This window comes from Nocardioides sp., from assembly GCF_044226765.1.
GTDB lineage: Bacteria > Actinomycetota > Actinomycetes > Propionibacteriales > Nocardioidaceae > Nocardioides.
Window position 1 is genome coordinate 56290 of record NZ_JBGAGJ010000011.1, and the last position, 56404, is coordinate 112693.

The window sequence follows — 56404 nt, forward strand, 5'->3', positions numbered from 1 at the left end:
CGAGGGCCGCGGGTTCGCGCAGATGATGAAGGGTCTGGAAACCGGGCGGCTGCAGGTGGCCTCTCGAGCGGTCGGCGTGGCCCAGGCCGCGCTGGACGACTCCATCCGCTTCGCCACCGAACGGGAGTCGTTCGGCAAACCGATCTGGCGGCACCAGTCGGTGGGCAACTATCTGGCCGACATGGCCACCAAGCTCACCGCGGCCAAGCAGCTGGTCCTCTACGCCGCCGAGCGCTACGAGGCCGGCGAGCGCGTCGACATGGAGGCCGGCATGGCGAAGCTCTTCGCCTCCGAGACCGCCATGGAGGTCGCTCTCAACGCTGTCCGCATCCATGGCGGCTACGGCTATTCCACCGAGTTCGACGTCGAGCGCTACTTCCGCGACGCCCCCCTGATGATCGTCGGGGAGGGGACCAACGAGATCCAGCGCAACGTCATCGCCGGCCAGCTGATCGCCCGCGCCGGTCTGGCCTGAGGCCAGCCCCTTCCATCCGAAAGGACCGCACCATGTCCGACTCGCCCGCGGCCCCCGCGGCGACAGACGCACGCCGACCCTTCCGGTCCGATGTGCTCACCGTCGAGCCGTTCGCCCTGCTCGGCACCCGCTGCGCCCAGGAGCACATCACGTTCCCGGCCCGCGACCTGTGCCCGACCTGCCACTGCGCCGACGTCACCACCGTCGCGCTCGCCGGGACCGGCACCCTGCACACCTTCTCGGAGGTCCACCAGGCTCCACCCGGCGTCGACGTGCCCTACCTGCTCGGCTGGGTCGACCTTGTCGAGGGCTGTCGAGTGCTGGCCCGCATCGCGGACGGCGACCACCATCCCCGGATCGGGGATCCGGTCCGGTGCCGCCCCACCATCTTCACAGCGCCCGACGCGACGACCGGCGTGGGATTCGAGTTCGAGGTGATCCGCGATGCCCACCAGTGACACATCAGCCCTCGCCGGCCGTCAGGAGGCGCCGATGACTCTCCCTCCCGCACACGTCGCCGGAGCTGGGATGATCCGGTTTGGCAAGTACCCGGCCGACGTGACCCTCGAGCGACTCGCGGTCGGGGCTGCCCGAGCCGCGATGACCGATGCCGGCGCCGCCCTGCGCCAGATCGATGCCGTCTACGTGGGACACGTGTTCGGCGGCCCCGTTGCCGGGCAGCGCATCGCCGTCCAGCTGGGCCTCGACGGGCTCCCCGTCTCCAACCACGAGAACTACTGCGCCTCCGGTGCCACTGCGATCCGTGAGGCCTGGGTGGCGCTCGCCGCCGGTCTGCACGACGTCGTGCTCGTCATCGGCGTGGAGAAGATGACCGACCGGGTGGCCGGGGGCGTGCGCCCCGACCCCAGCGATCTCGACGCCGCGGTCGGCCTGGTCATGGCCGCCGGGCACGCAATGAGCGCCCGCCGGTACATGCACGACCACGGCGTCACCAGGGAGGCCATCGCCGCGGTCGCGGTGAAGAACCACGCCCACTCCGTCCACAACCCGTTCGCCCAGTACCAGCGGCCGGTCAGCCTGGAGGAGGTCCTGGCGGCCCGCACCATCGCCGACCCGCTCGGCCTGCTCGACTGCAGCCCGATCTCCGACGGCGCCGCAGCGCTGGTCATGTGCACCCCGGCGGGCCTCAGACGACTCGGGCTGAGCGGCGTGACTCCCAGGATCCTGGGCTGTGGCCTGGTCAGCGGCGGTGTCCAGGACGGCTCACGCCCGTTGAACGACGAGGACGTCTCCCGCCGCGCGGGCGAAGCAGCCTGGCAGCTGACCGGGATCACGCCCAGCGACGTCGACATCGTCGAGATGCACGACTGCTTCACCATCGCCGAGATCGTCCGGCTCGAAGGGCTCGGCCTGGTGCCGGTAGGCGAGGGCGCCCACTGGACCGAGCACGGTCACACCTCCATCGGCGGCAAGCTGCCCGTCAACGCCAGCGGCGGGTTGCTCTCCCGCGGGCATCCGGTCGGCGCGACCGGCGTCGCCCAGGCCTGCGAGCTCACCTGGCAGCTGCGCGGCACCGCCGGCGGCCGGCAGGTCGAGGGCGCCCGCACCGGGCTGGCCTACTGCAAGGGCGGCACCGTCAGCGGCACCGACGGCGGCTCCGTGACCACCCTGGTGATGCAGTCATGACCGCCGTGCGACCCACCGAGGCCGACCCGACCGTAGGGCGAGGACCCTCCGTCGTCGGGACCGGGACCATGGCCCTCGACCTCGCCCGAGTGTTCGGTGACCACCCCATCACCGACTCCACGGCGCTGCCACCCGCTCGGAAGCACTACGTGCTCGTCCCGCCCGCGCCCGAATCGCTGAGGCTCACGGCAGCCGGCGACGACGCGCTGGTCACCGAGCTCGGCGACGCTCTGCGCAACTGCGTCTACACACTCCAACGCCTCGCCTCCCTCATCGACTCGGTCGTGGCCCCACACGTCGCCGGTGCCGACCCCGACTACGACGGCCCCATCCAGGACGAAGCCGAGCAAGACAGCGGAAGCATCACGATCGTCCTGCCCGCCGCAGCCACGCTCGGCGAGCCCGGCTACTCAGTGACCAGCGCCTTCTGTGGAGGCGTCCTCAGCCTGGCCCGGACCCTGGCCATCGAGCTCAGACGCCAGCACATCCGCGTCAACACGTTGATGGTCGATCAACAGATGCCCGGCGTCGTGGCCTCCGTCGCCACGCAGGCCACCGCCCTCATGTCCATGCCCACAGTGACCGGCCAGGAGATCTACCTCGCGGACGGCCTCGACTGCGGACGGATCCGACCGTGAGCGCCCCCGCCGGACGCGTTGCCGTCGTCACCGGCGCCGGGGGAGCCATCGGCGCCGCCATCGCCACCCGGCTCGCCGAAGCCGGCCACCTGGTGGTGGCCGCCGACCTGGGCCTCGACGGTGCCGAAGCCACACAGTTCAGCATCACCAGCAACGGCGGACGCGCGGACGCATGGCGCCTGGACGTTGCCGACCCTGACTCGCGTGCCGACCTGGTCGCCGCCGTGCTGGAGCGTCACGGACGCATCGACGTGCTCGTGAACTGCGCCGGGATCCTGCGCGACGCACGGATCGGCGACGTGACAGATCAGACGCTGCTTCCTACCTTGGCCGTCAATCTTCTCGGCCCGCTCTCGCTCGCCCGTCACGTCATCGGCCCGATGACGGCCACTGGCGGTGGCAGCATCATCAACATCGCATCCCGAGCCTGGCTCGGCATCTTCGGGTCCGGGTCGTACTCCATGACCAAGGGGGCGCTGGTCGGTGCTACCCGCTCCCTCGCGCTCGAGCTCGGACCCGCCGGCATCCGCGTGAACGCGATCGCCCCCGGCTACGTGCACACCCCCATGTCGGCCAGCCTGCCGGCGAAGGTGGTGCGTCGCTCCGTCGACGCCACACCGCTGCGCCGGGCCGGGAGTCCCGATGACGTGGCGCGTCTGACCACTGAACTAGCCCACCCACGGTCCTTCGTGACAGGACAGGTCATCGCGGTCTGCGGCGGGCGCACAATTGGACAGCCTGAGATGGCAGAAGGGACCGCTTCATGACCGCCCCCTCCCTCGACCTCGAGCTGGCGACGGCCCAGGACAAGCCTGGGGCTCGGACCGCCAGCGCGCTGATCCGCCAGCTCGCGCACACCCACCCCGACCGGGTCGCTGAGACCTTCGAGGGCAGGCACCGCACGTTCGCCGAGCTCGACGCCGACCTGGCCACCTGGGCGAAGGCGCTCATGGCGGCCGGTGTGCAGCGCGGCGAGGCTGTGTCCATCCTGTCCGGCAACCACCCAAACTTCGTGACCCTCGCCTTCGCGGCAGCACGCGTCGGTGCGTTCCTCGCCCCGCTCAACACCTGGCACACGGCGGCGGAACTGCAGTACACCGCCGGGCACGCACCCTCAGTGCTGCTGTTCACGATCGACACGCTGCGCAAGCAGGACTTCCGCGCCGCCTGGGGACAGGTCCTCCCGGAGCTCGCCGAACGACCCGCGACGCCCCGGCAGCGGCTGCACGCTGCACAGCTGCCCGCGGTGCGGGACGTGATCTCCCTCGACGGCGGACTCCCTGGGGCCACCCCGCTGCACGCGTTCCTGGCAGCCGGAGCCTCGGTCACCGACGAGGACCTCGCCGCCCGCGAGGCGCTCAACCGGCCCGATGACCTGATGTACCTGCTCTTCACCTCGGGGAGCACCTCGAAGCCGAAAGCCGTCAAGCTTCACCAAGGCCACCTCATCGAGAACGCCTGGTGGATCGGTGACCGCCAAGGCATCACCAGCGAGGACCGTGCCTGGATCGCGACCCCCCTCTTCTACGGGGTCTCGGCCATGCAGGGCCTGTTCGGGGCGCTGACCCACGGCGCTCGCATCGTGCTCCAGGAGGCCTTCGATGCCACCGAGGCGGTCAGGCTGCTCGAGGAACAGCGGTGCACGGTCTACTACGGGTTCGGCAACCTCACGCGCAAGCTCCTGGCCGCTCCCGACTTCGACAAGGCCCGCATCGCGTTGTGCAAGGGCATGATCGGGTTCTCCGTCGAGGACCGCCGACTCGCGATCGACGAGCTCGGCGTCACCCACGGCTGCAGCGTCTACGGGATGACCGAGACCTATGGGCTCTTCGCGTTGACCCGCCACGACGACCCCCGGGAGATCGTGCTGACAAGCCAGGGCTTCGCGTTGCCCGGCAACGAGCTGCGCATCGTCGACCCTGCCACCGGCGTCGCGCTGCCCCCGGGACAGGTAGGTGACCTGCAACTACGCGGCCGCATCACCACCGGCTACTTCGGCGACGACGACAGAACCCGCGCATCCTTCACCGACGACGGCTTCTTCCGCACCGGCGACCAGGCATGCGTCGACGAGACCGGCCGACTCGTCTACCACTCCCGCGCCGTGGACACCATGAAGCCCGGCGGCATCAACGTGGCCCCTCAGGAAGTCGAGGCCCTCCTCGACGAGGTCCCGGGCATCGCCCAGGCCCACGTGTGCGCCATCCCCGACCCGGCCGACGGTGAGCGAGTGGTGGCCTTCATCGAGGCAGACCCCGCCGTCACCACCCCGGAGTTCATCGTCAACCACCTGCGCGGTCGCGCTGCCTCGTACAAGGTCCCCCGCCACTTCATCTATCGCCGCGACGCCGACCTGCCGAAGCTGCCCTCGGGCAAGATTCCCCGCCCGATGCTCGTGCACGAGGCCCAGATCGAGCTCGCCCGCGCCCTCGAGGGGACGGCCTCGCCATGAGCAGCACCACCGAAGCCCACCTGGCCCTGCCCAAGTCCGCGACCGTGCTGGCCTCAGGCATCGGGTTCACCGAAGGCCCCATGGTCCTCGACGACCGACATGTGCTGGTCGCCAGCGTCTCCCGCGGCACCGCAGTCCGCCTCCCGCTGGACGGATCCTCGCCCAGGGTGGAGTTCGAGGCCGGTGGAGGGCCGAACGGCCTGGCGCTCGGCCCGGACGGTCTGGTGCTGGTCACCCAGAACGGAGGCTCCGCCATGCCGTCTCGGTCGACGATGCGGGCAGTTCCCTCCATCCAGACCCACCAGTACGGCGTCCTCTCAGCCTTCGCGACCCCGGAGCTCAACTATCCCAGCGACTGTGTCTGGGGACCAGACGGCACCTTGTGGTTCACCGATCCCGCCGATCACAACATCGTTGGCCCGGCAGCTCCGGGCGCGGTGCGCACGTTCGACCTCCGCAGCCGGGAGTTCCGAACCCTCGGCGACGGCTACCAGTTCCCCAACGGGATCGCGTTCGGTGAAGACCCCTCGTCGGTGTACCTGGCCGAGACAGCTGCTGGCGTGGTCACCAGGCACCGCCTCGTCGATGGCCGGCTGGAGCGTGACGGCTGGACCGCGACCCCGTCCCACGGTCGCCCCGACGGCATCGCCTTGGACAGCAAGGGCTGGCTGTGGGTTGCGGGGGCGACGGGCGATGACCTCACGGTCTTCGACAGCAGCGGGCGACAAATCGAGCGCATCGTGTTCGGCCGCGGCGTGCTGGTGACCAGCGTCTGCTTCGCGGGACCGAACCTCAGCACGCTCGTGGTCACCATCGCCAAGGGCGGAACCGTGGTCGCACTCCCAGCACCCCATCCCGGGCTCCCCGTTCCCATCTGGCGCTGAGCCCCTGGGCTAGTCGAGGGTCCCGCTCCGGCGCTGAGGTTCCCGCCGCGGTGTGCGGTGACATGGCTGCCCCGGTGATGCCCAGGTAGCGCTCGCGTCCCCACCGACGGGACACCTTCACGTCCTGGAGCCGGTCACTCCATCCGCCGGTCGTCGACTGGCGAAGGAGGGGCAATGGTCACGGCTACCTCTTGCCCCCGCCCCGTTCGTCCACTACCTTCAGATAACTGATCTTTGATACAAGATCAGATTCACTGACCGGAGGACAGGGGGAGTCCCGGTCCGCACCGAGGAGATGAACCATGAACGACCTGTCCACAATCACCACTGCCGCGACCGCATTCCTCGTCGTCGTCGTCATGACCGGCGCGGTGGCCGCCGGGGCCGTCGTGCACCTGGCCGTCGCGGCCTACGGCTCGGCGCGTTCCCCGAAACCAGTTGCCCGCCGCGTTGGTAGCCGGGTGGTCCCGGCGACCTTCGCCCCTCAGGTGGACGGACAGGAGTGACCCCGATGGCGACCACACGCACCACGCGCGCGGGCCAGGTCACGATGCCGCGCAGCATCCTGGCCGCTACCGTCATCGGCAACTTCACCGAGTGGTTCGACTTCGCCGTCTACGGCTCCGTCGCAGTCACTCTCGGCTTGGCGTTCTTCCCTTCGCACGACCCCGCTGTCTCGCTCTTGTCCTCTCTGGGCGTGTTCGGGATCGCGTTCTTCTTCCGCCCGATCGGCGGTGCCATCCTCGGTGCCATCGGTGACCGCTACGGACGCCGCGCCGCGCTGGCGATCGCGGTCACCGGCATCAGCCTGGCGACCACCTGCATCGGCATCCTGCCCTCCTACGCCGCGATCGGGGTCTGGGCGCCGATCCTGCTGGTGCTCCTGCGCGGCGTTCAGGGCCTGTCCGCCGGCGGGGAGTGGACCAGTGCGTCGGCCTTCCTCGCCGAGTACGCGCCCGCCAAACGGCGCGCGACCTGGGTCAGCCTGGTGTCGGTGTCGGCTGCTCTCGCCATCATCAGCGGCAACCTCCTGGTGCTCGGTCTGGAGGAGCTGTTCGGTAGCGAGGCCATGCAGAGCTGGGGCTGGCGCGTTCCGTTCCTTCTCGCGGCACCGCTGGGCGTGGTCGGGCTGTACATGCGTCTGAAGCTCAACGAGACCCCCGTCTTCCGGGAGATGGCGAAGACCGAGTCCCAGCACAGCACCCCCATCGCGAGCGCCTTCAAGACCCAGAAGGCCAACATGGTGCTCGCCTTCTTCTGCTCCAGCATCATGGGCGTCGGCCTATACTACTTCGCCACCTACTTCGTGAACGCGTTGTCCCTGGCGGGTGCCCTCACCCGGCCGACCATCCTCGCGGTCAGTGCCGCCGCGCTGGTGATCTACGCGGCCCTCTGCCCGGTCGCCGGTCGGATCTCCGACAACATCGGACGCCGGCCGGTGTACCTCGCCGGCTGCGTCGGTCACCTGGTGCTGGCGGTGCCGATCTTCAAGCTCGTGACGTCCGGCCACACCGGTGCCGCGCTGCTCGGCCTGGCGATCTTCGCCATTCCCCAGGCCGCCCTGAACGTGATGGGCTCGATCACGCTCGTCGAGCTCTTCCCGCCCCACAACCGCTCGACCGGAGCCGCGATCGGGTACGGGCTCGGCGTCGGTCCGATCGCCGGCAGTGCCCCGCTGATCGCGACCGCCCTGGTCGAGCACACCGGCAACCCGATGGTGGCCGCCTACTACCTGATGGGGATCGCCCTGGTGGTCACCGTCGTTCTCGTCGCCCGACTGCCCGAGACGTACACCAGGTCGCTGTTCGCGACGACCTCCGCTCCAGTGATCGTCGCCGAGCGCGGCACCGAACCCAGCAGCGACGAGGCGGCGATGGCGTGACCACGGCACTTCACGGCCTGAGGGTACTGGAGTTCGCCGGGCTCGGGGCGGCCCCGTTCGCCGCCTCGCTGCTGGAGGAGGCCGGCGCCGAGGTGATCCGCATCGACCGCCCCCCGGCCAGCCCGCAGAGCGACCGGGCGACGCTCGCCCTCGACCTCAAGGACCTTAGGGACCGTGAAGTGGCGCTCCGGCTGGCCGACCGCGCCGACGTCCTCATCGAGGGCTTCCGGCCAGGGGTGATGGAGCGGCTCGGGCTCGGGCCCGAGGTGCTCCGCCCCCGCAATCCCCGGCTGGTGTACGGGCGGATGACCGGCTGGGGACAAGACGGTCCACGCGCCCACGAGGCCGGGCACGACATCAACTACCTCGCGGCCAACGGGGTCCTGGGCTCCATCGCCAGGAGCGGCGAACGCCCGGTCCCGCCACTGAACCTGATCGGCGACTACGGCGGCGGCGGTCTCCTGCTCGCCTTCGGTCTGCTCCTGGCCGTTGTGGAACGGCAGCGATCCGGACTGGGACAGGTCGTCGACGCCGCGATGATCGACGGGTCCAGCCTGCTGATGACCGGGGTCTGGAAGCGTCGTGCCGCAGGACGCTGGTGTGACGAGCCAGGCACCAATGACATCGACACCGGCTCCCCGTTCTACGACGTCTACGAAGCTCGCGACGGCCGATACCTCGCCGTCGGCAGCATCGAGCCCCAGTTCTACGCACGCCTTCTCGAAACGCTCGAGCTCGATCCGGAGATGGCGAAACGGCAGTGGGACAGGTCCGCGTGGGCCGCCGACAAGCAGACCATCGCCGCCCGCTTCGCCGAACGCGACCAAGCCGACTGGGCGAAGTCCTTCGAGGCGGTCGACGCCTGCGTGACGCCGGTGAACACGTTGGGCGAGGTCACCACTGATCCGCACATTCGAGCCCGCTTAGGACTGATCGAGGTCGACGGAAAGGTGCGACCCGCGCCGGCCCCCCGGCTGAGCCGCACCCCGCTGCTCGCGCTGCCTGCCCGCCCTGCGCTCGACCGCGATCGGGCAGAAGCGTTGTGGCCCCCCCGCGGACCTGGCGGAGATGCGTGGCCTTCCCCAGGCGATGCGCCCGGCGGCTCGGCCCCGGAACGCGGACCAGAGCCTGACGGCCGCCCAGCCGCAGCTTCGCGGCTGGACCCGTAGCGGCCGGATCGTCGGCCTCGGCAACCTACCAGCCTGTGACCAGACCTTCTGGGGGCGGCGCCGGGCGGGAACGCCGGAGCCGTCGTCGAAACTCTCCATGCCCACACCACCCAGATCCACTAGTCGATATGAGAGCTCCCCATGCCACGTCTTGAGGCGATCACCATCCACAGCCGACTGCCGGCCGAGCTCTCGCGCTTCTGGTCCGACGTGCTCGAGCTTCCCGTCGACCCCTCCGACGCAGCGGCGATCGAGCAGGGCAGACTCGGCGCGACCGAGGCGGTCCTGCTCGGGCGCCGTGACTCCCTGCACGTGTGGGTGAGCCCTGCCGAGGACCTCGCGCCCCCGGGCGGTCGAGTCCACCTCGACGTGGTTCTCGACGGCCCTGACGACCTGGACCGCCTGGCTGCGCTGGGCGCCGAGCCGCGGTGGGCCGACCCCGCCGGCCGCTGGCGGGTCTACGCCGACCCCGAGGGCAACGTCTTCTGCGCGGTGACCCCCTGGGATCGCGAGCCGACGTCCTCCTGACAAGGCACCGCTGCTCGAGTTCTGCCCCTTCCCGGCGCCTCCAAACGCCCTCGCCACCACGACACCAGGAGCGGTCATGCAGCTCATGCAGTACGAGATCACCCTGCCCGCCGACTACGACATGGGCATCATCCGCCGCCGCGTCGCCACCCGCGGGTCGAAGACCGACGAGTTCCCGGACCTCGGCTTCAAGGCCTACCTCATCCGTGAACGAGGCCGGCACGGTTCGCCGGTCAACCAGTACGCGCCGTTCTACTCGTGGGCCCGATCGGGCGGGATGAACCAGTTCCTCTTCGGTCCACCCTTCGAAGGGATCCGCGCCGACTTCGGACGCCCGGTCGTGCGGACCTGGCAGACCGTCGGCGCCTTCAACGGGCCAGTGCCCTCCCGGCTGCCGATCGCAGCCACCCGGGACATCGCGGCCATCGATCCCGCGGAGGCGCTCGACGAGGTCGCGTGCCGGCTGATCGACGAGGCGAACGCCCTCGCCGACCAGCCTGACCTCAACGCCGTCTCTGTCGGGATCGACCCGTTCACCTGGCAGCAGGTGCGCTTCGCCCTCTGGAAGGGCGAACCGCCGCACGAAGAGCCTGGCGACCGGTACGACGTCCTGCACCTCTCAGACCCGCTGCGGGGGAGCCTCCCGGAGGGCAGGGCGTGGTGAGTGCGCGCGACCCGGTCGCCGGTGACGGGGCACCGTTGGCGGACAGCTTCCCCGCTCCGAGCGTGAGCGCAGCCTTCTCGCCCCATAGGCTTCTGCGCGAGTACCTCGCTGCCCGGGGGCTCGCGATGCCGGCTGGGGCGAGCGCCCGCAAGGTCGTCGAGGAAGCCCACGAGCTCGCCGCAGAATGCCGCCGCGACACTCCCGAGCCGGCGAAGATCATGCACGAGCTGGCGGACGTCGTCTTCGCAGCGATGGTGGTCGCGGAGCATCACGGGTTCACCGTCGAGGAAGCCATGCGGTCGAAGATCGAGCTCGACACCGGGCGCGAGCGGAGTCATCCGGGCAGCGGTTGCTCCACCTGACACCACGCGGCGGCAGCCAGTCGGGAGCACCGCAGCGAGCGCGGAGATCGAGCTGTGCGGCAAGTGAGCGCAACGGCAGCGGGTCCGTTCCGGGGGAGACGACCGTCGACGAGTCGGGCCCCTCAGCGCTGTGCAGTCGGGCGTCGGAACAACTCGACAGCGGCGATCCCCGCGGTGCAGCAGATGACCAGGACGATCGCGACTGGGAACGCTTCGCGGATCCCGCGGGCGCCCGCGAGGGCACCGAGAACCGCGATCCCCACGCTCTGACCGACCTGCCGGGCGGTGTTGTAGATGCCCGAGGCCAGACCCGCGTCCTTCGCGCCGAGGGCGGTGCTCGCGGTCTTGTTCAGGGCCGTGGAGTAGATGCCGGTCCCCACGCCGATGATGAACTCGGCCGATACCAGCAGCCACGCGCGCTCCACTCCGGTTGCACCCAGCAGAGCGAGCATTCCGGTTGCCGCCACAGCAGTTCCGACGAGGATCATCGAGCGGGTCCCGCTTCGCATCAGGTGTGGGTTCACCACCACGCTGGCCAGCACGGTTCCGATCGCGAAGGAGGCGAGCAGCAGCCCCCCGGCAGAGGCGGAGACGCCCCAGGCGGTCTGGAGGTGGACGGCCAAGAAGAACTGGAGCCCATAGGCACCGAACTGGAAGGCGAACCCACCAGCGACCGCGGCGGAGAATCCGGGGCTGCGAAAGACCTGCAACGGCATCATCGGCGCGTCGGACCTGCGCTCGAGCGAGACGAAGGTTGCGAGCAGGCCGAGGCCCGCACCGAGCAGTACCCAAGCGAGCGGAGAAGCGGTGCCGTTCCCGGTCTCGATGAGGCCGGACACGAGCGCGACCAGGCCGGTTGTGCCCGCGATCTGGCCCGCCACATCGACACGTTGCTTCACCTGTGTCGCTTCCGGGCTGCCGGCCGAGCCCACCAGCCACGCCCCAGCGATCGCGATCGGTGCCGTCAGCCAGAAGACGCCACGCCATCCGATCGAGTCGGTCAGGAGGCCTCCGAACAGCGGGCCCGCCGCCATCGCCGCCCCGCCGAAGAGGGTCAGCAGGTTCACCGCGCCGGAGCGGTGCTGAGGATCGGTGAAGCTCTTACCGACCAGGGCCAGCACCATCGGCAGCAGCAATGCGGCGCACACGCCTTGGGCGCAGCGGCTCGCGATCAGGAGTCCGAGTGAAGGGCTGAGTGCACACGCAACGGAGGCGGCGGCGAAGCCGACGGCGCCGATGCGGAACAGCTTCTCGGCTCCGACTCGGTCGCCCAGGCTTCCTCCCAGCAGGAGCAGGGAGGCCAGCGGGAGCGTGTACGCGTCCACCACCCACGACATCTCGCCGGTCGGTACGTCCAGCTGCCGCGCGATGGTGGGAAGAGCGAGGTTCAGTGCGCTGCCGTCGAGCACGATGGCGATCCATCCGAGATAGATGGCCCATCCGCGCGGCGACCATTCCGTCGTGACCCGAGTGGACGCGTACGGCGGAGCGGCGAGGACGCTCACGCGCGCGCCGCCGTCAGCAGTGCCAGGACACCCTCGATGGCCTCGTCGAAGACGGCGACGTCCTGGGCGGCACGCGTCAGGACGTAGGCGCCTTGCAGCGTTGCCGCGATGGCCGCCGCCGTCGCGGTCGCATCCAGGTCATGCCGGAGCTCGCCCGCGTCGACCCCGGCCGAGATCACCGCCGCCAGCTGCGCGCGAATCCACGCGAACATCTCGTTGACTGAGCGTTGCAGTGCCGGTGAGTCGATCACGTCGGAGTCCTGCGCGAGCCTGCCGAACCGACAGCCCTTGAGCACCTCGCGCTCCCGGCTCAGGTACGCCCGGATGTGCTCGACCGCGCCCGTGCCCGAGGACAGGTCGGCTGCGACCTGGCTCCGCATCTCCGCGGCGTTCCGCTCGATGGCCGCCTGCGCCAGCGCCTCCTTCCCGCGGAAGTGGTGGTACATGCTCCCCTGGCCGGCGCCGGCGGCCTCGAGGATCGCTCGGGGACTCGTCGAGGCGTAGCCCCGCTCCCACAGCAGCTCTCGGGTCGCCTCGATCAGGTCGTCTCGGGTGCTCATGCCGCTACTGTACATACTAGTAGGTACAGAACCGAATCGTGCTGATCTCTGGTGATGCGCCAAGGCCGTGAGGACTACCAGGAAGCGCCGTCGAGCCGGACCCGCAGCCATCGAAGGCAGGCGTCGGCTTGAGCGAGCTGGAACCGTCGGATGGTCGGCATCTCCGGTCGCGCGGGCTGACGGCCCTGCCAGGAGAAGTAGCCGGCCAGGCCGGCCACGGTCGCCGTCATCGCGTCCGGATCAGCGGCGACGAGTCCGGGCGAGCTGTTCAGCTGTGCCTCGGGATCGTGTTCGCCGAAGACCGCCGCGTTGAGCACCAGGGTGAGGCTGTCGACCCATGGCGCACCGAGCGACGCCCACGGCCAGTCCACGACGACGACGCCCTCGTCGGTGAGCAGCAGGTTGTCGGCACGGATGTCGCCGTGCACCAGTGCGACACCGTCCATCGCCTCGAGGCTGTTGCGGCCGAGGTCGGCCAGCTCGGGCAGCCGGTCGACCGCCCAGGGATCGAGGTCGGTCGGCACATCGGCGGCGAGAGCGTCCCAGCGAGTGAAGTCGTCGGCCACGGCGTCGACGAGGCGCGGCAGGTCGGGCAGCGGTGATGGGGAGAGCAGCACGGCCATCTCGCCGAGCGCGATGAGGCAGCGGGTCAGATCCTCGGTCCTCCACGGCATCTGCGGCGAGCGGCCGTCGACGTCCTCGAAGGCGAGCGCGACCCACTGGCCGTCGTCGTATGCCCCGAGCAGGCGCGGGGCGAACCCGGCGTCGGGCAGCGACGTGGTCACGGCGATCTCACGTCTGTGGATCGCGGGGGTGTCCGGGTTCACCTCCGCGCCCACGGCCTTGACGAAGGCGCGTCGCCCGTCGGCGAGCACGACGCGGTCTGCGCTGCCTGGCGAGAATCCACCCGGCTGGCTCTGTGCTGAGATCACCGTCGACCCGAACTGACTTTCGATGGCGGCGCGAACGACGTCGGGGATCTGGCTCCACTGCACGCGCGAACCCCCGCTCGCAGCGGGCGGCGCGCGGACGACGCGAGGGTCGGGCGCCGTGGTCATGAGGGCAGCCTGTAGGACTCGTGCGCGTCGGGCAAGCCGCGACGACCACGTGGGGGCGTCGCCGGAACGGTTGCACCACCAGGTGCTGAGCAGGCGCCGACCCGACAGGCGTCAGGCGAGCAGGTGCTTGTGGGCGAGCGTGAAGTCCAGGAAGCTGCGGGCCGCTGCCGAAGCGTGCCCCTTGCTGGGCCAGGCCACGATCGAGGTGCGTTGCAGCAACGGCTTGAGCTGGACGAGGTGTACCGGCGGCCCAGGGCTGAGGAGAGACGATCGGGGAAGGATGGTCACCCCGAGCCCGGCGGCGACGAATGCTCTCGCGGCGCTCATCTCGCCGGTCTCGAGCGCGATGCGCGGCGCGAAGCCAGCTTCGGCGCAGGCTTGGAGGATCTGGTCGCGGACCGCGGATCCTGGACGGTGCAGGACGAAGGGCTCCTCGGCCAGCTCACTGAGGCGGACATGCCTGCGCTGCGCCAGGCTGTGGCTGCTGGAGACGGCGAGCTCGTACGGCTCGGTGATGAAGGGTTCGTGGTCGAGTCCGGACATGTTGACGTGGGCCCGTTGGACGACCATCGCCAGGTCGAGGGTGCCGGTGCGTACCGACTCGAGCATGCCGTCGGAGACGATCTCGTTGATGGCGACGTCGACGGCCGGGTATGCGCTCCTGAAGGCGGCCAACAACTCGGGGAGCCGAACCTCCATCGACTGCCACGCCCCCAGCCGCACCCGTCCGGTGACCTGACCGACGTAGCTGCGGACCTCGTCGACTGCGACCTCGAGCTCGCGGAGGGTCCGCTCCGCCCCGCGCTCGAGCACCTGTCCGGGCGTGGTGAGGGACACCCCTCGACTGTGCCGCTCGAACAGCTTGACCCCCAGCTCCCGCTCGAGTTGGAGGATGGCCTGACTCAATGCGGGTTGAGCGATGTGCAGGTCCTCCGCGGCGCGGGTGAAGTGCAGACGCCGGGCGACGGCGAGGAAGTACCGCAGCTGTCGAGAGTCGACCATAAGTAGAGCCTATCAATGTCAGCACGAACAAGACTTGGACTCAATGGCTGGTTGGTCTCAGGCTTGCTGCATGACCTCCACGCAAACGCCGCGTGACCCAGGTGGGGACCGCGTGTCGTCCTACGTGCTGATCGTGAGCTACACCGCACCGCTGCGCGCGGTGGACGCCGCGATGCCTGCCCACCGCCGATTTCTCGACGAGCACTTCGCCACCGGCGAGTTCCTCGCTTCCGGGCCCCGCGCGCCCCGCGTCGGAGGCGTCATCCTCGCTCGCTTCGATAGCCGCGCACGGCTGACCTCGGTCATCGCGGCCGACCCGTTCGTGCGCCAGGGGCTGGCCACCTACCAGGTCATCGCCTTCCATCCCACCCGCGGCCCCTTCGCTCTGCCGATGAGTGACCCCACCGCGTCCATCCCGGGCCCCTGACCGACGCGCGACCAGCTCAACCGCGACACCAGGAAGTCCGCCACCATCGCCATCGAGGAGCAAGGAGCACGCGGCATGAAGACGCCGAATCCCGTCCACACCCCGACCGTGACCACCGGGTCGGTCGAACTCGTCACCACCGCCTCCGGTGGGCGCAGGAAGCATCTCGCCCTGGTTGCCATGCTGTTCGCCGTGTCGATGACCTTCATCGACCAGACGATCGTCGCCATCGCGTCGCCGGCCATCCAAGACCAGCTCGACCTCAGTCGGACCGGCTCGCAGTGGGTCGTCAACGCCTACCTGCTGGCGCTCGCCGCGACGTTCGCGCTCGGCGGCCGCATGGCCGACGTGATGGGACCGCGCCGGATGGTCGTCCTCGGGATCACCGGCTTCGCGGTCACCTCGGCCCTGTGCGGAGCCACGCCGCACGGCTCGATGGCCGGGGTGTGGATCATCACCTTCCGGTTGCTGCAGGGCTTCTCAGGCGCTGTCATGATCCCCGCGGCTCTCGCTGTCGTCGTGGCCGCTTTCCCCGTGACGGAGCGCGGACGTGCGCTGGCCGTCTTCTTCGGGGTCAGCGGCGCCCTCACCTCGGTCGGTCCGATCGCCGGCGGCTTCCTGACCCAGTGGACCTGGCGGGGGATCTTCTGGATCAACGTGCCGATCGCGGTTCTCGCGCTGATCATCACGGCGTGTGCTCAGATCCCCAGCACCCGCCGCCCAGAGCGGATCGACGGACGTGGAGCCGCCCTCGTCGCCGTCGGCATGGGGATGTCCGTGATCGGCTTCCAGGAGGCTCAGACGTGGGGCTGGACGAGCCTGGCCACCTGGGGCTGCATCCTGGGCGGCGTCGTCGTGCTCCTCGTGTTCGCGGTGGTCGAGCTGCGGACGGCGTCGCCGCTCATCCAGGTGCGGATCTTCACCGACCGCGAGTTCGTCATCGACAACATCGTCCTGTTCCTCGCCATGGTCGCGTTCGTCCCCGTGTTCTTCTTCGCCAGCCTCTACGCGCAAGCCTCCCTGGGGTACGACGCGAACCAGGCCGGTCTCTACCTCCTCGTGCTCTTCTGCGGCTTCGCTCCCGCCGCGCAGGTCGGCGGCCGGATGCTCGACAGGGACGGCGCCCGGCGTCCGATGATCCTCGGCAGTGCCCTCGCCGCCGCTGGGTTCGCGCTGTGGGCCTCGAGGCTGCACGAGTACTCCCTCGGCGCTCAGTGGCCGTTCATCATGATGGCCGGCGCGGGCATCGGCCTGCTCCTCGGCCCGGCCAGCACCGACGCCGTCAACCGCTCGATCGATGCGTCGTACGGTGAGGTCACCGGCATCACCCAGACCGTCCGTAACTATGCCGCCAGCCTCGGCCTCGCAGTCCTCGGCACCGTGCTCACCACCGTGCTCACCGAGCGTCTGACCGGCTCCCTGATCGACTTCGGTGTGCCGCGGGGGCAGGCCGCCGCCGTTGCGCACGACGCCGCCCGTGGCGGTGTGGACAGCTCCAGCATCCTGTCGCCGACGCTCGCCGAGCATCTCCATGCGGCGGTCGCCCGTGACTTCGCCACGGCGAGTCAAGCCGTCTTCTACGGCATGGCGATCGCACTCGCCGTCTGCTTCGTCGCCGCCCTCAGCTACCCCCGCCGCTCCCTGTGAATCCGCCGACCCGGGAGACCGAACCGAGTCTCTCGTCCCACTTCCCGCCGCACCACCAGCCCTCAGGAAGAGCACTCATGGACAACGACCAGTTTCTTTCCACACCCGATGAGTCGATGACGGTCGGCCGCTCTGCCGACCTGCTCGGGCACCATCAGAGGCACGCCACCTCTCGCGGACCCCGCGGAGCCGCTCAGTTCGCCCGCCTGATGCATCGCGACCCTGACCAGGCGCTCGCCGTCGTCCGCTCGTCATCGCCCCAGATGGGCGAGTGGCTTCTCGGCGGTGCCTTTGCAGGACCACTGTCGGGGTCCGACCTGACCATGGCGCAACGAGAGCTCGCCACGGTCGCGGTCCTTGCCGCCCTTGGCGACACCGGGGCGCAGCTCGCCATGCACGTCGGTGCGGCTCTGGGGCAGGGCATCACCGCGACCGAGCTGCGGGCCGTCGCCGAACATGTGTCGGTCTACGCAGGCTTTCCGCGAGCACTCAACGCGCTCGCCGTCATCGATCGCGTCCTTCGCGAGGCCGGAGCCGATGTTCCGCCGGCGCTACGACAGGTTCTGCTCAGCGACCACGTCACGACCGTGGCGCACGCTGGAACCTCTGGCCCCCCGGTCGTGCTGGTCCACGCCCTCGGGCTCGACTGGCGCATGTGGGAGCCCGTGCTCGCGGACCTCGCAGTCGGGCGCACCGTCTATGCCTACGACCTCCGAGGGCACGGCTCGGCTGCTGAGGCCGCTCCCCCCTCGTCGATGACGGATCTTGCCATCGATCTGTTCGACGTGATGAACGCGCTGGGCCTGGACCGCGCGCACCTCGTCGGCCTCTCCTACGGTGGCGGCATCGTTCAGACCGCCGCCACGATCGACCGGGATCGGTTCGCCTCCATGACCCTCATGGCCACCACCAATGTCGCCTTCGAGGCGTTCGAGGGCCGAGCCCGCTCGATCGAGGACCAGGGGATGGCGGCACAGGTGGCACCTTCGCTGGTGCGCTGGTTCACCGCAGATGCCCTCGCGGTCAACGGCTGGGGCGTCCGATACGCCCGCGACGCAGTGCTACGCCACGATCCGGAGCATGCGGCTGCGGCCTGGCGAGCGTTCAAGACCATCGACGTCAAGGGGCGCAACCGCGGGTTCGGTGCCCCCACCCTCGTCTTGGCGGGTGAGAGCGACGCGTCGACCACCCCGCAAGTGATGTCCGGTATCGCGGCCGACATCGCGGGAGCGCAATACGCAGAGATGCCCGGGACGCCGCACATGCCAACCCTGGAGCGGCCGGAACTGGTGGTGAAGGCGCTCAACGCCTTCTTGCCTCGAGAGTCAGGCGGAGGGATGTCGAGCAACGCCGGCGACTGAACGTCACACCAAGCTGGCGAAGCCGGCCGCTGCGGAGATCGCTCTCGCCGGGCGGCTTTCTCCGCAGCGGCAACGCGCCATGGGGAAGATCAGCTCGCATCAGGGGGTGGTGCCGCTTGAGCGGTGCCAGGTCAACGGGAGGGGCGGTCGCCGGCCACGTATACCCCCTCTGACCTGCGATTCGAAATCGCGCAGATCCCACACAGAGGTCTTCGTACCCTCAACGCGAAGTCCTCGCTGAATCATCGAGGCTGGCCCGGCGGATGGTGGGCCGGCCTCGAAGCGTGCGTCAGGTGAGTCGCTTGCGGAACCACACCTCGGCGTACGGGCCCGCGGAGTGCGGTTCGGACTCCGAGAAGCCCATCGACCGGTAGAGGGCCTGGGACTCCACGAGGTCGTGGCGGGTGTCGAGGCGGAGTTCCTCGAGCCTCCACTCCCGGCCGAGCGACTCGACCGCGAGCAGCAGGGCGCGCCCCAGTCCACGACGCCGGTGGGACGCCACCACGTGAAGACGCTGAACCTCGCCCACGGCTGGCTCGACCACGGCGAGGCCGACGCACCCGACGAGTTCCCCGGAGAGTCGGTCCATCGCCACCAGGAACATGCCGGCCGGCGGCTCGAGCCCCTCGAGCGGGTGCAGGGCGAGCGCGTCGGCCACCTCGCTCTCGGTGGCTGGTCTGCCGTAGTAGCGGCCGGCGACGTCGACCAGGTACGACCGCACGGCGGCGCGCGCCTGCCGGGAGTCCGACCTGACCTGGTGGATCTCGATGTGCGATGTCGGGTAGCTCCTCACGTGCCGACGCCCGACTGTGTGTCGTCGCCAGCCGCTGCCCTGACGCGGATGACGACGGGGAGGCCGTCGGCGTCCTCAGGGATCATCTGGTCAGTCCCTCCTCGGTCGCACGGGTGACGGGTGCAGATTCTGGCCGCCTCGGGTGCAGCTCCGCGAACGAGTTCGCAGAAGAGACGCGAAGCCCTCGCAGACGACGATCCCGTGGGCTGCCCCGACGAACACCAGCCCTCTCGTCGGGATGGTCGGCGGCGGGGCGTTCTCGCCTCGTTGACCAGCTGCCGCCCGGAGCTGGGGGTGGCTGCTGCGCCCCGTGTGCGTGGCACGATCCGCCCCATGGCAGCGGAAGACATCACGACCAGCTCTGGCGACAACGCCCCCCGATACCGTCGCAGCGTGGGCGAGGCTGACGCCCAGCTGGACCAACGGCTGTCCGACGAGCTCGACGTGGTGAACGCGGAGGCGACGCGAGGCACCGCGCCTGCCCGGGAGCTGACCGTGCGGATCCAAGACGGCGCGGGCGAGCTCGCCGCCGGCATGAGCGGGTGGACGTGGGGCGTCGCGGCTGGGATCGGCATGACGTGGGTGCGGGCGGACACGCGCGGTGCGGGGTTGGGCGGCAGGCTGCTCGCCGAGTTCGAGGCCGAGGCCATGACCCGCGGGTGCACCCACGTGTTCGTCACTTCGTTCACGTTCCAGGCCCCGGGCTTCTACGAGCGCCACGGGTACCGCGAGATCTTCCGCTGGGAGGACGTGCCCGTGGTGGGAGCCGCGGACGTGCACTTCCGCAAGGAGCTCTGAGTCCCAGAGCGCTGTGTGTTCGTGCCCAGCACGGGGCTGATCCGGTGCCGACGGGTCCGGGCGTGCGGCCCGGACGTAATCGGCCACCGCCTGCGTCGGTAGCGCATATCTTGTCTGGAGGTCAACGGATCGGGCCACCTGTCCGAACCAGCGACGTCCCAGCGGTTCCGCGCGCACACCCAGGATGCGGACCGCCCGGTCCGTCGCGCAGTCGTCGACGGGGGAGGAACGCATGGGACCTGAGCTCGCGTTGCCTGCGGCCGCGCCGCGAGAGGCGGAGTTCGGGCACGACGCGCTGATCGTGTGCGACAACCTGGTGCGGATCTACCAGACCGAGAGCGTCGAGGTGCAGGCGCTGCAGGGCCTCGACCTGCTGGTGCACGAGGGCGAGATGGTCGCGCTCGTCGGGGCGTCCGGCTCCGGGAAGTCGACGCTGCTGCAGGTGCTCGCCGGCGTCGACGCACCGACGGCCGGCCGGGCCCGGGTGGCTGGGCAGGACCTGGTGGACATGAGCCGCTCCGACCGGGTCCGCTACCGCCGGCACGTGGTGGGGTTCGTGCGCCAGCAGTCGACGCAGAACCTGGTGCCCTACCTGACGGCGCGGCAGATGGTCGACCTGCCGCTGACGATCGCCGGCGTACCCCGCAAGCAGCGGCGCGGCCGCGCCGAGAGCGTCCTCGAGACGCTCGGGGTCGCCGACTGTGCCGACCGCCGGCCCCACCAGATGTCGGGGGGCCAGCAGCAGCGGGTCGCGCTCGCGGTCGCCCTCGCGAACCGGCCGCGCGTGCTCCTCGCCGACGAGCCGACGGGCGAGCTGGACACCGAGACGGCCGCGGAGGTCTTCACGGCCCTGCGTACCGCCAACCGCGAGCTCGGGGCCACGGTCGTGATCGTCACGCACGACACCGGGGTGAGCGGGCAGGTGGCGCGCAGCATCGCGATCCGCGACGGGAGGACGAGCAGCGAGACGCTGCGCGAGGGCGCGACCGAGCACGCCCCGGGCACCGCCGAGGAGTACGCCGTCATGGACCGCGCCGGTCGGGTGCAGGTGCCGCGGGAGTTCCGCGAGGCCCTCGCCCTGTCCCGTCGGGTCCGGCTGGCGCTGACGGCCGACCACGTGGAGATCCGCTCGGACGACCGGGGCGAGGGCGCGTGACCTCTCCCGGGCAGGATCCCGTGGCCGACCCCGTGATCGTGGCGCGGTCGCTGAGCCGCACCTACGGCTCGGGACCCACCACGATCCACGCGCTGCGCGAGGTCTCGTTCGACGTGGGGCCCGGGGAGATGGTCGCGGTGGCGGGCCGGTCTGGCTCGGGCAAGACCACGCTGCTCAACCTGCTGGGCGGCCTGGACCAGCCGGACAGCGGGACGCTGCAGGTGGTGGGCGCGGACCTGACGGCCTTGGACGACGCCGGGCTCAGCCGCCTGCGCCGCGAGCACATCTCCTACGTGTTCCAGACGTTCGGACTGATCCCGGCACTGACGGCGAGCGAGAACGTCGGCGTGCCCCTGCGGATGCGGCGGATGCCGGTGGCCGAGCGCGAGCAGCGCGTCGAGCTGCTGCTGGACCTCGTCGGGCTGCGCGACCACGCCCAGCAGCTGCCCGGCGAGCTCTCCGGCGGCCAGCAGCAGCGGGTCGCGATCGCGCGAGCTCTCGCCGACCGGCCAGCTCGACGCCGAGACCGGCGTGGCCGTGATGGCGCTGCTGCGGGCCATCGTGGACTCCGAGCAGATCACGGCGGTCGTGGCCACCCACGACCCGACGATGATGGCGCTCGCCGACCGCGTCCTCACGATCGCCGACGGCCAGGTCCACGGCTGAGATGACGGGCCCGTGCTGACCCTCGGCCTCCGGCGTGCCCGCGTCCAGGGAGGGATGCTCGCCGCCGTCGTCGGGCTGATCGCCGCCTCCGCGTGCCTCGTGGGGGTCTGCATCCTGCTGGTGAGCGTGACCCAGGCTCGGGCCTTCGACGCCGAGGTCGAGCGCACGCAGCCCGCGGACGTCGACGTCACCGCCTACCTGGTCGACCTCCCCGGCAGCGAGCTCCAGGACGCTCGGACCCTGGCCACGCGCATCGTCACCGACGACCTGGCCGCGCTGCGCCCCACCGTCACCTCCGACGCCGTGGGCCCGATGCGAGAGCTCGGCCACGACCGGGTCGCCCACCTCGCCACCGACGACGACCTCGCCGCCCGAGCGACGCTGGTCTCCGGACGCTGGCCCCGTGGCTCGAGCCCCGCCCGACCCGAGGCGGTGCTGCCGGCCAGCGCCGCCCGGCAGCTCGGCCTGCGCGTGGGCGACACCCTCTCGCTGGGCGACGAGGTCGGGCTGACTGGCGTGACGAGCGCGGCCGAGCCGGTCACCGTCGTGGTCGTGGGCACGTTCCAGCCGCGCCTGGACGGCCAGTGGGGCACCGATCCCCTGCACGGGCAGGGACACTCCGCCGACTGGCCCATCGGATCGCGCCGGCTCCAGGCGTACGGCCCGGTCGTGGTCGGCGACGACGCGTTCCGCGCCAGCGGCTCCTACGTCACCGGCCTCCGGGTCACCGCGAGCCCGACGCTCTCCCTGGCCGACCGCTCCCGGCTGGACGACGCGGTCGGGGGCCTCGGTCGCGCCTCGACCCTCCTGACCGCCGGCGTCGGGGACCGGGTGCGGATCACGCGGGTGGGGTCGGACCTGCCGAGCACGCTCGCCAGGATCGATGCGCAGCAGGACACGACCCGGTCGACCGTGCTCGTGGTCGTGCTGCTCGGCGCGGCTCTCGCCGTCGTGGCCGCGATCCTCGCCGGCTGGCTCGTCGCGTCACGCCGAGACGACGAGCGCGTCCTGCTCGTGGCCCTGGGGCAGAGCCGACGCCAGCAGCTCACGGCCGCCCTCGCGGAGGCCGGTCTGCTCTCGGCCGCTGCCGCGGTGGTGGCCGTCCCTGCCGCGGCCCTCACCCACGCCGCGCTCACGCACCTGCCGGGCATGCGCGCGGCCGGGCTGGCCCAGCACCCGGTGGTCACGGTCCCGCTGGTCGCCGGCGTGCTGGTCACCAGCATCCTGCTCGCCGGCACCCTCGTCGTCACTGCCCTCGACACGGGCACCGCGACGGACCGGCTCAGTCGGCGCCGGGCGGTCAGGGGCGGGCTCGACGCCCTGCTCGTGGCCGTGGCGGTCGCCTGCTGGTGGCAGGTGCGGTCGCAGCCGACCACGAACGCCGACGCCGTCGTGACGGCCGCGCCGGTGCTCTGCCTGGCCGCGGTCACCGTGCTCGCGACCCGCCTGGTGCCGGTCGCCCTCGGCGCCGCCGCCCGGGCCGCGACCCGCTCGCGGGGCCTGGTCGTGCCGCTCGCGGCCCAGCAGGCCGCGCGACGCCCGCACTCGGGCACGGCGATGGTCGCCATCGCGGCGGCCGTCGCAGCCGGGACGTTCGGGATCGGGTTGCGGGCGACCTGGGAGCAGTCCCAGGACGACCAGGCGGCGCTGCTCCTGGGCACCGACCTGTCCATCGTCCCGGCCGCGACCGCCGGCCAGCGCGCGACGACGGCGGTCGAGGCCGCGGTACGGCGGGGTGCGCTGGACGGCACCGTCTCGCCGGTCGTCGACCGCCCGCTGACGCTCGGCACCTTCGTCGGCCAGGGCGGTGACCCTCCGGTGCTGGTGGGCGTGGACGCCACGCACGCCGAGCAGCTGCTGGCCGGGCGGCTCGGCGGCGGGACCACCTGGGGGCAGGTCGGGGACGAGATCGCCCCGTCGGAGCCGGTGCACGGCCTTCCACTGCGCAAGGACGGCGCGGGCGTCGAGGTCGAGGCGACAGCGCCCGCTCGAGCGGACCTCCAGGTCACCGTGACGGCGGTCCTCCAGGACGCGGCCGGCCTCCGCAGCTCCGTGGCCGCTCTCCCGGTGCCCATGGACGGGCGGTCCCACCGGGTGTCGTGGACCGGCGCGATCACCCGGGGACAGGAGCTGGTCGGCGTACGCCTCGGGCTCGACGGCCCCGGCATCCCCGTGACGACGCCGGCGCCCGTGTCGGTGTCGCTCCGGCTCCCCGGCCGGGCGTCCCCGGCCGACACAGCGACGTGGGCCGTGCTCCCGGCGGGGCCCGAGGACAGCGGGCTGCTGTCCCACGCGGACGTCGCGGTCCGGTCCGTCGCCGCGAGCACCATCGTCCGGACCACGGCCCGGGCGAACCTCGCCTACTTCGGCTACTCGACCAACGAGCTCCTCGTGACCGCCATCCCGGCACCGGCCGCCGTGCCGGTGGCCGTCTCCGAGGACCTGGCCGACGCCGTGGGCGCCCCGGTCGGGGGCCGGTTGACCGCGAGCATCGACACCAAGCGGATCCCGCTCGAGGTGGTGGCCGTCGTGCCCGACGTGCCGTCCGCGCCCGGGCGGCTCGCGGTGCTCGCCGACGTCGACCTGCTGAGCCGCGCGCTCGTCGACGCGGGTGACCTCGACCCCGGCATCGACGCGTGGTGGATCGCCGATCCGTCGCCGCGGACGGTGCGAGCGGCCGAGGAGCTCGGGATCGGCGAGGTCACCACCCGCAGCGAGCTGGCCGCCCAGCTCGCCACCGGGCCCCTGCGGATCGCCCTGCCGACCGCACTGCTGACCCTCGTCGTCGCCGCGGCCCTGCTGCTGCTCCTCAGCGCCGGCCTGCTGCTGGCCAGCGATCGGCACCGGCGTACGACGGAGGTGTCCCGCCTGCGAGCACTGGGACTGTCCTCGCGTGAGGCCCGGCGCGTGCTGGTCACCGAGAACGCCGTGTTCCTCCTCCCGGTGGTGCTCGTCGGCGCGCTGGTCGGTCGGGTGACGGCGTGGGCGCTGAGCCCGGAGCTGATCCGCTCGGAACTCGGCGGCGCGCCGGTCCCGCCGGCCGTCGAGGTGTGGCCCTGGCCGGCCGAGCTGCTGCTGGTGGGCGCGGCGGCGGTCGGCGTCCTGGCGATCGCCACCGCCCTCACCGTCGCGCACGTCCGTCGGGCCGACCCGGCGCGGCCGACACCAGGGGACGCGGCATGATCCGGCGGCCACGCCTGCACGGGCCGACGATCGCCGGGCGGCTGCGCAGCGACGTGCGTCTCCTGGTCCTGATGGGACTGGTCGTCGCGGTCACCACCCTCCTGACCGCGTCGGTCGCACCCGTGGGCGACCGTGCGGCCGACCGCGCGGTCGCGACGGCCGTGCAGGACGCCGGCCTGGACGGCGCCGTGGTCGCCACCCCGCCGCGCGATCCCTACGGCTCGGTCGACATCGCCCGGGACCCCGGCGCGCCCGACCGGGTCCGTGAGACCGCGGACCGGGCGCGGGCCGCCCTGCCGGCCGGTCTGGCCGCGATGCTGGATCCCGGGATCGCCACGGTCACGACGCCGCAGATCCACCTGCTGGACCAGGGCCCCGGCCGCTACCTCGTGCTGACCTACCTCGACACCCCGCAGGGCTCGCCCGCCGTGAGGTACCTGGAGGGACGGGCCCCACGGCCAGGCGCCCCGGCGGACAAGGGTCCCGTCGAGGTGGAGCCGGGGGGCCCGCCGTGGCCGGTCGAGGTGGCCGTCTCCCGCCCGGTGGCGCGGGCGCTCGCGATCGGGCCCGGCGACCGCCTGCCGGGCGAGGACGACCAGCACCAGCCGGTCAGGATCCGGGTCAGTGGCGTCTACGCCGCGACCGATCCGGACGCGGCAGCGTGGCGGCTCTCGCCCGAGCTGCTCGACCCGGCGCGTGGCGATCTCCAGGGTGTCGAGCAGGTCACCGGCGGCGCCCTGGTGACGAGGGAGTCGCTGCCGGACCTGCAGCTCGCCGTACCGTCCAACGAGCTCGCCCGGCACGTCACCTTCCCGACCCGGTCGGCCGTGGTGCGTTGGCGCAGCACCGAGGCGATCACGCGCGAGGTCGCGCACCTCCAGGTGTCCGCGGACGCGACGGCGACCGGCCTCACCTGGGACAGCGCGCTCGGCGCCGTGCTCACCGACGCTCGCGACCAGGTCACGGCGGCCCAGGGCCAGGCGCAGGTCGTCCTGGTCGGACTCGTCACCTGCGCCCTGCTGGTGCTCGCGCTGGCGGCGCAGCTGCTGGTCACCCGCCGGCGCGGCCCGATCGTCGTCGCCCGCGAGCGGGGCGCCTCGCTGGGGGAGGTCGCGGGCGAGCTCCTCGTCGAGTCCGTCCTCGTGGCGGCCGTCGGCACCACGCTCGGGCTCGTCGTCGCGGACCTGCTGGCCGGCGGGGCGGGGTGGGTGTGGGCCGTGCCGGTCACCGTCGTCGCCGTCCTCGCGGCACCGGTGTACGGCGGCGTCGTGGCCGCGCGCTCGACGAGCGTCCGCAGGGCGCCGGCGAACCGGTCGGCCCGGCGGGTGCTCGACCGCTCGCGGCGGGCCCGGAGGCTGGCGGTGGAGGTCACCGTGCTGGTCGCGGCGGCGCTGTCCTTCGCCGCCCTGCGACAGCGCGGCGTCGTCGGGCAGAGCGGGTGGGGAGGCCTGACGGGCGCCGCCGCGGCCACGCTGTGCGCGGTCGCCGGCACCGTGGTCGTGGTCCGGCTGCTGGCGCCGGCGGTGCGGGTCGGCCTGCGGGCGGCGCGCCGCTCGGTGGACGGCGTCGGGCTGCTCGTCGCCGCCCGCCTGAGCCAGACGGCCGGGCGGGTGCTCCCGGTGCTCGCGGTCTCGGTGGCCGTCGCGCAGCTCACGTTCGGCGTCGCGCTGGCCGCGACCGAGCACCAGGGTCAGGAGGCTGGGGCCCTGCTCGCCGTCGGCGGTGACGCGCGCCTGAGGCCGGCTCCGCAGGCGGGCCTGCGGTCAGCGGTCCGCCAGGTCGCCCACGCACCCGGGGTGCAGGCCGCCGCCGCGGGGCTCGTCGACGACGGCGCGCGGCTCGTCTCGGACCGCACGGCGGCGCCGGTGCGGCTGGTGGTCGTCGACGCGGCGGCCTACGAACGGCTCCTCGCGAGCAGCCCGCTGCCCGACGCGCCCCAGATGGCCAGGCTCGGCGGCAGCCGTGCGGACCAGGTGCCGGCGCTGCTGCTCGGAGGCTCGGCCGACCTGCGCGAGCACCCGGTCCTGCAGTGGCGGGACAGCTCGGTGCAGCTCGACGTCGTTGGCACGGCTCCCCGCGTGGAGGCCTCGGCCGCCCCGGTGGTGGTCGTGGACGCCGGTGACCTGGGTCGGGCCGGGGTCCTCGCGACACCCGACACCGTGTGGGCGGTCGGGCCGGGTGCGGGCCCGGCGCTCCGGACGATCGGTGTCGGCGGATCGGTCACGACGTACGCCGACGAGCTGGACGCGCGCCGGCACGACCCGCTCGCCTCCTCGGTGGTCGCTCTCGCCGCCGCGGCGTCCGTGCCGCTCCTGGTCTTCGCCGTCCTCGGCGTGGTCCTCGCTGCCGCCGCCGAGGCCCCGGCCCGCCGCCTGTCGCTCGGACGGCTGCGCTCGCTCGGCCTGGCGGACCGCGACCTGCGCCGCGTGCTGTCCGGTGAGCTCCTGACGACGACGGCTGTCGCAGCCCTCACCGGCCTCGCGCTCGGCCTCGTCAGCGTGCTCGCCACCGCCGGCTCCCTGTCGCTGCAACGGATCACCGGTCAGGCGGTGCCGCCGCAGGTGGTCCTGCCGTGGTGGAGCCTGCTCGCGGCCTGCGCCGTGGTGCTCAGCGCGGGCGTCGTCGCGCTGTCGGAGTGGCGGGGCGTGCGCCGACGGGTCCTGGCCGAGCTGCTGCGCAGCTGAGCAGTTCCCGCTGCGTGGGTCAAGCGTGCTCGTGCCGCACCTCGGTGACGGGCACGTGGAGGTGCTCGAGCCGGTGGGCGAGGTCCTGGTGGAGCAGGGAGCTGAGCCGGTGGGTGGGGACGTCGATGAGGATCTCGTCGACCGGCTCGTCGAACGTCGTCTCCTCGATCGCGTCCATCGGGTCATGACGGACCGACACGGACCCGATCACGGGGCCGCCGGCGTCCGCCTCGACGGTGGGGAGGCTGGCCCTCAGGACCTGCTCGGCCTCGTGCGCCTTGTCGTGCCGCTCGGGATGGAGCAGGTGGACCTCGGCGGCGGCGGGGTTGAGGACGACGAGGCGGAACCTCGCGTCGTGGGTCGCTGCCCGCTGCCGGATCGCCTCGCGCAGCGACGGGCTCGGCTCGGCCGCGTCGGTCACGACGAGGACGCGGTGGACCGGGGCGGGCGGGGTCGGCTCGTGCGTGGTCATCAGCTCTCTCCGTTCAGTCCTGGTCGTTCGCGCGCCGGGCGCCGATGGTCTCGGTCCGGTCGACGCCGGTGAGGGTGAGGTAGACGACCACGGCGGCGATGGCGCCCAGGAAGAGCAGGCTGGTCACGAAGGTCCCGAGACCGAGGCCGCCCTCGGACTTCGGGGAGGCGAGGAAGTCGCCGATGTTCGCGCCGAGCGGCCGGGTCAGGATGTAGGCGACCCAGAACGACAGCACCGGACCGGTCCAGCCGAGCCTCCAGGTGAGGAAGATGGTCGCGATCAGCGCCAGGGGCAGGAGCACGGACTGACCCGGGCCCCAGCCGGTGAGCTCGATCGTCCAGTCACCGACCGCCGTGCCGAGGGCGAAGGTGACCAGGACCGCGGTCCAGTACCACGCCTCGCGCTGGGTGGTGACGATCGTGTGGATCGACAGCGTCCGCTCGCGGTAGTACCAGATGCTGAAGACCACGGCGAGCAGCACGGAGAAGAGGGTCGTGGAGAACCACAGCGGCACGCCGTGCCCGTCGGTCAGGTTGTCGGTCACGAGCGTCCCGAAGACGCTGACCAGGACAACCGTGAGCCAGTACACGCCGGGCACGTAGCGGTCGAGCCGGAACTGGAAGAACAGGGTCACGGCGAAGGCGACCCCGAAGAGGACGGTGGTGTTGGTGAGGCCGAACCCGAGCGTCTCGTTGATGTAGTCGGCGAAGCTCTCCCCGACGGTGGTGCACAGGATCTTGATGATCCAGAAGAACACCGTGACTTCGGGGACCTTGTTGAGCATCACGCGGGCGTTCGTCCGCACGGGTGTGGTCGACATGCCGACGAGGGTGACTGCCCGGGCCTGCCACCTACCTGACTGCAGGCCCGCACGTCAGGACGCTGGATCGCAGCACCTCGCCTGGTGAACGGTGACTAGTCCTTCGCCTGGGGTCCCGAGGAAAGGGGACGGAGGACCGAGGTTGGGGTGGCCTTTCGTCCCTGACACCGGCACCGAGGAGTTCACGACCATGCAGGAAGGTCGAGTTTTCTGAGGTGAGGCACGATGGACGCCGACTCTTCCGCTAAAGGACCCAGCCGCTGTCCTCGGTGCGGGCACGGGCTCGCGGCGGACTTCGAGTTCTGTCCGGGCTGTGGGGCCGAGGCGCCTCGGGCGGTGACGCCTGACCCTGACCCGGGCACCGTGACGGTCCTCGGTTTCGACGCGGAGGCGGACGGTGCGACTGCACCGGAGGCTTCGAGCCGCCGCCGAAACCTCGTCGTCGGCTTCGCGATCGGCGCTGTGAGTCTGGTGGTGACGGGACTGCTGGGCTACGTCCTCTGGGAACGCCATCAAGATGCCACGGTCGTGGCGGTCTTCCGGCCTGCGGACGCTGCGTTCGTGAAGGGGTATTCAGCGATGGTGCAGGCCGGGTCGATCGACGACCTCGCTGACGCCGCGAACCTGGTGCAGGAAGCGAAACCTGCTCTGGAGAAGGCCCGCGAGCAGGCGGGGACACGCGACACAGCGACGGCGGACGCGGTCGACAAGGTGGCGGGTGCCGAGATGGAGGTCGTGGACGCCACCGCTCCGTTGGCGGACCTCGGTGATGACGCGTCGCACTGGGGCGACGATCATCAGGCCCTCGACCAGGCCCTGGAGTCCCTCCGGGCAGTCGAGACCGAACGCGCCGACCTCGTGGGTGACGAACACTGGATGGATGCGGCCTCCCTCGAGTCGCATGTCGAGCAGACCGTCGGCGCCGAGATCGCGGACGAGGCCGACCAGATGCTCGCCGTCACCTTCAGCGACATGCAGGCGGCCGGCACGACCTCGGACCTCCGGGCGATCGGCGCCGGGGCGGTCAGCAGCGTCGCCGGTCTGCGCGCTGCCGAGGAGGGATACGACCCCACGTCTCACGAGGCCTCTCGGCTCGAGCGGCTCGCACAACTGGACGAGGCGGTGGCTGGCCTGACCGCCGTCGACGGTGACCACCTCGACGAGTGGACGTCTGCGCGCGCCGACATCTTGCGCGCCGTCTCCGCGCTCGAGACGACTGACGCCGCGCGCGGCGAGGCAACCGAGGCGGTGAAGTCCGTCGACACCCTAGTCGAGCACGCCCGCTCCGCCCTGCGGACCTGGCACCTGCGCTACGAGCGGACGATCGACAACCGAGCGCGGGACCTTCACATCATCACCAGCTACCGCGCGGCCATGAACCGGCTGCTCGGACGGTACGCCGGCCTGCGACAAGACCTCTCGGTCTGGATCGACCGGGTCGAGGACTCCAGCAACTACGTGACGTGGGACGAGGCCTACCGCGTCCTGTCCGATGCTCAGTGGCAGCGCCAGGCCGTCAGGGACGAGATGTCCGGGTTGACGGTCCCAGGTCGACTCGGCTTCGCGCACAATCAGGTCCTCGCGGTCATCGACGACGGGATCGAAGCGGTCGCCTCGGCGTACGAGGGAGTGTCGGATGCGCAGAGCTGCGGCACCTCGTGCTACTACGCGGACACACCTGGGTGGCAGAGGTTCCAGGCCGAATCGGACCGGATCACCGGTGCCTACGAGGATGCCAGGTCGGCGTGGGCACGAGCGATCGCGCGGGCGGTCGCGCTCACTCAGGCGAGGCAGCCACCGCCGAGGCCAGACGTCTGACCTGCGACGCCCGCGGAAGCCAGTGCCGTCGTCAGTGTCAGCGTCGGCGGAGACGGTCCACTGCTGAGAAGTAGAGGTCACGCGCGGCGAAGCCGGCGCGTGGGCGACGTACCGCTGCGGGACCCGATCAGCGTTGCACCCGTGGGTGACCGGCGGGGTCCAACAGCAGCGGCAACTGGAGGGCTGATGCGGTCACCGGAACCAGGCGTCGCTCGACGCGATGCGGGTCAGCTCGGTCAGATCGAACGGGGGCTGGTCGGCGAGCACCGGCCCCTCCTTGGCGGGCCCGTTGTAGGCCATCACCAGCACGTCCCACCCGTCCGGCCGGAACACGGTCGCCGACCGCTCCGTGGTGCCGCCGTCGACGGCCGGGCTGGTGCCCTGCGAGGCGCTGATCACCGTCCCGCCCGGACCCGGCCGGCACCGATCCTGCGACTGCTCCGCGCACCGCGCGGCCGGGTCCCGCACCCGCCGGCCGGAGACGTAGTCGTCGGGGGTGATCCCGACCCGGACGCCGAAGCCGTTCCAGGTGAAGTCGACCACCGGCGCCGAGTCCGGTCCGGACTTGGGCCCCGGCGGACTGACCTCGCCGGGCGCCAGTGATGCGAAGACTCCCGGGACGTCGGCCGTCGTCACAGCCAGGTCGACCCGCGCCACCCGCCGCGGCTCGGGATCCGAGGTCGCCACGCTGGCCGGGGCCGAGGTGGGCGTCGTTCCGGCCGGATCGACCCCCCGGGTCGAGACGTGGTCGGAGACCGCCAGCTGCCAGGCGCCGATGCCGATCGCGGCGGCAGCCGCGCTGGCGCAGAGCGCGGTGGCGGTGCGGCGTCGCCGCTGCCGCCGTCGGCCGCGCTGGAGCCCACCGGCCACCAGCGCCTCCGTGTCGGGTGCGAGGTCCTCGGTGGCCCGCCGCAGGAGGTCGACCATCTCCCTCTCGTTCATCGCAGGCTCCCTTCGCGCACCCGGGCCAGCGCACGCAGGCTCCGGTTCTTCACGGCCCCCGGGGACAGGTCCAACCGGTCCGCGGTCTCCGCGACCGACAGGTCCTCGAGGTAGCGCAGCACCAGCACGGCCCGGTCGAGCTGGGTCAGCTCGGACAGGGCGTCGCGCAGGCTCATCCGCAGGTCGCTCTCGGCGGTCGGGTCGGTCGTGCCGGACGTCTCCGGCATCTCCGCACGGGGCAGCTCGGTGCTGCTGCGCCGACGCCGGGCGCTGAGGTAGGTCCGCAACAGGGTGCGCTGCGAATAGGCGTACGGCGTGTCGATGCGCCGCCACTTGACGAAGACCTTGGCGAGCGTCTCCTGCACCAGGTCCTCGGCGCGGTGCCGATCACCGCACATCGCCCACGCCTGTCGGTAGAGGTCGCCGGAGCGGGCGAGGGCGAACTCCTCGAAGTCCTCGGTCGCGCTGTGGTCCATCTGTCCTCCGTCCTACCCCTCTAGACGCGACGGGAGCCACCGGAGGTCACGCGACGGCGGCTGCGGGTGAGTTGCCCGCAGGTGTGACCTGGTCGGGGCCCGACGTCGTCGTACCCATGACGGGGCTTCGGCCCACCACCACTGGAGGGATGACCTGAATGAAGACGGCTCCACGCATGCTCGTGGTCCTCGCCATCGGCGCAGGGCTCGCCCTGACCCCGGGCACCGCTCACGCGGAACGTGCCCACGTCGCGGACCGGAGCGCCGACTCCGACTCACGCGCGGTCGACATCACCGGACTCACCGTCACGCACGGCCGCCACCGCGTGCGCGCGGTGGTCTCGATCCCGCGGCTGGAGCCAGGGCGGCTCTCCGACACCGAGCTGCAGCTGCGGCCCCGAGGCAAGAAGTGGGTCTACGGCGTGGACGTCCTGCGCGACCGTCGGGGCACGGTGGCCCGGACGAGCCTCACCTGGCATCCCGCGAACGATCCGATCGAGCCCGCGGTCCTGCGCTGCCACGGGATCCGGGCGTCGCTGCACGCGCGGTCGACGGTCGTGTCGCTCCCCACGTCGTGCCTGACCCGGAGCCGGCCGCACGTGGCTCTCCAGGGCCGGGTCCGCACGGTCGACGGCACCATCGACCTCTCCGGTCCCTACTGGGACGACCAGACCCGCTTCACCCGGTTCCTGCGAGCCGGCCAGGGCGGGTCGACCGCCGAGCACCGGGGGCGGGTGACCGCTCGCGGCGGTCTGGTGGTGCGAGGTCTGCCCACGCCGTTCTCGGCGAGGCAGCAGACCCTGCGCCGGGGGGCGGTCGTGCCGCTCGCGTGCCGGGTGGCCGGGTCCGTGGTGTTCCGCAACGACGACGAGGACGCACCCGCCAGCAACGTCTGGTACCGCCTGGCGGGCCGAGGTCACCGCTGGGTCTCCGGGACCTACGTGCGGCCGACCGGGGCGTCGCCTCGCTACTGCGGGACCGGAAGAACCTATCGGGGCCGGGTCACCACAGCACTCCTGGTGGCACGGGAGGCACCCACGATGCGTGCCAACGCCCACGGCGGTCTGCATCGGGGGTCGCGGGTGACCATCCACTGCAAGCTGCACGGGCAGCGGGTCCGCGGCAACGACCTCTGGTACAACCTGGACCACGGCCTGTGGGTGTCTGCGCGGTTCGTCTCCAACGTCGGACCCGCGCCGGGCTACTGCGTCGGCTGACGCTGCGGGACGACGACGTCCACGCGACAGCCGGGTCGGGAGCGGGCCGTTGCGTCCGAGCGCATCGGCGGCCACGTCGCCTAGGCTCGCGCCATGCTCATGCGCACGCTCGGGGCGCTCGCCCTGGCCACGGCGATCGGCTCGGCCCTGGTGACCGCGGTCGACCCGGCTGCGGTGGCCGCGGGTCCGACCGCGGAGCGGGAGGCCACGAGGGCTCCGCTCCCGACCACCAACCACTTCCTGCGGGCGATCGACGCCGGCCACCCGGCGGCGGCGCGGAAGTATGCGACGAGGGCGCTGGTCCACGAGTACCTGGGCTACCACCGCGACGGGTTCCGGTTCCGCCCGGCCGAGCGGTGCGGGCACCGCAAGGTCCCGGGCTATCCCCGCGGCTGGCAGTGCGGACCCGCCGAGATGACCTACCGGGGCTCGGTCTACGCCCGGGTGTACTTCTACCTCTCCGACCGGCACCCGCAGCGGGTCTCCGGGGCCGGTATCGAGGAGTCGTCGCGGCCCGTGGCCCGGCGTTGACTCGGTGTTCCTGTCTGCCGGCCCGGGGCCGCGGGTCGCGGCACCGAATCTGTCGATGGTCGATCACCGGTCCGGACGAGTCGTGTGCTCCACACCGACCTGGAGGTAGTTCTCAGGCACACGACTCGACAGGCGTGCACCGGTCGGCATCGGCGGGACTGCGCTCGGAACCGCTCGTGGTCAGGACCCGGCGTCAGCCGGCCGCTTGACGTACCACTCGGTGAACTCGCGGCACCGGCCCTCGTCGTCGAAGCGCATCACGAAGCAGTTGTCGTAGACGCGGACCACCGGGCCCTCCGGCCGCTCGCGGTAGCTACTGGTCCCGCGGGCGACGACCACGTCGCCGTCGACGGCGACCGGTGCGTACGACGCGTCGAAGGTGCCCGGCTCGTCCCGGGTCGACGCGCCCTCGTCGTCGCTCTCGCCCAGCCAGGAGGCGACCACCGCGTCGCGGCCGACCACCGGCTCGTCGTACGGGTGGTAGCGGTAGGCGACGTCCTCGGCGAAGAGGGCGGCGACGTCGTCGCGGTCGTAGCTGTGCCAGGCCGCGACGTAGTGGTCGAGCCACTGCTGGGCGGTGGTGTGGTCCATCCGGCCACGGTACGTCGCCGAAACCCGCCGGCCGGGGACTCCCGAGGTGCACGATGGGCGGGTGCGGGCGCTGCGGAAGACGAAGGCCGGTCCAGGACTCGAGCTCGTGGAGGTGCCTGAGCCCGTCTGCGGTGACCGGGACGTGAAGGTCCGGGTGCTGCGCGCGGGTCTCTGCGGCACCGACCTCCACCTGGAGTCCTGGGACGACTGGGCGGCGGCGACCGTGTCCGCGCCGATGACGATCGGGCACGAGTTCTTCGGCGAGGTCGTCGAGGTCGGCGCGGACGTGGAGCACGTCGTGGTCGGTGACCGGGTCTCGGGGGAGGGGCACATCGTCTGCGGCACCTGCCGCAGCTGCCGGGCCGGCCGGCGCCAGCTGTGCATCCACACGATCGGGGTCGGGGTCAATCGCGACGGTGCCTTCGCGGACCTCGTCGTCATCCCCGCGACCAACGCCTGGGTCCAGCCGGCCGACCTGGACCCGGACCTCGGCGCCCTCTTCGACCCGCTGGGCAACGCCACCCACACCGCGCTGCAGTGGCCGATGGTGGGGGAGGACGTCGCGATCACCGGCGCCGGCCCGATCGGGGTGATGGCGACCGCGATCGTCCGGCACGCCGGTGCCCGGCGGATCGCCGTCAGCGACGTGCGCCCCGAGCGGCTCGAGCTCGCCGCGCGCGCCGGCGCGGACCTCACCGTCGACGTGTCCGGCGGGCGGGACCTGGCCTGGGCGCAGCACGAGCTCGGGATGCTCGAGGGCTTCGACATCGGCCTGGAGATGTCCGGGGCGCCCGACGCGGTGCGCGACCTGCTGGACAACCTCAACCACGGGGCGCGGGTCGCGATGCTCGGCCTGCCGCGGTCGCCGTACGAGATCGACTGGGGCAAGGTGATCACCCACATGATCACGTTGCGCGGGATCTACGGCCGGGAGATGTTCGAGACGTGGTACCTGATGGGCTCGATGCTGGCGTCCAGCCCGGCGCTGCGTGCGGCCGTGCAGTCGGTGATCACCTGGCGCGGCCCGGCGGAGGACTGGCAGGAGGCCTTCGCGCACACGCGATCCGGCCTCGGCGGCAAGGCCGTCCTGGATTGGAGCTGAGATGTACGGCGACGTGAAGCAGCAGCTGGCCGACACCCTCGCGGAGATCGAGGCGGCCGGCCTCACCAAGCACGAGCGCGAGATCACCACCCCGCAGGCCGCGCACATCGCGACGACCGCGGGGGAGGCGCTGAACTTCTGCGCCAACAACTACCTGGGGTTCTCCGACCACCCCGACGTCGTGGCGGCCGGCAAGGCCGCGCTCGACACCTGGGGGTTCGGGATGAGCTCGGTGCGCTTCATCTGCGGCACCCAGACCCAGCACACCGAGCTGGAGCGGCGGCTGGCGGAGTTCCTGGGCACCGAGGCGGCGATCCTCTACAGCTCCTGCTTCGACGCCAACGGCGGGCTCTTCGAGGTGCTGTGCGGCGAGGAGGACGCGATCGTCTCCGACGAGCTCAACCACGCCTCGATCATCGACGGCGTGCGGCTGAGCAAGGCGGCGCGCTACCGCTACCGCAACGCCGACATGGCCGACCTGCGCCGCCAGCTGGTGGCCGCGCGCGAGGCCGGTGCGCGGCGGGTGCTCGTCGCGACCGACGGCGTCTTCTCCATGGACGGCAGCTTCGCGCCGCTGCCCGAGATCTGCGACCTCGCCGAGGAGTTCTCCGCGCTGGTGATGGTCGACGACTCCCACGCCGTCGGGTTCGTCGGGCCGGGCGGCCGCGGCACGCCGGAGCTCTTCGGGGTGGTCGACCGGATCGACGTGGTCACCGGCACGCTCGGCAAGGCGCTCGGCGGCGCCTCCGGCGGGTACGTCGCCTCGCACCGCGAGGTCGTCGACCTCCTGCGCCAGCGCTCGCGTCCCTACCTCTTCTCCAACGCCGTCGCCCCCAGCGTCGTCGCGGGCTCGCTCAAGGCGCTCGAGCTCGTCACGACCTCCAGCGCGGCGCGCGACGCCCTCGCGGCCAACAGCGCGCTCTTCCGCAGCCTGATGACCGAGGCGGGGTTCACCCTCCTGCCCGGCAGCCACCCGATCACGCCGGTGATGTTCCCCGGGGAGGACGGCGCCCGGCAGGCCGCCGCGATCTCCGACCACATGCTGCGGCAGGGCGTCTACGTGATCGCGTTCTCCTTCCCGGTGGTGCCGCGCGGCCAGGCCCGCATCCGCGTCCAGCTCTCCGCGGCGCACTCCGAGGACGACGTACGCCGGTGCGCGGACGCGTTCGTGGCGGCCCGGGACGCGCTCGCGTGACCCCGGACGTGACCCCGGACGTGACCCCGGAGGTGACGCGGTCGGCCGAGCTCGCGCTCAACCAGGAGCTGTGGGCGATCATGAACGAGCGCTTCACCGACGCCGCCGCCGACCAGATGTGGGCGCGCGACGAGCCGGTGTGGGGGCTCTTCGCGGTGCCCGAGCGCGAGTTGGGCGTCCTCGGCGACGTCCGAGGGCTGGACGTCGTCGAGCTGGCGTGCGGGACGGCGTACTTCTCCGCGTGGCTGGCCCGGGCGGGCGCCCGGCCGGTGGCGGTGGACGTCTCCTACGAGCAGCTGCGGACCGCCCGCCGGCTCCAGGGCCGGGTCGGTCCGGCGTTCCCGCTGCTGCAGGCGAACGGCGAGCAGGTGCCGTTGCCGGGGGACTCCTTCGACCTCGTGGTGAGCGAGCACGGCGCCGGGGTCTGGTGCGACCCGGAGCTCTGGCTGCCGGAGGCGGCCCGGCTGCTGCGGCCGGGCGGCCGGCTGGTCTTCCTCAACAACAGCCTGCTGTCCGCGCTCTGCGTGCCCGCCGAGAACGGTGTCGCGGGCGAGGCGCTGCTGCGCGGCCAGCGCGAGCTGCGCCGCGTCGCCTGGCCCGGCGGCGGCGTGGAGTTCCATCCCTCCCACGGTGACTGGGTGCGGCTGCTGCGCGCGGCCGGGTTCGTCGTCGAGGCGATGCACGAGATCTACGCGCCGCCGGACGCCGACGAGCACGCGTTCTACGAGATCGTCTCCAAGAGGTGGGCGACCCGGTGGCCGGCCGAGGAGCTCTGGGTGGCGTCGCTCCCGGCGTAGGTCACCAGGCCGGCACCGGAGCGCCCTCGGCCAGCCGCTGCGTCGAGCCGTCCGGCCGCTCGAGCCACAGCTCGCTCGGCGGCAGGCACTCCGCGCGGATCCACATCCGACGGACCGCCTCGGCCAGCTGCGCGTGGTCGTCGAGCCGCCGGCTCACGAACGACTGCACCCGTCGACCCGACCCGTCCCCGATGACCCGCAGTCGCAACCTCATGGCGTCGAGCGTGCGCCGAGCAGCCTGCGACGACGAAGGGAAGCCTGTCCTCGCCGGCCGGGCCGGAGGTCGGGACCGGCCTAGTCCGTTCGTGCCGGTCCGGGCCGCCGGCGGAGCACGACCTTGACCAGCTCCTCGACGACCAGCAACGTCGCGGCCAGCCCGATCGCGATGCACCACTCCGTCAGGTCCAGGCCCGTGGTTTCGAAGATGCGCTCGAGGAACCCGAGGGCAGTGATCGCCACGATGGCGAGGAGCGCGACGCCGTACCGGCGGAGCTGGGTGACCGCGGGCAGCGCGTCCCGGTCGAAGATCGTGCCCACCTGGTCCCTGCTCATGAACGCCGCGACCAGGTGGTAGAGCGACAGGGTCGTCAGCAGCATCGTGGACGCCAGGATCGCGTCGCCGCGATGGTCGCCGATCTGGTAGGCGACCAGGGCGCCGATCGTCATCACTGCGCCCTGGCCACAGAGGCGGAACCAGTTGGTGCGCGACAGCACGGGCGCTTCGACCGGCCGAGGGCGCCGCGACATCAGGCCACGGGCGGGCTCGTCGAAGCCGAGCGCGATGGCCAGCGGGATGTCGACGACCATGTTGAGCCAGAGGATCTGCAACGGGTTCAGCGGCGCTCCGGCGGCGATGCCGAGGATCCCTGCCCCGACGAAGATGGCGATGTAGGCCACGAGGGTCGACATCTGGAAGCGCAGGTACTTCAGGAGGTTGTCGTAGAGCGCTCGCCCGTAGGCGACGGCTCCCACGATCGTCGCGAAGTTGTCGTCGGTCAGGATCATCACGGCGGCTTCCTTCGACACCTCTGTGCCCGTGATGCCCATCGCGACGCCGATGTCGGCCGTCTTGAGTGCCGGAGCGTCGTTCACGCCGTCACCGGTCATCGCGACGACGTTGCCCTTCTCCTTGAGGAGCCGGACCAGCCTGACCTTGTCCTCGGGCGCGACCCGCGCGACGACCCCGATCTCGTCGAGCTCGGTGCGCAGCTGGTCGTCGTCCATCGCGGCGAACTCCGCCCCGGTGACGGCCCGGCCCTCGATCCCGAGCTCGGTCGCGATCGCTGCGGCGGTCGTGGCGTGGTCGCCGGTGATCATCCTGACCCGGATGCCGGCGTCGTGGCACTCCGCGATCGCGGCCTTCGCCTCGGGCCGGGGCGGGTCGACGATGCCGACCATGGCGAGCAGCGTCAGCTCCTGGACCACAGCGATCAGCTCGCCACCCGCCGGGAGCGTGCCCGGCTCGAAGTCGCGCTGGGCCACCACCATGACACGCTCGCCGGCCGCGGCGATCCGGTCGTTGGCCTCGAGCGCGAGGTGCCGGTTGTCGTCGGTGATCGGGACGAGCTCGCCCGACGGGGTGCGCAGGGTCGTCGCCCGGGCGATCAGCACGTCGGGTGCGCCCTTGACGTAGCAGCGGACCACCCGCCGGCCGTCGTCGGCGGTCAGCTCGTGGAAGGTGGCCATGAACTTGTAGTCCGAGTCGAACGGCACCTCGGCGACGCGGGGCAGGGCGGCGCGGGTCTCGGTGATGTCGAGCCCGCCCTTGGCGCCCAGCACGATGAGGGCGCCCTCGGTGGGGTCACCGATCAGGGCATCCCCGTCGAGGACGGCGTCGGCACACAGCACCATCGGCAGCAGGTAGGGGTCCAGGTCGAACCGCTCGCCGCCGACGTGCTTGATCTCGCCCTCGGTGCTGTAGCCCTCGCCCGTGACGGTGAACCGGTGCCGGCCGGGGATGACCAGCTGTCGGGCGGTCATCTTGTTGAGGGTCAGCGTCCCGGTCTTGTCCGAGCAGATCGCGGACGTGGAGCCGAGCGTCTCGACGGCGGGCAGCCTCTTGACGATCGCGTTGCGGCGGGCGATCTCGCGAGTGCCCATCGACAGCAGGGCCGTGACGACCGCCGGGAGGCCGGTCGGGATCGCCGCCACGGCGAGGGCCACCCCGGTGACGAACAGCGTGTCGAAGGACTCGCCCTGCGCGAGGCCGAGCAGGACCACCAGGACCAGGGCGATGCCGGCGATCGTGGCGATGATCCGCGAGAGCGAGTCCAGCTGCCGCTGGAGCGGGGTCCGGCTCGACTCCGTGCTTGCCAGCATGTCGGCGATGTGACCGATCTCGGTGTCCATCCCGGTGGCGGTCACGATCAGCTCACCGCGGCCGCGGGTCACCGACGTGTTCATGTACGCCATGCAGGTGCGGTCACCGAGCGGCACCTCGTCGCCCGGCACGGGATCGGTGGACTTGGCCACCGGCAGGCTCTCGCCCGTCAGGGCGGCCTCCTCGATCTCCAGGGTCGCGGCGAGGACCACCCGTCCGTCCGCCGGCACGCGGTTGCCGGCCTCGACCAGGACCACGTCACCCGGCACGAGCTGCTCGGCGTCGATCTCGACGGCCTGGCCGTCGCGGCGCACCCGGGCCACCGTCCGCATCATCTGGGCGAGGGCCTTGACGCTCTCCTCGGCCTTGGCCTCCTGCCGCAGCCCGATCACGGCGTTGAACACGGTGAGCCCGGCCAGCACGATCGTCGTCCCGGTCTCCCCGGTCACGAGCTGGTTGACCGCTGCCGCCACGAGGAGCACGACCTGCATGAAGTCCTCGTACTGGCGCAGGAACGCGCGCCAACCGGGCTCCTTCGACCCGGTGGCCAGCTGGTTCGGGCCGGTGGCGCTGAGGCGAGAGCTCGCCTCGGCCGCGGTCAACCCTCGGGTGGGATCGACGCCCAGCTCCTCGGCGACCTGCGCGACCTCGATCCCGACGGCGTCGACCATGCTCATGGGGCGAATCTGCGGCAGCGCGCGCGGCCTCACATCACCCGCATCGGGTGGTCCATACCGGCGTCCTCCGTCGTCACGAGGTCAGCATCTGCAACGCCGTCCGGGTCTTCGTCTGCTGCGGTGCCGTCAGGTCGACCCCACGCTCGCTGAGGAACGCCTTGGTCTCGGCGGCCGCGGTGAAGGCCTCAGCCGGTGGGCACTTCGCGGAGAGCTCCAGCACCTGGGAGCCGTCCGGGTAGAACCACAGCTCGGCCACCAGCGGTCGGGGGTAGCCGTCCGCCGTGAACTTGAGCTTGAGGATGTTGAGCGGTCCGAGCACGCGTAGGTCGTCGAGCGCCACGTCGTCGGGAGCGCGCGCCGCGAGCAGCGTGCGCTGGCGCTTGGACAGCAGGTCGGCGATCGTCCCCCGACCGAGCAGCACCTCCCGGACCGCGGCGTCCTCAGCGGATGACCGCAGGCTCGCCGAGCAGACGAAGCCGCCCGGCATCGCGTCGACCTCGACCCCGAAGCCCCGCGCGCCACGCAGCTCGGGCCCGAGCGCCGCCGGGACCACCGGGCGGAGCTTGACCACGCAGTCGGCGTTCTTGCCCTGCACCCGCCGGGCCCGCACGACCACGCCGGCCCGGTCGAGCCGGAGGTCGTCGGTGTCGAAGTAGGCGACCTGGCGCAGCTGGGCGCGCATCGGGTCCATCCCGAGACGGTCCATCACGTGCCGTCGGCCGGCCTCGGGCACGGTCACCTTGAGCTCGACCGAGTCCGAGTCGGGCAGCAGGGTCAGGACCTCGCGCAGCTGGTCCGCGTCGAGCGCAGGCCCGGGCGCCGCGGCCCGGCTGGTGTCGTCGTTCGCCGGCTCCATCGTCCCCTGCCTCTCCGCGCCGCCTGATCCTGCAGCGGGACCGTGCCACGTGGGTGGTCGACCCCCTTCACCCGCAGCGGGTGAAGCGTCGTAGCGGGGTGCGGGAGAGGCTCGCCGGACCGGGTGCCGGCGGGGAGGAGGACGAGGTGGGTGAGTCGACCGCGTCGGCACCTGCGACCGGTCCGCGCCGGGTGCCGATCGTCGGACAGCTCCGCTCCTACCGTCGCGAGTGGCTGCGCGGGGACCTCGTCGCCGGTGTCGTCGTGGCCGCACTCATCATCCCGAAGAACCTGGGGTACGCCGGGATCGCCGGCGTCCCGCTCGAGAACGGCCTCTACGCCGCGGCAGCCGGTGCGCTCCTCTACGCCGTGTTCGGCAGCTGCCGTCAGATCTCGACCGGTCCCAGCTCGGGGATCGCGGCGGTCGCCGGGAGCGCGGTGCTCGCGACCGGCCTGACCGACACCGGCGACGTGGCGACCCTGGTCGCCGGCATCACGCTGGTGAGCGGGCTGCTCTTCGGTCTCCTGGCGGTGCTCCGGATGGGATGGCTGTCGCAGTTCCTGTCCAGGGCGGTGGTCACGGGCTTCCTCTTCGGGGCGGCCATCGACGTCGTCATCGGTGAGCTGCCCAAGCTGACCGGCACCGACGCCGAGGGCAGCAACCCGTTGCAGGAGCTCCGGTCGTGGATCTCCACGCTCGGAGACCTCCAGGCGGCCACCGTGGTCGTCGGTGCCGTCGCGCTCCTGGTCGTCTTCGGGCTGCACCGGGTGGCGCCCCAGGTCCCGGGCGCCCTCGTGCTCCTCGTCGGCGGGCTCCTGGCGTCCTGGGCGCTCGACCTGGGTGACCGAGGGGTGGCGCTGGTCGGCGACATCCCGCGGGGGCTGCCGTCCGTCGACGTCCCCGACGTCGGGCTGCTGCTCGACCACGGAGCCACCGTGCTCCTCGCCGCGGTGGCGCTGGTCATGATCGGGTTCTCCCAGACCGCGGGCGATGCCCGGGCCTTCGGTGCCAAGCACCACTACGAGGTCGACATCGACCAGGAGTCGGTGGCCCAGGCGGCCGCCAACATCGGGGCCGGGCTGGTGCACGGCATGCCGGTGTCGACCAGCCTTTCAGCGAGCTCGCTGAACGACCGGTCAGGTGCCCGGACCGGGCTCGCCTCGGTCACCTCCGGCGTCACGGTGCTGCTCGCGCTGGTCGTGCTGGCGCCCCTCTTCTCGGCGCTCCCGAAGCCGGTCCTGGCCGCCCTGATCATCGAGGCCGTCGTGATGGGGATGATGGACGTGACCGAGATGCGCCGTCTGCGCGCGGTCTCCCGGGTCGACTTCTGGGTGGCCGTGTCGGCGATCGTCGGCACGCTGGTCCTCGGGGTGCTGGCAGGCGTCGTGATCGGCATCGCCCTGTCGTTGCTGTGGCTCGTCCACGTCTCGACCCATCCGCGGATCTCGCGGCTCGGCCAGCAGCCGGGGACGTCAGTCTTCCGGGACCTCGACGACCACCCCGACGACGCCACGCACCCAGGCCTCGCGGTGCTCCGGGTCGACGGCGGCGTGTTCTTCGCGACCTGCGACGTGCTGCGTGACCGGGTCGGGAGCGTGCTCCTCGAGGCGCACGTCAGCAGCCTGGTCATCCACATGGCGGGCGTGAACTTCGTCGACTCCCAAGGGGCAGCGACGCTGTCGGAGATCGTGCGGATGGCGCACGACTCCGGGACGGATCTCCGGCTGGCCGCCGTCCGGCCGGCGGTGCGCGACGTGCTGGACCGGGACGGTGTCACGGACCAGCTGGGTCCGGACCGTCTCCACGGGAACCTGTCCGACGCCGTCGCCGCCGCCCTGGCCGCCCAGCCCGGGCGGCGCGACGGCTAGCCGAGACCGGCCTGCTCGGCCTCGGCCGACGGCTCGATGTCGGGCAGACGCATCATCCGCAGCGAGTTCACGAAGCCCAGGGCGCCGGCGAGGAGAGGCACGAGCAGGGCGACCTGCAGGGCGAGGTCCCGGGCGTCGTGGTTGATGGCGACGACCTCGGCCTCGACGTCCGCGGGCTGGCCGGAGATCTGCTCGGCCAGCTGGCTGTCGCTCATCACCTCGGCGTCGTCCTCCAGCGCGGTGGCGATCTGCTGCTGCTGATCGGGAGGGATGACGTCGCTGGACTCCGTCAGGTGGGTGAACCCCGCCGCGAGTGCAGCCAGCATCAGGCCGCCACCCATGGCGAGGCCGAACGAGAGCCCGAACGACCCAGCCGCGGAGTTCACCCCTGCGGCCTCGCTCACCCGCGTCGGCTCGATCGGCGCCAGCGTGTAGTTGTTGAGCTGGGAGACGAGGAGACCCAGGCCGACGCCGGTGACGACCAGGGGGAGGACCAGCCACCACCCGCTGTCGACGTGTGGCACGAGGGGGATGACGGCCCCGACGCCCAGGGTGGCCAGGAGGAAGCCGGCACGGATCACCGCCGCCGGCCGCCTGCGTCCCGCCCGCTTGCCCGCGACCAGGGCCGCGCCGAACATCGACAACGACAGCGGTGCCAGGGCGAGGCCGGCCTGCATGGCGTCGTACTCCAGCGTCATCTGGAAGAACAGCGGCAGCACGATCATCGCCCCGCCCAGCATGATCTGCTGGAGCATCTGGCCCGAGACGCCTGCGGTGAAGTTCGGGTGCCGGAACAGGTCCGGGTCGATCAGCCCCGCCTCCCCACGCCGCTCGCGGCGCAGCAGCCAGCGGGCCAGCCCGACGAGGGTGACTGCTCCGACGGCGATGGTCAGCAGGACGAGCTCGCCACCCTCCTGCCACACGAGGATGCCGAGCACCACCCCGCCCATGCCGACCACCGACAGGACCGCACCGACCACGTCGATCTCTCGGGAGCCCTCGTACGGCACGTCGCGCACGAGCCTGATCTGACTGAGGACGACCACGATGACGAGGAGCTCGAGGCCGAAGCCGACGCGCCACGAGAGGTACGTCGTCAGGAAGCCGCCCAGCAGCGGTCCGACCGCCGCGGCGATGGCCGCCGCGGCACCGACGAGGGCGTACGCCTGACGTTGCGCGGCGCCGGCGAAGTTGCCGTGGATCAGCGACTGCATGGCGGGGAGCAGCAGCGACGCTCCGAGGCCGCCCACGACGGCCCAGAACACCACCACCGCGAAGAGGTTCTGGGCCAGGGTCATGGCTGCCGCGCCGACGGCGTACCCGAGCAGGCCGAGCACGTAGGCGCGCTTCCGGCCGATCAGGTCGCCCACCTTGCTGTTGATCAGGATGAAGGCCGCGGAGACGAGCGCCTCGAGCGCGATCGCCGACTGCACCCCGCTCGCGGTGGTGTCGAGGTCGTCGATCACTGCCGAGATGGAGACGTTCATCAAGGAGGTGTCGACGACGAGCACGAACATCGCCATGGCCAGCAGGACCATCAGTCGCCGGTTGGGTGCCGCCTCGGCGTCGGTCCCCGGCTGCTCGATGGGCATGAGCGCCTCCCGTCCGAGCCGTCAGTCACGCTCGACCGCACCCTACCGACGCTCGCGGGTCAGCGCACCGGGGCGCGGCGGGGTCAGCAGGGACGTGCGCGGTACTCCCAGCCTGCTGGGATGCCGTTGCGGGAGGCTGCTGGTCGCCCCTCGGCGCGCCCGCGGTCGATCGCGCAGCGCAGCGCGGCGTCGACCGCGCCTACGCTCCGCCGGAGCTCGCGGGAGATCACCGACGGACGGACGTAACCGCCGTTCGCCGCTCGGACCCTGTCCCGCTGGAGGTAGCCGACGATCTCGTCGACCAAGGCGTCGCTGACCCGGACTGCCACGTCGGTGTCCTACCTCCCGGCCCGCGGTGGTAAACCCGAGTGCTCTCGCCGGTTCGCGGCCCGCCAAGGCCCAGCGGCTGTCGCGGGCGAGGCCTTTCGGCCCTCGTGGACCCGGCCGGCGCGGTCGCACGATGGCAGGTGGAGCGCACAGCGCGCCCCTGCGGCAAGGGGGTGGACGACATGACGTTCGGAGCGCACTCCGAGGTCGGACGGCTGCGCAAGGTGCTGGTGCACCGGCCGGGGCTCGAGCACACGCGGCTCACGCCGTCGACGGCGCACGAGCTGCTGTTCGACGACGTCTTGTGGGTGAGCCGGGCCAAGGCCGAGCACGACATGTTCTGCGAGGCGATGCGCGACCGCGGGGTCGAGGTGTTCCTGGCCGAGGAGCTGCTCGCCGAGGCGCTCGCGGACCCGCAGGCCCGCGAGTGGGTCGGTGACCACCTGCTCAACGAGCTCGAGGTCGGCGTCACCGCGGCGCCGCGGGCCCGGGAGTGGGTGACGTCCGGTGACGCCGCCGCGGTGGCCGACCTGCTCATCGGCGGGATCACCAAGGCCGACATCGAGCAGAACCTCGGCCTGGTGTGGGAGTCGGCGGACCCGACGACGATGCTCCTGCCCCCGCTGCCCAACTTCATGTTCCAGCGCGACCCGTCGTGCTGGATCTTCGGCGGCGTCACCCTCAACCCGATGACCAAGCCGGCCCGCAAGCCCGAGACGCTGATCATGGAGACGATCTACCGGTTCCACCCGATGTTCGCCTCCGAGACGTTCCCGGTCTGGTTCGGCGGCGCCGACCAGGGCTGGGGCCGCGCCCACGTCGAGGGCGGTGACGTGCAGCCGATCGGCAACAGCACCGTGATGATCGGCATGGGGGAGCGCACCACGCCGCAGGCGGTGCTGTGGATCGCCCGGTCGCTGTTCCGCGCCGGCGCGGCGCGTCAGGTGCTGGCCGTGCTGCTGCCCGCCTCGCGCAGCTACATGCACCTCGACACCGTCATCACCATGTGCGACCGCGACCTCGTGACGCTCTTCCCGAAGGTCGTGTACGGCGCGCGCACCTGGTCGATCCGGCCGGGTGGGTCCGCCGACGACCTGGTGATCGAGGAGCAGGCCGCCGACCTGCCCGACATCATGGCGACGGCCCTCGGTGTCGACCGAATGCGAGTCATCGAGACCGGCGGCGACTCGTTCGCCGCCGAGCGGGAGCAGTGGGACGACGGCAACAACGTGGTCGCGCTGGAGCCCGGCGTCGTCGTCGCCTACGAGCGCAACACCGGCACGAACACCGCGCTGCGCAAGGCCGGCATCGAGGTGATCACCATCGAGGGCTTCGAGCTCGGCCGCGGCCGCGGCGGCTCGCACTGCATGACCTGCCCCATCGAGCGCGACCCCGCGTTCTGAGGCCGGCGTCCACGAGAAGACGATCGGGAGACGACCATGTCCTACAACCTGAAGAACCGCTCCTTCCTCAAGGAGATCGACTTCGAGCCGGCCGAGCTGCGGCACCTGCTGCGGCTCTCCGAGGCGCTCAAGACCGCCAAGTACGCCGGCACCGAGCACCGGCAGCTCGCCGGCAAGGAGATCGCCCTCATCTTCGAGAAGACGTCGACCCGCACCCGGTCGGCCTTCGAGGTGGCGGCGTTCGACCAGGGTGCCCACGTCACCTACCTGGACCCCAGCGGGTCCCAGCTGGGGCACAAGGAGTCGATCGCCGACACCGCCGCCGTTCTCGGGCGGATGTACGACGCGATCGAGTTCCGCGGCAGCAGCCAGGAGGAGGTCGAGACGCTGGCGAAGCACGCCGGGGTGCCCGTCTACAACGGTCTCACCGCCGAGTGGCACCCGACGCAGATGCTCGCGGACTTCCTGACCATGCACGAGGAGAGCGGCAAGCCCTACCACGGCCTGTCCTACGCGTTCCTCGGCGACTGCCGCTTCAACATGGGCCGCTCGCTGCTGGTGACGGGTGCCCTGATGGGCAGCGACGTCCGGCTCGCCGGACCGGTGGGCCTCCAGCCGCCCGAGGACGTGCTGGCACTGGCCCGCGGCATCGCCGCCGGCACCGGCGCGCGGATCACCGTGACCGACGACCCCGCCGCGGCCGTCGACGGGGTCGACTTCGTGCACACCGACGTGTGGGTGTCGATGGGCGAGCCCAAGGAGGTCTGGCACGACCGGGTGGCGCTGCTGACGCCGTACCAGGTCAACAGCGCGCTCCTCGCCGCCTCGGGCAACCGGTCGGTGCGGTTCATGCACTGCCTGCCGGCGTTCCACGACACCAACACCGTCGTCGGCCGGGAGATCATGGAGGAGACCGGGATGACGGGTGGCCTGGAGGTGACCGACGAGGTCTTCGGCTCCGGCGCCAGCATCGTCTTCGACCAGGCCGAGAACCGGCTGCACACGATCAAGGCCGTCCTGGTGGCCACGCTGGCCTGAGCGTCCCGGCGGCCCGGGCCGTTCGCCTCTGGAGGGCCCGGGCCGCGGCTGCGAGGCTCGAGTCAGTCGCTGGTGGCCGGCGACCACCGCTGTGCCCGACCAGTGCGAGAAGGGTTCAGCCATGTCCGCTTCAGTCACGGCCCCTCAGAGCGAGCGCCGCGGAGCGACCGAGCACGGGTTCGGCCTGACCACCGCGATCGCGCTGATCATGGGCAGCATCATCGGGGTCGGCATCTTCAACCTGCCGACCTCCCTGGCGTCGTACGGCCCGATCACCTTGGTGTCGATGGGTCTGACCACGGTGGGCGCGATCGCGCTCGCGCTCCTCTTCGCCGCCCTGTCGCGCCGGATGCCCGCCGACGGTGGGCCCTACGCCTACTCGCGCACCGCCTTCGGCAACCCGCTCGGCTTCGCCAACGCGTGGTCCTACTGGATCACCGCCTGGGCCGGCAACGCCGCGATCGCCGTCGGCTGGGTCCTCTACGTCGAGGAGTTCGTCAACACCGGCCACAACCGGCTCTACTCGGTCATCCTCGTCCTGGTGGGTCTCTGGCTGCCGGCCTTCGTGAACCTCTCCGGCGTGAAGAACATCGGGCTGGTGCAGGTCGTCACCACCGTGCTGAAGTTCGTCGCGCTCGCCTTCATGGCGACCGTCGGGCTGTTCTTCATCAGCACCGCGAACTTCACGCCCTGGAACGTCAGCGGCGAGAGCGCCGTCAGCGCCATCGGCGGCGGCATGGCGATCGCCCTGTTCAGCTACCTCGGCGTCGAGGTCGCGGCCGTGGCCGCCGGCCGGGTGCACGATCCCGACCGCAATATCCCGCGCTCGACCATCCTGGGCACGCTGGCGACCGCCGTGGTCTACCTGCTGTCGCTGACCGCAGTGTTCGGCATCCTGCCGACCTCGGAGCTGGCGAGCTCGACCGCGCCGTTCTCCGACGCGGTCAACCAGATGTTCGGGGGGACCTGGGCCGGGAACGTGATGAGCGTCGTCGTCATCATCTCCGGGCTCGGGGCGCTCAACGGCTGGACGATGATCTGCGCCGAGATGCCCGCGGCGGCCGCGAAGGACGGGCTCTTCCCGGAGCGGTTCGGCCACCTGTCCGACAAGAACATCCCGGCCTTCGGCATCGTCGCCTCGACCACGCTGGCGTCGATCGCGATGATCATCAACTACCTCGGCTCGAACGGTGCGACGGTCTTCACCACGCTGGTCCTGATGACCGGCATCACCGCGGCGATCCCCTACGCCTTCTCGGGCCTCGCGCAGCTGAAGTGGCGCTTCGCCGACCACCGGGCCATGGAGACGCCACGGTTCGTCCGCGACGTCGTCGTCGCCGGCGTCTCGCTGGTCTTCTCGGTGCTGTTCATCTGGTACTCGCGCTACACCGGTGAGAGCTTCTGGATCTACTGGTCGCCGTTCCTGCTCGCGGGTGGGGCCCTGCTGCTCGGGATCCCCGTCTACCGCATGCAGCACGGGAAGATGACCCAGCCCGAGCCCGTGCCCGACTACCGCTAGGACCGGGGAGATGCGTGTCGTCGTCGCCCTGGGGGGCAACGCACTGCTACGGCGTGGCGAGCCGATGACCGCGGAGGCGCAGCGGGCCAACGTCCGGTCCGCTGCGCCGGGGCTCGCTGCCGTGGCGACCGAGCACCAGCTGGTGCTCAGCCACGGCAACGGGCCCCAGGTCGGGCTGCTCGCGCTCCAGGCCGCGGCCTACACCGAGGTGGCGCCGTACCCGCTGGACATGCTGGGTGCCCAATCCGAGGGGATGATCGGCTACGTCCTCGAGCAGGAGCTGGGCAACGTGCTGCCGCAGGAGACGCCGCTGGCCACCATCCTCACCATGGTCGAGGTGGACGGCGACGACCCGGCCTTCGGGGACCCGACGAAGTTCGTCGGACCCGTCTACACCGCCGACGAGGCCGACCGGTTGCGCAGCGACAAGGGCTGGACCTTCAAGCGCGACGGTGACGCCTGGCGCCGGGTGGTGCCCTCGCCGGAGCCCCACCGGATCTTCGAGATCCGGCCGATCCGCTGGCTGCTCGACCAGGGCGTGGTGGTCGTCTGCACGGGTGGCGGAGGCATCCCGACGATGTTCGACCGGCATGCCGAGCGCCGGCTCGTCGGCGTCGAGGCCGTCATCGACAAGGACCTGGCCAGCGGGCTGCTCGCCCGGCAGGTCGACGCCGACCTGCTGGTGATGGTCACCGACGTCGACGGTGTGTACGTCGACTGGGGCACGCCGGCCCAGCGCCGGCTCGACCGGGTCACCCCTGCCGAGCTGCGGGCGACCTCGTTCCCCGCCGGGTCCATGGGGCCCAAGGTCGAGGCCGCTTGCCGCTTCGTCGAGGCCACCGGCGGTCGCGCCGCCATCGGCTCGCTGGCCGACATCCACGCGATCGTCGCGGGCACGGCGGGCACCCAGGTCGCCGTACCTGAACCCTGACCCGGTCCGGACCGGTGCGGGCCGGTCAGCCGTCGGCGGCCAGCGCGAGGTCCAGGGCGGCGAGGGCGTGCAGGCGCGTCGTCGGCAGCACCGGCACCGGGCTGTCGGCGTCGCCGATGAGCAGCTCGATCTCGGTGCAGCCGAGCACCACGGCGTCGACGCCGCGGTCGACGAGCTCGCGGATCACGCCGCGGACCCGCTCGCGGGACGACTCCTCGACGATGCCGCGGCACAGCTCGTCGTAGATGATCCGGTGCACCAGCTCCCGTCCCGGCGCGTCGGGCACGACGACCTCGAGCCCGTGGGAGCGCACGCGGTCGGCGTAGAACGGCTGCTCCATCGTGAACGCCGTCGCGAGCAGCCCGAGCCGCTTCGCACCGGCCCGGTGCGCGGCGTCCGCCGTGACGTCGACGATGTGCACGAGCGGGACGTCGACGGCGTCCTCGACCTGCTCGGCGACCTTGTGCATCGTGTTGGTGCAGAGCACCAGCAGCTCCGCGCCCGCGCCCTCGAGCTCGCGAGCGCGAGCGGCCAGCAGCTCGCCGGCCTCCTCCCACCGGCCGTCGCTCTGCAGGCGCGCGACCGGTGCGAAGTCGACCGACGCGAGCACGCAGTCCGCGGAGTGGAGCCCGCCGAGCCGCGTCGCGACCTCCTCGTTGAGCAGCCGGTAGTACAGCGCGGTGCTCTCCCAGCTCATGCCGCCCAGCAGGCCGATGCGCTTCATGACCCGCAGCGTACGGCGGCTCACCGGCCCGACCGCGCGGCGACCGCACCCAGGGCGGCCGTCGCGACCGCGACGACCGCGGCAGCGCTGAAGGCCGCGGTGAACCCGGACCCGGCCGGTCCGGCCGTGAGCGCCATGGCGGTGAACGTCGCGGTGCCCACGGCGGCACCGACCTGCGTGGCGGTGCTGGCCAGTCCGGAGGCGAGCCCGGTGTGCGACTCGGGTGCTGCGGCGGTGAGGACCATCGTCGTCGGCGTGAAGCTCAGCGCCACCCCGGTCGCCACCAGCAGGAGGCCGGGGAGCACCGACAGCGCGTAGCCGAGGTCGTGGGGTGCCCAGGCCAGCCAGGTCTGCCCGACGGCGAGCACCACGAGACCGGCCACCAGGCTCCAGTGCGGGCCGACGGCGCGCAGGACCCTGGGCAGCAGGGTCAGGGACACCACGAACCCGGTCGCGGAGGTCGGCACCATCGCGAGGCCTGCGTGCTGGGGCGACATCCCGACCGCCTGCTGCAGGTAGAGGGCGACGAGGACGAACGTGGAGGCTCGGGTCGCACCCCCGGTGAGGGCGAGCACGACACCGGTGCCGAGCAGCCGGGAGCGGAACAGGCCGAGCGGGACCAACGGGTCGGAGGCTCGGCGCTCGACGGCGACGAACGCGACCAGGAGCGTGCCGGCCGTCGCGAACGCCAGGAGGCACTCGGGGCTCGACCACCCGGCAGCGGTGGCGGCGAGGGCGCCGTGGACCAGCGCGACCACGGCGCCGGTCACGCTCACCGCGCCCACCACGTCGAAGGGGCGTCGCGGCGCCCGCGGACTCTCGTCCAGGACGTGCCGCGCCACGAGCATCGCCGTGAGCGTCACGGGGACGGTCACGACGAACACCGACGACCAACCGAACGCGCCCACGAGCAGGCCACCGGAGAGCACGCCGGTCGCGCCCCCGACCGCCGAGGCCGCGCCCCACAGGCTCATCGCCCGCGCCCGCCGGGCGCCGGGGAAGGTCAGCACGAGCAGGGACATGGCCGCCGGGCTCAGCGCCGCCGCCCCGGCACCCTGGACGGCCCGGCCGACGAGGAGGGTCCACGGGCCGGGTGCCAGAGCGGCCGCCACCGTCCCGGCGGTGAACATGGCCGAGCCGGCGACGAACATCCGCCGGCGACCGACCAGGTCACCGACCCGGCCGAGGAGCAGCAGGAGGCCACCGAACGCGAGCACGTAGGCGTTGACCACCCAGCTCAGCGCGGAGAGCCCCAGGCCGAGATCCGCCCGGATCGAGGGCAGGGCGACGTTGACGATCGAGGTGTCGAGCATGACCACGAACTGCGCCGACACCAGCAGGGCCAGCGCCGCCGTGCGGCGGCGCCCGCCGCCCGGGTCGCCGGCGGGGTCGCCGGCCGGGTTGACCGCGGTCGGGACGGTCCGGGTGGGTCGGGGAGCGGTGCTGGTCGTCATGGCGGTCACCTGGGTGTGGGAGGGGCTGGCGGACCAGGCCACCGTCGCCCGGGACCGCACCTGCTCACACCGGTGGAACCGCCGGGTTCTGCTCCCGCCGACGTCCGGTCGCGCCCATCGGGCCGTGCGCGATGCCCGGGCGCCGACGGCGGACCTGGTGGTCGCCGGTCGGTCCCGCGCCCGCGTCGGTCCTGCCGAACCCGGTGATTTCGCCGGCGCGACCGGCCCGCGTCGCTCGGCACGCTGCTGCACACCGGCCATCGCACCTCGACGGCCCACCGCACCCACACCGATGACAGGAGCCACGATGTCCACCGAGCTGCACAGCCCGCCCACACCGGGCGGTCACCCCCACGGCCACGGCCACGGCGCCCACGGCCACCCCGCCCCCGACGTACCGGCCGGTGCCGACGCCCCCCGCCGGCCCTGGACGGTCCTGGCCCTCATGCTCGCCGCCCAGGTGATGGTGGTGCTCGACGTGAGCGTCGTGAACGTCGCGCTGCCCAGCATCGGCGCGGACCTGCACCTGTCCTCCGGCGACTACCAGTGGGCGGTGAGCGCCTACGTCCTGCTCAGCGGCGGGTTCCTGCTCCTCGGTGGCCGGATGGCCGACCTGTTCGACCGGCGCCGCATGTTCCTCACCGGCCTGACCGTCTTCACCCTCGGGTCGCTGGTGTCCGGGTTCGCCGGGTCCGCCCTCACGCTCGTCCTGGCGCGCGGCGCCCAGGGCGCCGGCGCCGCGATGCTCACCCCGGCCGCCCTGTCGATCGTGATGAACGCCTACACAGGCCGGCAGCGGGCGACCGCGCTCGCCCTGTGGGGCACGGTCGCCAGCATGGGGATCGCCGCGGGCGTCCTCTTCGGCGGGATCCTGACCACCGCGTTCGACTGGCGTGCGGTCTTCTTCATCAACGTGCCGATCGGCGCGGCCGTCCTGGTCGGCGTGCTGCGCCGGATCCCGGCGATGCCGCCCGCACCGTCGACCGGTGCCGGCACCGCCCGCCGGCTCGACCTCCCCGGCGCGGTCCTGATGGTCACCGGCCTGCTGAGCCTGGTGTACGCCGTCGAGTCCACCACCAGCCACGGCTGGACCGCCACCCACACGGTCGCGGCGGCGGTCGCCGCGGTCGTCCTGCTGGCCGGGTTCCTGCTCAACGAGAGCCGGGCCTCGCACCCGATCGTGCCGCCCGCGACCTGGCGGGTCCGCTCCCTCGTCACCGGCTCGGTCGTGATGGCCGGTGTGACCGGGGCCGTCGTCGGCGCCATCTTCCTCAGCTCGCTCTACCTGCAGCAGGTGCTGGGCTCGTCCGCTCTGGTCGCGGGGCTGCAGTTCCTGCCGCTCGCCGCGTTCATCACCGCCGGAGCCGCGGTCGCATCCAAGCTGCTGCCACACGTCGGCGCCAAGCACCTCGTCCTCGTCGGCCTGGTCGTCGCGGCCGCCGGCGCCTACGTGCTCTCGGCCATCGACGTCGACCCCTCCTACCTCACCGACGTGCTGCCGGGGTTCGCCCTGCTCGGCCTGGGCGTCGGCCCGATGTTCGTCGCGGTCTCGGTCGCGGCCATGGGTGACGTCCCCCAGGACCACGCCGGCCTGGCCTCCGGTCTGCTGATGACCGGCCACGAGATCGGGGCGGCCCTCGGCGTGGCGGCGCTCACTGCGGTCGCCGGCGACCTGACCACCCGCGCCGGCATCGTGGCGGGCACCTCCGACGCGTTCGTCGCGGTCGCCGTCGGCCTGCTGGCCCTGGTGGTCCCGGCCCTGCTGCTGCCGGCCACCGACCCGGCGACGGCCGGTGGGCACGGCCACGGCCACGGCCACGGCCACGGCCACGGGCACGGCCACGGCCACTGACGCGCGGGGCCGGCGCCGCAGCGCGCCGGCCCCGCCCACCCGGATCCAGCACCACACCACCACCCATCGATCACCCAGGAGGACCGGATGAGCACCACCGAGATCACCCCGACCACCCGCACAGCCGTCGACGTCGTCCGCGCCGGCGTCGACGACGCCCGCACCGTCCACACGCTGCTGACCGAGCTCGCCGAGCACGAGGACACGGCGTACGCCGTCGGCTCGACCGTCGCCGACTGGCGCCGGATGCTGGCGCGGCCCGACGTCCTCGTCCTGCTCGCCCGGGTCGACGGGGTGCCGGTCGGCTACCTCAGCGGCGTGCGCCAGCTGAACCTGTGGCTGGGCACCGACCTCTTCGCGATGGACGACCTCTACGTCCGCGACGGTGCGCGCGACCGCGGCGTCGGCAGTCACCTGATGGCCGAGCTCGCCGCGCACGTGGACGGCTGGGGCGGCGACCTCGTCGTCACCTGGGGTGCCCGGGACGACAACGAGGCCGGGCACCGGTTCTACCGGCGCATCGGGGCGACCCTGCGCACGAAGGTGGTCGCGGCCTGGCAGCCCGCTGCCTACCGCGAGCACCTGCGCGCGCAGCGGGCCGGCCGGCCGCCTCGTCGATGATGCGGCAGACCCCGCGCACGTTCGTCGGGTCCGTCGTCCTGCTGCTCGATGGACCGATCGACCCGGTCGCGGCGCGACGCGCCCGCGACCGGGTCGCCGGGCTTCCCGGCGTCCGGTCGTGCGACCTCGACCCGGGCTCGGGCAGCCTGGTCGTCACCGCCGTGCAGCCGGTCGACCGGTCCGACGTCCTGGACGTGGTCGGTGAGTGCGGGTGCCGGGTCCGGGACTGAGAGGCGGGGCCGGGACGTCCGGCCCCGACGCGGACCGTGACAACGGGCCGGCCGGAGGGCCGCCTGCACCTACAGTGGCCGTCGTGCTGCGGGGACGGGAGCAGGAGCTGGGCGTGCTGCGCGACCTGGCCGGGCGGGCCCGGGCCGGGGACGGCGCGGCGCTGGTCCTGCGAGGTGAGCCCGGCGCCGGCAAGTCCGCGCTCCTGCTCGCCCTGGAGTCCGAGGCCGCCGACCTGACTGTGCTGCGTACCCGGGGCGTGGAGTCGGAGGCGCCGCTGCCGTTCGCGGCCCTGCACCGGCTGCTGCGGCCGGTGTTGGGGCTCGTCGACGAGATCCCGGCACCTCAGGCCCGAGCACTGGGCGCCGCCTTCGGCGAGACAGCCGAGGGCGGTGGGGACCGTCACCTGGTCTTCCTCGCCACGGTGAACCTCCTGTCGGAGGCGGCCGACCGACGACCGGTGCTGGCGGTCGTGGACGACGCACAGTGGCTCGACGACGCCTCCGCCGCCGCGTTGCTGTTCGCCGCCCGTCGGCTCGAGGGCGAGCCGGTCGCCCTGGCGCTCGCCGTCCGTGCGGGGGAGGACCGCGGTCTCGACCTCCGCGACCTCCCCGTCCTCGCGGTCGAGGGGGTCGACGAGGAGGCCGCCGGAGCGCTCATCGCCGACCGGGTCGACCACCCCGTCGCGGCGGACGTGCGGGCCGAGCTGCTGGCGGCGACCGGAGGGAACCCGCTCGGTCTCGTCGAGCTGACGCGGGCGCTCACCGCCGACCAGCTGTCCGGCCGCGACCGCCTCCCCGACCGACTCCCTGTGACCGAGAGTGTCGAGCGGGCCTTCCTGGACCGCTACCGGCGGCTCGCCGAGCCGGCGCAGACCGTCGTCCTGGTCGCCGCGGCCGACGACACGGGCAGCACCACCACCGTGGTGCGGGCGGCGACGGCGCTCGGCGCCGACGCCGCGGCGCTCGACGCCGCCGAGGAGTCCGGGCTCGTCTCGGTCGACGGTGCCGTCGTCACGTTGCAACACCCCCTGGTGCGGTCGGCGGTCTACGGCGCCGCGACGAGCAGCCGGCGTCGCCGGGCCCACCGTGCCCTGGCCGACGCCCTCGCCGGCACCGCCCAGGAGGACCGCCGGGCCTGGCACCTGGCGGCCTCGGTGGCCGGGCCGGACGAGCAGGTCGTCGCAGCGCTCGACGAGACCGCCGACCGGGCCCGTCGGCGCGGGGGGCACGAGGCCGCGGCCGCGGCCTGGACCCGCGCCGCGGAGCTCACCGTCGACGCGCAGGCACGGGCCTCGCGCCTGTACGCCGCCGCTGCGTCCAGCCTGGCGGCGGGCCGCCCGGCCGAGACCGAGCGGCTGGTCCGGGCGGCGCTGGTCGACGCGGCCGACCCGCTCGTCCGCGCCGACCTCCTGCAGCTGCAGGGCCAGGTCGAGTGGAACACCCGCTCGGTCGACGACGGCTACCGGGTGGTCGTGGAGGCGGCCGTCACC

53 protein-coding genes (2 of these 53 running past the window's edge) are annotated in these 56404 nt (G+C 72.1%); 36 read left to right on the plus strand and 17 right to left on the minus strand.

What is annotated here, in order from left to right; translation table 11 throughout:
- The 13 genes from ACILRH_RS19060 to ACILRH_RS19120 form a co-directional block, all read left to right on the plus strand.
- Positions 1-475, plus strand: partial view of an acyl-CoA dehydrogenase family protein gene (locus tag ACILRH_RS19060; protein ID WP_395695645.1) — the 3' portion only. It extends 680 nt beyond the left edge of the window; the window shows 475 of its 1155 coding nt (coding positions 681-1155); its start codon lies off the left edge, out of view; it ends in the stop codon at positions 473-475.
- 32 nt (positions 476-507) lie between these two features.
- Positions 508-933, plus strand: a complete 426-nt coding sequence (locus ACILRH_RS19065) for a Zn-ribbon domain-containing OB-fold protein (protein ID WP_395695646.1) — start codon at positions 508-510, stop codon at positions 931-933.
- Between the two features lie 34 nt (positions 934-967).
- A complete protein-coding gene (locus ACILRH_RS19070) occupies positions 968-2122 on the plus strand; it encodes a thiolase family protein (protein ID WP_395695647.1) in 1155 nt (384 codons plus the stop codon).
- Positions 2123-2190: 68 nt separating this feature from the next.
- Positions 2191-2760, plus strand: a complete 570-nt coding sequence (locus ACILRH_RS19075) for a hypothetical protein (RefSeq protein ID WP_395695648.1) — start codon at positions 2191-2193, stop codon at positions 2758-2760.
- Positions 2757-3527: an SDR family NAD(P)-dependent oxidoreductase gene (locus ACILRH_RS19080; protein WP_395695649.1), complete on the plus strand. Its 771-nt coding sequence runs from the start codon at positions 2757-2759 to the stop codon at positions 3525-3527. The genes ACILRH_RS19075 and ACILRH_RS19080 overlap by 4 nt, the downstream gene beginning before the upstream one ends.
- The gene (locus tag ACILRH_RS19085) at positions 3524-5212 is read left to right on the plus strand and encodes a class I adenylate-forming enzyme family protein (protein WP_395695650.1); all 1689 of its coding nucleotides are present in this window, start codon (positions 3524-3526) and stop codon (positions 5210-5212) included. Before ACILRH_RS19080 ends, ACILRH_RS19085 begins: the two co-directional genes overlap by 4 nt.
- Positions 5209-6096 carry an SMP-30/gluconolactonase/LRE family protein gene (locus tag ACILRH_RS19090; RefSeq protein WP_395695651.1) on the plus strand — a complete coding sequence of 296 codons (888 nt, stop codon included), beginning with the start codon at positions 5209-5211 and terminating at the stop codon, positions 6094-6096. The genes ACILRH_RS19085 and ACILRH_RS19090 overlap by 4 nt, the downstream gene beginning before the upstream one ends.
- 302 nt (positions 6097-6398) lie before the next feature.
- Entirely contained in the window at positions 6399-6602 is a 204-nt protein-coding gene (locus tag ACILRH_RS19095) for a hypothetical protein (RefSeq protein WP_395695652.1), read from the plus strand.
- 5 nt (positions 6603-6607) lie between these two features.
- The gene (locus ACILRH_RS19100; protein ID WP_395695653.1) at positions 6608-7978 is read left to right on the plus strand and encodes an MFS transporter; all 1371 of its coding nucleotides are present in this window, start codon (positions 6608-6610) and stop codon (positions 7976-7978) included.
- Positions 7975-9147: a CaiB/BaiF CoA transferase family protein gene (locus ACILRH_RS19105; RefSeq protein ID WP_395695654.1), complete on the plus strand. Its 1173-nt coding sequence runs from the start codon at positions 7975-7977 to the stop codon at positions 9145-9147. Before ACILRH_RS19100 ends, ACILRH_RS19105 begins: the two co-directional genes overlap by 4 nt.
- 141 nt (positions 9148-9288) lie before the next feature.
- Positions 9289-9675 (plus strand): VOC family protein, encoded by a 387-nt coding sequence (locus tag ACILRH_RS19110; protein ID WP_395695655.1) that lies wholly within the window; start codon positions 9289-9291, stop codon positions 9673-9675.
- Between the two features lie 76 nt (positions 9676-9751).
- A complete protein-coding gene (locus ACILRH_RS19115) occupies positions 9752-10339 on the plus strand; it encodes a DUF4865 family protein (protein WP_395695656.1) in 588 nt (195 codons plus the stop codon).
- A 62-nt stretch (positions 10340-10401) separates the two neighbouring features.
- Complete coding sequence (locus ACILRH_RS19120) at positions 10402-10701, plus strand: MazG nucleotide pyrophosphohydrolase domain-containing protein (RefSeq protein ID WP_395695657.1); 300 nt, start codon at positions 10402-10404, stop codon at positions 10699-10701.
- A gap of 122 nt (positions 10702-10823) precedes the next feature.
- Here ACILRH_RS19120 and ACILRH_RS19125 read toward each other — a convergent pair whose 3' ends face one another.
- The 4 genes from ACILRH_RS19125 to ACILRH_RS19140 form a co-directional block, all read right to left on the minus strand.
- Complete coding sequence (locus ACILRH_RS19125; RefSeq protein ID WP_395695658.1) at positions 10824-12206, minus strand: MFS transporter; 1383 nt, start codon at positions 12204-12206, stop codon at positions 10824-10826.
- Positions 12203-12766 carry a TetR/AcrR family transcriptional regulator gene (locus ACILRH_RS19130; protein WP_395695659.1) on the minus strand — a complete coding sequence of 188 codons (564 nt, stop codon included), beginning with the start codon at positions 12764-12766 and terminating at the stop codon, positions 12203-12205. The genes ACILRH_RS19125 and ACILRH_RS19130 overlap by 4 nt, the downstream gene beginning before the upstream one ends.
- 74 nt (positions 12767-12840) lie before the next feature.
- Complete coding sequence (locus tag ACILRH_RS19135; RefSeq protein ID WP_395695660.1) at positions 12841-13824, minus strand: phosphotransferase; 984 nt, start codon at positions 13822-13824, stop codon at positions 12841-12843.
- Between the two features lie 111 nt (positions 13825-13935).
- A complete protein-coding gene (locus ACILRH_RS19140; RefSeq protein WP_395695661.1) occupies positions 13936-14826 on the minus strand; it encodes a LysR family transcriptional regulator in 891 nt (296 codons plus the stop codon).
- Positions 14827-14938: 112 nt separating this feature from the next.
- On the opposite strand from ACILRH_RS19140, the gene ACILRH_RS19145 reads away from it, so the two are divergent.
- The 3 genes from ACILRH_RS19145 (at position 14939) to ACILRH_RS19155 (ending at position 18261) form a co-directional block, all read left to right on the plus strand.
- Positions 14939-15253 (plus strand): YciI family protein, encoded by a 315-nt coding sequence (locus ACILRH_RS19145; RefSeq protein WP_395695662.1) that lies wholly within the window; start codon positions 14939-14941, stop codon positions 15251-15253.
- 75 nt (positions 15254-15328) lie between these two features.
- A complete protein-coding gene (locus tag ACILRH_RS19150; protein ID WP_395695663.1) occupies positions 15329-16900 on the plus strand; it encodes an MFS transporter in 1572 nt (523 codons plus the stop codon).
- Between the two features lie 77 nt (positions 16901-16977).
- Complete coding sequence (locus ACILRH_RS19155; RefSeq protein ID WP_395695664.1) at positions 16978-18261, plus strand: alpha/beta fold hydrolase; 1284 nt, start codon at positions 16978-16980, stop codon at positions 18259-18261.
- A 289-nt stretch (positions 18262-18550) separates the two neighbouring features.
- On the opposite strand, the gene ACILRH_RS19160 is transcribed toward ACILRH_RS19155, so the two are convergent.
- On the minus strand, positions 18551-19054 hold the full coding sequence (locus ACILRH_RS19160; RefSeq protein WP_395695665.1) for a GNAT family N-acetyltransferase: 504 nt from the start codon (positions 19052-19054) through the stop codon (positions 18551-18553).
- 393 nt (positions 19055-19447) lie between these two features.
- On the opposite strand from ACILRH_RS19160, the gene ACILRH_RS19165 reads away from it, so the two are divergent.
- The 5 genes from ACILRH_RS19165 to ACILRH_RS19185 all read left to right on the plus strand — a co-directional run bounded on the left by ACILRH_RS19165 (position 19448) and on the right by ACILRH_RS19185 (position 27541).
- Positions 19448-19852 (plus strand): GNAT family N-acetyltransferase, encoded by a 405-nt coding sequence (locus ACILRH_RS19165; RefSeq protein WP_395695666.1) that lies wholly within the window; start codon positions 19448-19450, stop codon positions 19850-19852.
- 232 nt (positions 19853-20084) lie between these two features.
- Positions 20085-21008 carry an ATP-binding cassette domain-containing protein gene (locus ACILRH_RS19170; RefSeq protein WP_395695667.1) on the plus strand — a complete coding sequence of 308 codons (924 nt, stop codon included), beginning with the start codon at positions 20085-20087 and terminating at the stop codon, positions 21006-21008.
- Between the two features lie 20 nt (positions 21009-21028).
- Positions 21029-21679 (plus strand): ABC transporter ATP-binding protein, encoded by a 651-nt coding sequence (locus ACILRH_RS19175; RefSeq protein ID WP_395695668.1) that lies wholly within the window; start codon positions 21029-21031, stop codon positions 21677-21679.
- A 7-nt stretch (positions 21680-21686) separates the two neighbouring features.
- On the plus strand, positions 21687-24857 hold the full coding sequence (locus ACILRH_RS19180; protein WP_395695669.1) for an FtsX-like permease family protein: 3171 nt from the start codon (positions 21687-21689) through the stop codon (positions 24855-24857).
- Complete coding sequence (locus tag ACILRH_RS19185) at positions 24854-27541, plus strand: FtsX-like permease family protein (protein WP_395695670.1); 2688 nt, start codon at positions 24854-24856, stop codon at positions 27539-27541. The genes ACILRH_RS19180 and ACILRH_RS19185 overlap by 4 nt, the downstream gene beginning before the upstream one ends.
- A gap of 19 nt (positions 27542-27560) precedes the next feature.
- Here the strand turns inward: ACILRH_RS19185 and ACILRH_RS19190 are convergent, their stop codons facing one another.
- On the minus strand, positions 27561-28013 hold the full coding sequence (locus ACILRH_RS19190; protein ID WP_395695671.1) for a hypothetical protein: 453 nt from the start codon (positions 28011-28013) through the stop codon (positions 27561-27563).
- Between the two features lie 13 nt (positions 28014-28026).
- Positions 28027-28833 carry a hypothetical protein gene (locus tag ACILRH_RS19195; protein ID WP_395695672.1) on the minus strand — a complete coding sequence of 269 codons (807 nt, stop codon included), beginning with the start codon at positions 28831-28833 and terminating at the stop codon, positions 28027-28029.
- Positions 28834-29196: 363 nt separating this feature from the next.
- Between ACILRH_RS19195 and ACILRH_RS19200 the strand changes: the two genes are divergently transcribed.
- Positions 29197-30651, plus strand: coding sequence for a hypothetical protein (locus ACILRH_RS19200; RefSeq protein WP_395695673.1), 1455 nt, complete (start codon positions 29197-29199; stop codon positions 30649-30651).
- Positions 30652-30843: 192 nt separating this feature from the next.
- Here the strand turns inward: ACILRH_RS19200 and ACILRH_RS19205 are convergent, their stop codons facing one another.
- Both ACILRH_RS19205 and ACILRH_RS19210 read right to left on the minus strand, forming a co-directional pair.
- Entirely contained in the window at positions 30844-31593 is a 750-nt protein-coding gene (locus ACILRH_RS19205; RefSeq protein WP_395695674.1) for a hypothetical protein, read from the minus strand.
- A complete protein-coding gene (locus tag ACILRH_RS19210) occupies positions 31590-32069 on the minus strand; it encodes a SigE family RNA polymerase sigma factor (protein ID WP_395695675.1) in 480 nt (159 codons plus the stop codon). Before ACILRH_RS19210 ends, ACILRH_RS19205 begins: the two co-directional genes overlap by 4 nt.
- A gap of 158 nt (positions 32070-32227) precedes the next feature.
- Between ACILRH_RS19210 and ACILRH_RS19215 the strand changes: the two genes are divergently transcribed.
- Both ACILRH_RS19215 and ACILRH_RS19220 read left to right on the plus strand, forming a co-directional pair.
- A complete protein-coding gene (locus ACILRH_RS19215) occupies positions 32228-33286 on the plus strand; it encodes a hypothetical protein (RefSeq protein WP_395695676.1) in 1059 nt (352 codons plus the stop codon).
- 93 nt (positions 33287-33379) lie between these two features.
- On the plus strand, positions 33380-33817 hold the full coding sequence (locus ACILRH_RS19220; protein ID WP_395695677.1) for a hypothetical protein: 438 nt from the start codon (positions 33380-33382) through the stop codon (positions 33815-33817).
- A 180-nt stretch (positions 33818-33997) separates the two neighbouring features.
- Here the strand turns inward: ACILRH_RS19220 and ACILRH_RS19225 are convergent, their stop codons facing one another.
- Entirely contained in the window at positions 33998-34408 is a 411-nt protein-coding gene (locus ACILRH_RS19225) for a nuclear transport factor 2 family protein (RefSeq protein ID WP_395695678.1), read from the minus strand.
- 61 nt (positions 34409-34469) lie between these two features.
- On the opposite strand from ACILRH_RS19225, the gene tdh reads away from it, so the two are divergent.
- The 3 genes from tdh to ACILRH_RS19240 are packed head-to-tail and all read left to right on the plus strand — an operon-like array spanning position 34470 to position 37502.
- The gene (tdh, locus tag ACILRH_RS19230; protein ID WP_395695679.1) at positions 34470-35510 is read left to right on the plus strand and encodes an L-threonine 3-dehydrogenase; all 1041 of its coding nucleotides are present in this window, start codon (positions 34470-34472) and stop codon (positions 35508-35510) included.
- 1 nt (position 35511) lies between these two features.
- Positions 35512-36705, plus strand: coding sequence for a glycine C-acetyltransferase (locus tag ACILRH_RS19235; RefSeq protein WP_395695680.1), 1194 nt, complete (start codon positions 35512-35514; stop codon positions 36703-36705).
- A complete protein-coding gene (locus ACILRH_RS19240) occupies positions 36702-37502 on the plus strand; it encodes a class I SAM-dependent methyltransferase (RefSeq protein ID WP_395695681.1) in 801 nt (266 codons plus the stop codon). The genes ACILRH_RS19235 and ACILRH_RS19240 overlap by 4 nt, the downstream gene beginning before the upstream one ends.
- 1 nt (position 37503) lies before the next feature.
- On the opposite strand, the gene ACILRH_RS19245 is transcribed toward ACILRH_RS19240, so the two are convergent.
- From ACILRH_RS19245 to ACILRH_RS19255, 3 genes are all read right to left on the minus strand, one after another.
- Entirely contained in the window at positions 37504-37716 is a 213-nt protein-coding gene (locus tag ACILRH_RS19245; protein ID WP_395695682.1) for a hypothetical protein, read from the minus strand.
- Positions 37717-37796: 80 nt separating this feature from the next.
- A complete protein-coding gene (locus tag ACILRH_RS19250) occupies positions 37797-40499 on the minus strand; it encodes a cation-translocating P-type ATPase (protein WP_395695683.1) in 2703 nt (900 codons plus the stop codon).
- 73 nt (positions 40500-40572) lie between these two features.
- Entirely contained in the window at positions 40573-41355 is a 783-nt protein-coding gene (locus ACILRH_RS19255; RefSeq protein WP_395695684.1) for a hypothetical protein, read from the minus strand.
- A gap of 146 nt (positions 41356-41501) precedes the next feature.
- On the opposite strand from ACILRH_RS19255, the gene ACILRH_RS19260 reads away from it, so the two are divergent.
- On the plus strand, positions 41502-43223 hold the full coding sequence (locus ACILRH_RS19260; protein ID WP_395695685.1) for a SulP family inorganic anion transporter: 1722 nt from the start codon (positions 41502-41504) through the stop codon (positions 43221-43223).
- Here the strand turns inward: ACILRH_RS19260 and ACILRH_RS19265 are convergent.
- The gene (locus ACILRH_RS19265) at positions 43220-44815 is read right to left on the minus strand and encodes an MFS transporter (protein WP_395695686.1); all 1596 of its coding nucleotides are present in this window, start codon (positions 44813-44815) and stop codon (positions 43220-43222) included. The genes ACILRH_RS19260 and ACILRH_RS19265 overlap by 4 nt on opposite strands.
- Before the next feature lie 83 nt (positions 44816-44898).
- Positions 44899-45144, minus strand: coding sequence for a hypothetical protein (locus tag ACILRH_RS19270; RefSeq protein WP_395695687.1), 246 nt, complete (start codon positions 45142-45144; stop codon positions 44899-44901).
- 180 nt (positions 45145-45324) lie between these two features.
- On the opposite strand from ACILRH_RS19270, the gene ACILRH_RS19275 reads away from it, so the two are divergent.
- The 4 genes from ACILRH_RS19275 (at position 45325) to arcC (ending at position 50033) form a co-directional block, all read left to right on the plus strand.
- On the plus strand, positions 45325-46545 hold the full coding sequence (locus ACILRH_RS19275; RefSeq protein ID WP_395695688.1) for an arginine deiminase: 1221 nt from the start codon (positions 45325-45327) through the stop codon (positions 46543-46545).
- Between the two features lie 36 nt (positions 46546-46581).
- On the plus strand, positions 46582-47583 hold the full coding sequence (gene argF / locus ACILRH_RS19280) for an ornithine carbamoyltransferase (RefSeq protein ID WP_395695689.1): 1002 nt from the start codon (positions 46582-46584) through the stop codon (positions 47581-47583).
- Positions 47584-47704: 121 nt separating this feature from the next.
- A complete protein-coding gene (locus ACILRH_RS19285; protein WP_395695690.1) occupies positions 47705-49102 on the plus strand; it encodes an amino acid permease in 1398 nt (465 codons plus the stop codon).
- A gap of 10 nt (positions 49103-49112) precedes the next feature.
- The gene (gene arcC / locus ACILRH_RS19290) at positions 49113-50033 is read left to right on the plus strand and encodes a carbamate kinase (RefSeq protein WP_395695691.1); all 921 of its coding nucleotides are present in this window, start codon (positions 49113-49115) and stop codon (positions 50031-50033) included.
- A 25-nt stretch (positions 50034-50058) separates the two neighbouring features.
- Here arcC and ACILRH_RS19295 read toward each other — a convergent pair whose 3' ends face one another.
- Positions 50059-50757 (minus strand): aspartate/glutamate racemase family protein, encoded by a 699-nt coding sequence (locus ACILRH_RS19295; RefSeq protein WP_395695692.1) that lies wholly within the window; start codon positions 50755-50757, stop codon positions 50059-50061.
- A 20-nt stretch (positions 50758-50777) separates the two neighbouring features.
- Entirely contained in the window at positions 50778-52211 is a 1434-nt protein-coding gene (locus ACILRH_RS19300) for an MFS transporter (RefSeq protein ID WP_395695693.1), read from the minus strand.
- Between the two features lie 307 nt (positions 52212-52518).
- Between ACILRH_RS19300 and ACILRH_RS19305 the strand changes: the two genes are divergently transcribed.
- The 4 genes from ACILRH_RS19305 to ACILRH_RS19320 all read left to right on the plus strand — a co-directional run.
- On the plus strand, positions 52519-54063 hold the full coding sequence (locus tag ACILRH_RS19305; RefSeq protein WP_395695694.1) for a DHA2 family efflux MFS transporter permease subunit: 1545 nt from the start codon (positions 52519-52521) through the stop codon (positions 54061-54063).
- Positions 54064-54150: 87 nt separating this feature from the next.
- Positions 54151-54684 (plus strand): GNAT family N-acetyltransferase, encoded by a 534-nt coding sequence (locus tag ACILRH_RS19310; RefSeq protein WP_395695695.1) that lies wholly within the window; start codon positions 54151-54153, stop codon positions 54682-54684.
- Positions 54681-54914, plus strand: coding sequence for a hypothetical protein (locus ACILRH_RS19315; protein ID WP_395695696.1), 234 nt, complete (start codon positions 54681-54683; stop codon positions 54912-54914). The genes ACILRH_RS19310 and ACILRH_RS19315 overlap by 4 nt, the downstream gene beginning before the upstream one ends.
- An 83-nt stretch (positions 54915-54997) precedes the next feature.
- Positions 54998-56404, plus strand: partial view of an AAA family ATPase gene (locus tag ACILRH_RS19320; RefSeq protein ID WP_395695697.1) — the 5' portion only. It continues 1311 nt past the right edge of the window; 1407 of the gene's 2718 nt are visible here — the first part of the coding sequence; it begins with the start codon at positions 54998-55000; the stop codon falls past the right edge of the window.

Excerpts from the sequence above, each read along its gene's own strand:
- ACILRH_RS19315 (WP_395695696.1), top strand. The coding sequence starts at position 54,681 with ATGATGCGGCAGACCCCGCGCACGTTCGTCGGGTCCGTCGTCCTGCTG.
- ACILRH_RS19075 (WP_395695648.1), top strand. The coding sequence starts at position 2,191 with ATGGCCCTCGACCTCGCCCGAGTGTTCGGTGACCACCCCATCACCGAC.
- ACILRH_RS19205 (WP_395695674.1), bottom strand. The coding sequence starts at position 31,593 with ATGAACGAGAGGGAGATGGTCGACCTCCTGCGGCGGGCCACCGAGGAC.
- ACILRH_RS19215 (WP_395695676.1), top strand. The coding sequence starts at position 32,228 with ATGAAGACGGCTCCACGCATGCTCGTGGTCCTCGCCATCGGCGCAGGG.
- ACILRH_RS19235 (WP_395695680.1), top strand. The coding sequence starts at position 35,512 with ATGTACGGCGACGTGAAGCAGCAGCTGGCCGACACCCTCGCGGAGATC.
- ACILRH_RS19210 (WP_395695675.1), bottom strand. The coding sequence starts at position 32,069 with ATGGACCACAGCGCGACCGAGGACTTCGAGGAGTTCGCCCTCGCCCGC.
- ACILRH_RS19245 (WP_395695682.1), bottom strand. The coding sequence starts at position 37,716 with ATGAGGTTGCGACTGCGGGTCATCGGGGACGGGTCGGGTCGACGGGTG.
- ACILRH_RS19135 (WP_395695660.1), bottom strand. The coding sequence starts at position 13,824 with ATGACCACGGCGCCCGACCCTCGCGTCGTCCGCGCGCCGCCCGCTGCG.
- ACILRH_RS19130 (WP_395695659.1), bottom strand. The coding sequence starts at position 12,766 with ATGAGCACCCGAGACGACCTGATCGAGGCGACCCGAGAGCTGCTGTGG.
- ACILRH_RS19090 (WP_395695651.1), top strand. The coding sequence starts at position 5,209 with ATGAGCAGCACCACCGAAGCCCACCTGGCCCTGCCCAAGTCCGCGACC.
- ACILRH_RS19150 (WP_395695663.1), top strand. The coding sequence starts at position 15,329 with ATGAAGACGCCGAATCCCGTCCACACCCCGACCGTGACCACCGGGTCG.
- ACILRH_RS19295 (WP_395695692.1), bottom strand. The coding sequence starts at position 50,757 with ATGAAGCGCATCGGCCTGCTGGGCGGCATGAGCTGGGAGAGCACCGCG.
- ACILRH_RS19115 (WP_395695656.1), top strand. The coding sequence starts at position 9,752 with ATGCAGCTCATGCAGTACGAGATCACCCTGCCCGCCGACTACGACATG.
- ACILRH_RS19155 (WP_395695664.1), top strand. The coding sequence starts at position 16,978 with ATGGACAACGACCAGTTTCTTTCCACACCCGATGAGTCGATGACGGTC.
- ACILRH_RS19110 (WP_395695655.1), top strand. The coding sequence starts at position 9,289 with ATGCCACGTCTTGAGGCGATCACCATCCACAGCCGACTGCCGGCCGAG.
- ACILRH_RS19255 (WP_395695684.1), bottom strand. The coding sequence starts at position 41,355 with ATGGAGCCGGCGAACGACGACACCAGCCGGGCCGCGGCGCCCGGGCCT.
- ACILRH_RS19170 (WP_395695667.1), top strand. The coding sequence starts at position 20,085 with ATGGGACCTGAGCTCGCGTTGCCTGCGGCCGCGCCGCGAGAGGCGGAG.
- ACILRH_RS19100 (WP_395695653.1), top strand. The coding sequence starts at position 6,608 with ATGGCGACCACACGCACCACGCGCGCGGGCCAGGTCACGATGCCGCGC.
- ACILRH_RS19070 (WP_395695647.1), top strand. The coding sequence starts at position 968 with ATGACTCTCCCTCCCGCACACGTCGCCGGAGCTGGGATGATCCGGTTT.
- ACILRH_RS19085 (WP_395695650.1), top strand. The coding sequence starts at position 3,524 with ATGACCGCCCCCTCCCTCGACCTCGAGCTGGCGACGGCCCAGGACAAG.
- ACILRH_RS19300 (WP_395695693.1), bottom strand. The coding sequence starts at position 52,211 with ATGACGACCAGCACCGCTCCCCGACCCACCCGGACCGTCCCGACCGCG.
- ACILRH_RS19305 (WP_395695694.1), top strand. The coding sequence starts at position 52,519 with ATGTCCACCGAGCTGCACAGCCCGCCCACACCGGGCGGTCACCCCCAC.
- ACILRH_RS19285 (WP_395695690.1), top strand. The coding sequence starts at position 47,705 with ATGTCCGCTTCAGTCACGGCCCCTCAGAGCGAGCGCCGCGGAGCGACC.
- ACILRH_RS19195 (WP_395695672.1), bottom strand. The coding sequence starts at position 28,833 with ATGTCGACCACACCCGTGCGGACGAACGCCCGCGTGATGCTCAACAAG.
- ACILRH_RS19095 (WP_395695652.1), top strand. The coding sequence starts at position 6,399 with ATGAACGACCTGTCCACAATCACCACTGCCGCGACCGCATTCCTCGTC.
- ACILRH_RS19310 (WP_395695695.1), top strand. The coding sequence starts at position 54,151 with ATGAGCACCACCGAGATCACCCCGACCACCCGCACAGCCGTCGACGTC.
- ACILRH_RS19225 (WP_395695678.1), bottom strand. The coding sequence starts at position 34,408 with ATGGACCACACCACCGCCCAGCAGTGGCTCGACCACTACGTCGCGGCC.
- ACILRH_RS19190 (WP_395695671.1), bottom strand. The coding sequence starts at position 28,013 with ATGACCACGCACGAGCCGACCCCGCCCGCCCCGGTCCACCGCGTCCTC.
- arcC (WP_395695691.1), top strand. The coding sequence starts at position 49,113 with ATGCGTGTCGTCGTCGCCCTGGGGGGCAACGCACTGCTACGGCGTGGC.
- ACILRH_RS19265 (WP_395695686.1), bottom strand. The coding sequence starts at position 44,815 with ATGCCCATCGAGCAGCCGGGGACCGACGCCGAGGCGGCACCCAACCGG.
- ACILRH_RS19220 (WP_395695677.1), top strand. The coding sequence starts at position 33,380 with ATGCTCATGCGCACGCTCGGGGCGCTCGCCCTGGCCACGGCGATCGGC.
- ACILRH_RS19140 (WP_395695661.1), bottom strand. The coding sequence starts at position 14,826 with ATGGTCGACTCTCGACAGCTGCGGTACTTCCTCGCCGTCGCCCGGCGT.
- ACILRH_RS19250 (WP_395695683.1), bottom strand. The coding sequence starts at position 40,499 with ATGAGCATGGTCGACGCCGTCGGGATCGAGGTCGCGCAGGTCGCCGAG.
- ACILRH_RS19065 (WP_395695646.1), top strand. The coding sequence starts at position 508 with ATGTCCGACTCGCCCGCGGCCCCCGCGGCGACAGACGCACGCCGACCC.
- ACILRH_RS19185 (WP_395695670.1), top strand. The coding sequence starts at position 24,854 with ATGATCCGGCGGCCACGCCTGCACGGGCCGACGATCGCCGGGCGGCTG.
- ACILRH_RS19275 (WP_395695688.1), top strand. The coding sequence starts at position 45,325 with ATGACGTTCGGAGCGCACTCCGAGGTCGGACGGCTGCGCAAGGTGCTG.
- argF (WP_395695689.1), top strand. The coding sequence starts at position 46,582 with ATGTCCTACAACCTGAAGAACCGCTCCTTCCTCAAGGAGATCGACTTC.